Origin of the sequence: Flavonifractor sp. DFI.6.63 (assembly GCF_024462255.1) — a bacterium.
Classification (GTDB): Bacteria; Bacillota; Clostridia; order Oscillospirales; family Oscillospiraceae; genus Lawsonibacter_A; species Lawsonibacter_A hominis.
In genome coordinates this window covers 109,783-162,104 of the sequence record NZ_JANGBE010000004.1, presented here as the reverse complement: position 1 = coordinate 162,104, position 52,322 = coordinate 109,783, and the positions used below count along the sequence as shown (strand labels likewise).

The 52,322-nt window shown below is 59.2% G+C and carries 48 protein-coding genes, 2 pseudogenes and 1 riboswitch (1 of these 51 running past the window's edge); of the genes and pseudogenes, 11 read left to right on the top strand and 39 right to left on the bottom strand.

Annotated elements, in window-relative coordinates; translation table 11 throughout:
- The 4 genes from xerC to gdhA form a co-directional block, all read right to left on the bottom strand.
- A partial coding sequence (xerC, locus tag NE547_RS03650) for a tyrosine recombinase XerC (RefSeq protein ID WP_256174784.1) occupies window positions 1-1,068 on the bottom strand: 1,068 nt, incomplete at its 3' end.
- A 105-nt stretch (window positions 1,069-1,173) separates the two neighbouring features.
- A complete protein-coding gene (locus NE547_RS03645) occupies window positions 1,174-2,793 on the bottom strand; it encodes an NAD(P)/FAD-dependent oxidoreductase (protein WP_186907932.1) in 1,620 nt (539 codons plus the stop codon).
- A 113-nt stretch (window positions 2,794-2,906) separates the two neighbouring features.
- Window positions 2,907-3,134 carry a helix-turn-helix domain-containing protein gene (locus tag NE547_RS03640; protein WP_186907931.1) on the bottom strand — a complete coding sequence of 76 codons (228 nt, stop codon included), beginning with the start codon at window positions 3,132-3,134 and terminating at the stop codon, window positions 2,907-2,909.
- A 739-nt stretch (window positions 3,135-3,873) separates the two neighbouring features.
- Window positions 3,874-5,229 (bottom strand): NADP-specific glutamate dehydrogenase, encoded by a 1,356-nt coding sequence (gene gdhA, locus NE547_RS03635; protein ID WP_186907930.1) that lies wholly within the window; start codon window positions 5,227-5,229, stop codon window positions 3,874-3,876.
- Between the two features lie 292 nt (window positions 5,230-5,521).
- Here gdhA and NE547_RS03630 point away from each other — a divergent pair, with 292 nt between their 5' ends.
- Together NE547_RS03630 and NE547_RS03625 are read left to right on the top strand one after the other, a co-directional pair.
- A complete protein-coding gene (locus tag NE547_RS03630; RefSeq protein ID WP_256174783.1) occupies window positions 5,522-6,004 on the top strand; it encodes a sigma-70 family RNA polymerase sigma factor in 483 nt (160 codons plus the stop codon).
- Entirely contained in the window at window positions 6,001-7,212 is a 1,212-nt protein-coding gene (locus tag NE547_RS03625; RefSeq protein ID WP_256174782.1) for an anti sigma factor C-terminal domain-containing protein, read from the top strand. Before NE547_RS03630 ends, NE547_RS03625 begins: the two co-directional genes overlap by 4 nt.
- Window positions 7,213-7,316: 104 nt before the next feature.
- Here NE547_RS03625 and NE547_RS03620 read toward each other — a convergent pair whose 3' ends face one another.
- A complete protein-coding gene (locus NE547_RS03620) occupies window positions 7,317-8,513 on the bottom strand; it encodes an acetate/propionate family kinase (RefSeq protein ID WP_186907928.1) in 1,197 nt (398 codons plus the stop codon).
- A gap of 171 nt (window positions 8,514-8,684) precedes the next feature.
- On the opposite strand from NE547_RS03620, the gene NE547_RS03615 reads away from it, so the two are divergent.
- Window positions 8,685-9,932: a nucleotidyltransferase family protein gene (locus NE547_RS03615; protein ID WP_256174781.1), complete on the top strand. Its 1,248-nt coding sequence runs from the start codon at window positions 8,685-8,687 to the stop codon at window positions 9,930-9,932.
- Window positions 9,933-10,228: 296 nt separating this feature from the next.
- On the opposite strand, the gene NE547_RS03610 is transcribed toward NE547_RS03615, so the two are convergent.
- Both NE547_RS03610 and NE547_RS03605 read right to left on the bottom strand, forming a co-directional pair.
- Window positions 10,229-11,077, bottom strand: a complete 849-nt coding sequence (locus NE547_RS03610) for a rhomboid family intramembrane serine protease (protein ID WP_243204772.1) — start codon at window positions 11,075-11,077, stop codon at window positions 10,229-10,231.
- A gap of 90 nt (window positions 11,078-11,167) precedes the next feature.
- On the bottom strand, window positions 11,168-13,492 hold the full coding sequence (locus NE547_RS03605) for a polysaccharide pyruvyl transferase family protein (protein ID WP_256174780.1): 2,325 nt from the start codon (window positions 13,490-13,492) through the stop codon (window positions 11,168-11,170).
- Between the two features lie 353 nt (window positions 13,493-13,845).
- On the opposite strand from NE547_RS03605, the gene NE547_RS03600 reads away from it, so the two are divergent.
- The 5 genes from NE547_RS03600 (at window position 13,846) to NE547_RS03580 (ending at window position 20,690) form a co-directional block, all read left to right on the top strand.
- The gene (locus tag NE547_RS03600) at window positions 13,846-14,823 is read left to right on the top strand and encodes a radical SAM protein (RefSeq protein ID WP_186907925.1); all 978 of its coding nucleotides are present in this window, start codon (window positions 13,846-13,848) and stop codon (window positions 14,821-14,823) included.
- A complete protein-coding gene (locus NE547_RS03595) occupies window positions 14,820-16,067 on the top strand; it encodes an adenosylhomocysteinase (RefSeq protein ID WP_186907924.1) in 1,248 nt (415 codons plus the stop codon). Before NE547_RS03600 ends, NE547_RS03595 begins: the two co-directional genes overlap by 4 nt.
- A gap of 101 nt (window positions 16,068-16,168) precedes the next feature.
- A riboswitch (SAM riboswitch) is annotated at window positions 16,169-16,265 on the top strand.
- Between the two features lie 90 nt (window positions 16,266-16,355).
- Window positions 16,356-17,537: a methionine adenosyltransferase gene (gene metK / locus NE547_RS03590; protein ID WP_256174779.1), complete on the top strand. Its 1,182-nt coding sequence runs from the start codon at window positions 16,356-16,358 to the stop codon at window positions 17,535-17,537.
- 486 nt (window positions 17,538-18,023) lie between these two features.
- On the top strand, window positions 18,024-19,145 hold the full coding sequence (locus NE547_RS03585; RefSeq protein ID WP_256174778.1) for a glycosyltransferase family 4 protein: 1,122 nt from the start codon (window positions 18,024-18,026) through the stop codon (window positions 19,143-19,145).
- 6 nt (window positions 19,146-19,151) lie between these two features.
- Window positions 19,152-20,690, top strand: coding sequence for an O-antigen ligase (locus tag NE547_RS03580; RefSeq protein WP_256174777.1), 1,539 nt, complete (start codon window positions 19,152-19,154; stop codon window positions 20,688-20,690).
- Window positions 20,691-20,745: 55 nt separating this feature from the next.
- On the opposite strand, the gene NE547_RS03575 is transcribed toward NE547_RS03580, so the two are convergent.
- Together NE547_RS03575 and NE547_RS03570 are read right to left on the bottom strand one after the other, a co-directional pair.
- On the bottom strand, window positions 20,746-22,113 hold the full coding sequence (locus tag NE547_RS03575; protein ID WP_256174776.1) for an MATE family efflux transporter: 1,368 nt from the start codon (window positions 22,111-22,113) through the stop codon (window positions 20,746-20,748).
- 171 nt (window positions 22,114-22,284) lie between these two features.
- Window positions 22,285-22,728 carry a metal-dependent transcriptional regulator gene (locus tag NE547_RS03570; RefSeq protein ID WP_186907919.1) on the bottom strand — a complete coding sequence of 148 codons (444 nt, stop codon included), beginning with the start codon at window positions 22,726-22,728 and terminating at the stop codon, window positions 22,285-22,287.
- Window positions 22,729-22,835: 107 nt separating this feature from the next.
- Between NE547_RS03570 and NE547_RS03565 the strand changes: the two genes are divergently transcribed.
- Window positions 22,836-23,108 (top strand): FeoA family protein, encoded by a 273-nt coding sequence (locus NE547_RS03565; protein ID WP_186907918.1) that lies wholly within the window; start codon window positions 22,836-22,838, stop codon window positions 23,106-23,108.
- A 26-nt stretch (window positions 23,109-23,134) separates the two neighbouring features.
- Window positions 23,135-25,285 carry a ferrous iron transport protein B gene (gene feoB / locus NE547_RS03560; RefSeq protein WP_256174775.1) on the top strand — a complete coding sequence of 717 codons (2,151 nt, stop codon included), beginning with the start codon at window positions 23,135-23,137 and terminating at the stop codon, window positions 25,283-25,285.
- Window positions 25,286-25,468: 183 nt separating this feature from the next.
- Here feoB and NE547_RS03555 read toward each other — a convergent pair.
- A pseudogene (locus tag NE547_RS03555) lies at window positions 25,469-25,654 on the bottom strand (hypothetical protein); the annotation flags it as partial.
- A 20-nt stretch (window positions 25,655-25,674) separates the two neighbouring features.
- Between NE547_RS03555 and NE547_RS03550 the strand changes: the two are divergent.
- A pseudogene (locus NE547_RS03550) lies at window positions 25,675-25,974 on the top strand (transposase); the annotation flags it as partial.
- A gap of 412 nt (window positions 25,975-26,386) precedes the next feature.
- On the opposite strand, the gene NE547_RS03545 reads toward NE547_RS03550, so the two are convergent.
- From NE547_RS03545 to NE547_RS03405, 29 genes are all read right to left on the bottom strand, one after another.
- Entirely contained in the window at window positions 26,387-28,255 is a 1,869-nt protein-coding gene (locus NE547_RS03545; protein ID WP_256174774.1) for an AAA family ATPase, read from the bottom strand.
- A gap of 98 nt (window positions 28,256-28,353) precedes the next feature.
- On the bottom strand, window positions 28,354-28,785 hold the full coding sequence (locus NE547_RS03540; RefSeq protein WP_256174773.1) for a hypothetical protein: 432 nt from the start codon (window positions 28,783-28,785) through the stop codon (window positions 28,354-28,356).
- Window positions 28,782-30,302, bottom strand: a complete 1,521-nt coding sequence (locus tag NE547_RS03535; protein ID WP_256174772.1) for a DNA methylase — start codon at window positions 30,300-30,302, stop codon at window positions 28,782-28,784. Before NE547_RS03535 ends, NE547_RS03540 begins: the two co-directional genes overlap by 4 nt.
- Before the next feature lie 52 nt (window positions 30,303-30,354).
- Window positions 30,355-30,666: a DUF6429 family protein gene (locus NE547_RS03530; protein ID WP_256174771.1), complete on the bottom strand. Its 312-nt coding sequence runs from the start codon at window positions 30,664-30,666 to the stop codon at window positions 30,355-30,357.
- A 128-nt stretch (window positions 30,667-30,794) separates the two neighbouring features.
- On the bottom strand, window positions 30,795-31,541 hold the full coding sequence (locus tag NE547_RS03525; protein ID WP_033120446.1) for a metallophosphoesterase: 747 nt from the start codon (window positions 31,539-31,541) through the stop codon (window positions 30,795-30,797).
- 17 nt (window positions 31,542-31,558) lie between these two features.
- Complete coding sequence (locus NE547_RS03520; RefSeq protein ID WP_256174770.1) at window positions 31,559-32,200, bottom strand: hypothetical protein; 642 nt, start codon at window positions 32,198-32,200, stop codon at window positions 31,559-31,561.
- A gap of 15 nt (window positions 32,201-32,215) precedes the next feature.
- Entirely contained in the window at window positions 32,216-33,847 is a 1,632-nt protein-coding gene (locus NE547_RS03515) for a recombinase family protein (protein WP_256174769.1), read from the bottom strand.
- A complete protein-coding gene (locus NE547_RS03510; protein ID WP_033120449.1) occupies window positions 33,844-34,701 on the bottom strand; it encodes a recombinase family protein in 858 nt (285 codons plus the stop codon). Before NE547_RS03510 ends, NE547_RS03515 begins: the two co-directional genes overlap by 4 nt.
- Entirely contained in the window at window positions 34,702-36,288 is a 1,587-nt protein-coding gene (locus NE547_RS03505; RefSeq protein ID WP_256174768.1) for a recombinase family protein, read from the bottom strand.
- Between the two features lie 121 nt (window positions 36,289-36,409).
- Window positions 36,410-36,565, bottom strand: a complete 156-nt coding sequence (locus NE547_RS03500; RefSeq protein ID WP_197055357.1) for a hypothetical protein — start codon at window positions 36,563-36,565, stop codon at window positions 36,410-36,412.
- A 124-nt stretch (window positions 36,566-36,689) separates the two neighbouring features.
- Window positions 36,690-37,079 (bottom strand): type II toxin-antitoxin system PemK/MazF family toxin, encoded by a 390-nt coding sequence (locus NE547_RS03495; RefSeq protein ID WP_033120451.1) that lies wholly within the window; start codon window positions 37,077-37,079, stop codon window positions 36,690-36,692.
- A 708-nt stretch (window positions 37,080-37,787) separates the two neighbouring features.
- A complete protein-coding gene (locus tag NE547_RS03490; protein WP_081958386.1) occupies window positions 37,788-38,249 on the bottom strand; it encodes a sigma-70 family RNA polymerase sigma factor in 462 nt (153 codons plus the stop codon).
- A gap of 316 nt (window positions 38,250-38,565) precedes the next feature.
- Window positions 38,566-39,108, bottom strand: a complete 543-nt coding sequence (locus NE547_RS03485; RefSeq protein WP_238074826.1) for a hypothetical protein — start codon at window positions 39,106-39,108, stop codon at window positions 38,566-38,568.
- Between the two features lie 115 nt (window positions 39,109-39,223).
- The gene (locus tag NE547_RS03480) at window positions 39,224-39,838 is read right to left on the bottom strand and encodes an ImmA/IrrE family metallo-endopeptidase (protein ID WP_256174767.1); all 615 of its coding nucleotides are present in this window, start codon (window positions 39,836-39,838) and stop codon (window positions 39,224-39,226) included.
- A 12-nt stretch (window positions 39,839-39,850) separates the two neighbouring features.
- Window positions 39,851-40,210 (bottom strand): helix-turn-helix transcriptional regulator, encoded by a 360-nt coding sequence (locus NE547_RS03475; RefSeq protein WP_006877047.1) that lies wholly within the window; start codon window positions 40,208-40,210, stop codon window positions 39,851-39,853.
- A gap of 136 nt (window positions 40,211-40,346) precedes the next feature.
- Window positions 40,347-41,309 (bottom strand): YafY family protein, encoded by a 963-nt coding sequence (locus tag NE547_RS03470; protein WP_256174766.1) that lies wholly within the window; start codon window positions 41,307-41,309, stop codon window positions 40,347-40,349.
- A gap of 28 nt (window positions 41,310-41,337) precedes the next feature.
- Window positions 41,338-41,478, bottom strand: a complete 141-nt coding sequence (locus tag NE547_RS03465; protein ID WP_197055358.1) for a hypothetical protein — start codon at window positions 41,476-41,478, stop codon at window positions 41,338-41,340.
- Window positions 41,479-42,357: a DUF4261 domain-containing protein gene (locus NE547_RS03460; protein WP_256174765.1), complete on the bottom strand. Its 879-nt coding sequence runs from the start codon at window positions 42,355-42,357 to the stop codon at window positions 41,479-41,481. It abuts the gene before it with no gap.
- Window positions 42,354-43,229 carry a spondin gene (locus NE547_RS03455; protein ID WP_256174764.1) on the bottom strand — a complete coding sequence of 292 codons (876 nt, stop codon included), beginning with the start codon at window positions 43,227-43,229 and terminating at the stop codon, window positions 42,354-42,356. Before NE547_RS03455 ends, NE547_RS03460 begins: the two co-directional genes overlap by 4 nt.
- Window positions 43,230-43,256: 27 nt before the next feature.
- The gene (locus tag NE547_RS03450; protein WP_256174763.1) at window positions 43,257-44,036 is read right to left on the bottom strand and encodes a hypothetical protein; all 780 of its coding nucleotides are present in this window, start codon (window positions 44,034-44,036) and stop codon (window positions 43,257-43,259) included.
- A gap of 27 nt (window positions 44,037-44,063) precedes the next feature.
- Window positions 44,064-44,246, bottom strand: coding sequence for a DUF3885 domain-containing protein (locus NE547_RS03445; RefSeq protein ID WP_256174762.1), 183 nt, complete (start codon window positions 44,244-44,246; stop codon window positions 44,064-44,066).
- Between the two features lie 168 nt (window positions 44,247-44,414).
- The gene (locus NE547_RS03440) at window positions 44,415-44,708 is read right to left on the bottom strand and encodes a hypothetical protein (protein WP_256174761.1); all 294 of its coding nucleotides are present in this window, start codon (window positions 44,706-44,708) and stop codon (window positions 44,415-44,417) included.
- A gap of 9 nt (window positions 44,709-44,717) precedes the next feature.
- Window positions 44,718-45,926, bottom strand: a complete 1,209-nt coding sequence (locus tag NE547_RS03435) for an RtcB family protein (protein ID WP_256174760.1) — start codon at window positions 45,924-45,926, stop codon at window positions 44,718-44,720.
- 35 nt (window positions 45,927-45,961) lie between these two features.
- Window positions 45,962-46,321, bottom strand: coding sequence for a hypothetical protein (locus NE547_RS03430; protein WP_256174759.1), 360 nt, complete (start codon window positions 46,319-46,321; stop codon window positions 45,962-45,964).
- A gap of 20 nt (window positions 46,322-46,341) precedes the next feature.
- Window positions 46,342-46,920 (bottom strand): hypothetical protein, encoded by a 579-nt coding sequence (locus NE547_RS03425; protein WP_256174758.1) that lies wholly within the window; start codon window positions 46,918-46,920, stop codon window positions 46,342-46,344.
- Window positions 46,921-46,933: 13 nt separating this feature from the next.
- The gene (locus tag NE547_RS03420) at window positions 46,934-47,446 is read right to left on the bottom strand and encodes a hypothetical protein (RefSeq protein ID WP_256174757.1); all 513 of its coding nucleotides are present in this window, start codon (window positions 47,444-47,446) and stop codon (window positions 46,934-46,936) included.
- Between the two features lie 283 nt (window positions 47,447-47,729).
- On the bottom strand, window positions 47,730-48,008 hold the full coding sequence (locus tag NE547_RS03415) for a hypothetical protein (protein ID WP_256174756.1): 279 nt from the start codon (window positions 48,006-48,008) through the stop codon (window positions 47,730-47,732).
- Between the two features lie 28 nt (window positions 48,009-48,036).
- On the bottom strand, window positions 48,037-48,900 hold the full coding sequence (locus tag NE547_RS03410; protein WP_256174755.1) for a CbrC family protein: 864 nt from the start codon (window positions 48,898-48,900) through the stop codon (window positions 48,037-48,039).
- 15 nt (window positions 48,901-48,915) lie between these two features.
- Window positions 48,916-52,322, bottom strand: partial view of a DUF2185 domain-containing protein gene (locus NE547_RS03405; protein WP_256174754.1) — the 3' portion only. It continues 2,806 nt past the right edge of the window; only the last 3,407 of its 6,213 coding nucleotides appear in the window; its start codon lies beyond the right edge, outside the window — the gene reads right to left on this strand; its stop codon occupies window positions 48,916-48,918.

Genomic DNA, 52,322 nt, shown 5'->3' with positions numbered 1-52,322 from the left:
GTGGGGCAACAAAAAGTACATGAATATGAAGCACCTGGAGGCCGCCATTGAGGATGCCTCCATTGCCGGCTGACTCCATTCATGCCAGAGCTTGCAAACTAAAGTGCGAAAAAATCTTGACACGACCCCGTGGGAGCGGATGAAACGGGTAAAGGCCAGGGATACGGCGTTGGGGGAGTAAGGCTTCCCCAGCTTGTCCACCGCCACAAAGTTGTCCTCCGACCAGCCGTCCCCCCTGGCAAGGGAACGCTGGACCTGGGCGGAGCGCTCCTGCCGGAGCAGGCGGCACAGCTCGTCCCCCAGATGGAGCACCCGGTTGGAGGTGCGGTTTTTGGTCTCCTTTTGGACGATGGAAGCTCCGGCAGCCGTGCGGGCCTCCTTGATGTGCACCCGGCGGCGGGCGAAGTCCACGCTGCTCCACCGCAGGCCGCAGATCTCCTCCCGCCGCAGGCCCAGCGCCCCCGCCAGCTTGACGATGGGTTCCAGCCAGTGTCCCTCCACCAGAGCGAACAGCTGCCGCAGCTCTTCCGGCGTGTAAAAGCGGGCCTCCTGCGGGATCACCCGTGGCGGCTCCACCCGGTCGGTGGGGCTGCGCAGCAGCATGTCCTGCCGCACGGCCAGATGCAGCGCGCAGGAGAGCAGATCGTGATGGCGGCGCACGGTGTTGGCGGAGAGCCCCTTCTGCTCCATCAGCATTGCGTAATAGCCCTGGAGGTGCTGGGGCGTGAGCTTTTGCAGCGGAACGTCCCCCAGGGCGGGCGAGAGATGGTTGCGGATGATCTTTCCATAGCCGTAGACGGTGGTCTGTGCGCGGTTTGGCCGGATCACCTGCTCCATCCAGTACTCCAGCCACTGGTCCAGTGTGATGGAACGGGGCGAGACCCGCCGCAGGCCGTCCCGCTCCGCCGAAAATTCACGCAGGCCCCGCCGGGCTTGGGCCAGGGTGGGATACGTCCGGTAGCACTTGACCCGCCTGCCGTTTTCATCCGCGCCGTGGTCCATGCAGACATAGTAGACCTGCCTTGCATCGTCATAAGAAATGTTGGTTTCCACTTTTTTCCTAGCCATTGCTTCCCCTTCCTCACGTTTCGACGGATTTAGAGCTTAACCATATCACGTCGGCACCTTGAAAAATATAGGATATGCAAAAGCCAGGAAAAATCCCCATCCCGATCAAACAGACCGGGATGGGGAGTCAAGGGACGCGCCGGGCCCGGCGGAAGCCACGGCCTCCGCCACGCGGACGCCGTCCACGGCGGCGCTGGTGATCCCGCCTGCGTAGCCTGCGCCTTCACCGCAGGGATACAGACCGCGGATGGGGGATTGGAGATCCTCGCCGCGGAGGATGCGCACCGGGGAGGAGGAACGGGTCTCCACGCCGGTCAGCAGGGCTTCCGGGGAGGCAAAGCCCCGGAGCTTCCGGTCGAACAGGGGCAGGGCGGAGCGGAGCGTGTCGGCCACGTAACCGGGCAGACAGCGCCGCAGGTCGGCGGGCGTGACGCCGGGGCGGTAGGTGGGCGCCACCCCGCCCAGTGCCGCGGACGCCCGCCCGGAGAGGAAATCCCCCACCGTCTGGGCGGGAGCCCGAAAGCCGCCGCCGCCCAGGGCAAAGGCGGCTTCCTCCCAGCGGCGCTGGAACGCCACCCCCGCCAGGGGATGGCTGGAGCCGAAGTCGCCGGGGCCCACCCCGACCAGGAAGCCGCCGTTGATGTTTGCCCCGTCCCGGGCCCGGCGGCTCATGCCGTTGGTCACCAGCCGCCCCTCCTCCGAGGCGGCGGCCACCACCTGTCCGCCGGGACAGACGCAGAAGGTGAAGGCGCTGCGCCCGTCGGGCAGGTGGCAGGCCAGTTTGTAGTCGGCGGCCGGCAGGCGCTGCCAGGCCGGGCCAAACTGGGCCTGGGAGAGGGCGGCCTGTGCGTGCTCGATCCGCACGCCGATGGCAAAGGGCTTGGGGGCAAGCGGAACGCCCGCCTCCAGCAGCAGTTCGAAGGTATCCCGGGCGGAGTGGCCGGGGGCGAGGATCAGCGCGTCGCAGGGCAGGTCGTAGGCGCCCTGGGGGCCCTGCGCCTTCAGCGCAGTCAATTGGCCGTTTCGGATCTCCAGACCGGTCAGGCGGTGTCCAAAGCGTACGTCGCAGCCCAGCTCCAGCAGCTCCAGGCGGATGGCCTTCACCACGTCCCGGAGCAGATCGGTGCCGATGTGGGGCTTGTGCTGCCAGAGGATATCCTCCGGAGCGCCCGCCGCCGCCAGCGTCCGGAAGACGGTGGCAATGCGGGGATCGTGGGTACCGGTGGTCAGCTTGCCGTCGGAAAAAGTGCCCGCGCCCCCTTCCCCGAATTGTACGTTGGAGGAAGGGTCCAGTATCCCGGTCTGCCAAAAGCGTTCCACGTCCCGTGTGCGCGCTTCCACCGGACGGCCCCGCTCCAATACGATGGGAGGCAGTCCGTTCCGGGCCAGGAACAGCGCGGCGAACAGCCCCGCCGGCCCCATGCCGACCACCACAGGAGGCAGCGCGGAAGCGCGGCGGACCGGGGGAAACGCGTAGGGCTGAGGCTGAAACAGAGTCACGTTGGGGTTGCCCGCCTTTCGTACCAGAGCTGCCTCCTCCGGGGCGGTCACATGCACCGTGCACACATAGTGGACGTCGTTCTTCTTACGGGCGTCGATCGACTGCCGGGCCAGAGAGAGGGCCTGGATCTGGCCCGGCGGAAGGCCCAGCAGTCCGGCCGCCCGCGCTCGGAGCAGCTCCTGCCCGCCGTCGATGGGCAGGACGATGTTTTGAATTCGGATCATGGTGTTACCTCTTTCCTGGAGCAGAGTGAGACGGAGCTTGTCCCCGCGCGCCTCCGCGGGGGTACGGCAATCAGGGGGCCGCTAAAGGCGCAGCTCCCGGCAGATGGAAACCACTAATCCATGTCTTTTGCGCGCGGATAAGGTTTTTCGACGTTGGTCAGGCCGGCTAAATAGTCCATGCTCGTATCCAGCGCCAACGCGATCTTGCGACACTGTTCGAAAGAGCAGTACCGCTTACCGCATTCGATTTTAGAATAGTCGCTTTGGTCGATCCCGGTCAGTATTTGCATCTTGACTTGGGTAAAACCACGCTTTTCTCTGAGCACACGTAACCGTGACATAATATCACCCTGCCTTATTATGGGTAAATTGACCTATTCCGATTAGGGTAAAATTGACCTATAGTGGCGCGGGGTGCTGTTATGATACAAGAATGATTGGAAGAACGCAAGAAATCCATGATACAGGCGTATCCTGCATACCGGCTGGGTTGCGTGATGGAGGAGCCCCTGTACGAACAGGGGGGTGCCGGATCAGATTGATTTTGGGCAGATATCCTGCTGCGCGTTTGGCGCCCGGGCCGGAGAGCCGGATGAACGGGTATGCAGCTGGGTCAGGGAATGGATGGAGCCGGACAGACATTACCCCCGTGGGCGGCTGTAAAACACAGCAGGCGTGCCCCAGGGCGCGCCTGCTGTGTTAACGTTATGGGAGCACAAGGCCGGTGGAACCGCACAGCAGCGCACGCCCTGCGCCAAGGTTTTTGCCTGCGGCAAAGACGCTTGAACGGCGCTTACCGCGCCGCCCCATCGCAGATGGGGCCCCAGTGGCCGACGGCCCGGCAGGAGACGGATGCGTTCCTCTTAGTAGCTTACGCCCTGCCAAATCATGGCGTCGGCCGTCCCAAAACGCGGGGCGTTTTGGGAACCCTGCGGATTGGGCCTGCTCGGGCGGAGTGAATCCGCCCTGCGCCAAGGTTTTTGCCTGCGGCAAAAACGCTTGAACGGCGCTTACCGCGCCGCCCCATCGCAGATGGGGCCCCAGTGGCCGACGGCCCGGCAGGAGACGGATGTGTTCCTCTTAGTAGCTTACACCCTGCCAAATCATGGCGTCGGCCACTTTGAGGAAGCCGGCGATGTTGGCTCCGGCCACCAGATTGCCCTCCATGCCGTACTCGGCGGCGGCATTGGCGGCGTTGTGGTAAATGTTGCGCATGATGCCGTGGAGCTTTTCGTCCACTTCCTCAAAGGTCCAGGACAGGCGCATGGAGTTCTGGCTCATCTCCAGACCGGAAGTGGCCACGCCGCCGGCGTTGGAGGCCTTGGCGGGGGCAAAGAGAAGCTTGTGCGCCTGGAAATAGGCGACGGCTTCGGGGGTGGAGGGCATGTTGGCGCCTTCGGCCACGGCAAAGCAGCCGTGCTCCACCAGCGCCTTGGCCCCGTCCAGATCCAGCTCGTTCTGGGTGGCGCAGGGCAGGGCGATGCCGCAGGGGACGCTCCAGATGCCGCGGCAGCCCTCCACGTATTTGGCGGTGGGCACATACTCCAGATAGGTGGAAATGCGCGCCCGCTTGACCTCCTTGATCTCCTGCATGATCTTATAATCGATGCCGTTCTCGTCCACGATATAGCCGTTGGAATCACTCATGGCAATGACCCTGCCGCCCAGCTCGGTGGCCTTCTGGTTGGCGTAGATGGCCACGTTGCCGGAGCCGGAGATCACGACGCTCTGGCCCTGGAAGGACTTCCCGGCGGCCTTGAGCATCTCGTCGGCAAAGTAGCACAGACCGTAGCCGGTGGCCTCGGTGCGGGCCAGAGAACCGCCGTAGCTCAGGCCCTTGCCGGTGAGCACGCCGTTGAACTCGTTGCGGATGCGCTTATACTGGCCAAACAGATAGCCGATCTCCCGGGCGCCCACGCCGATGTCGCCGGCGGGCACGTCGGTGTCGGGGCCGATGTGCCGCTGCAGCTCGGTCATGAAGGACTGGCAGAAGCGCATGACCTCATTGTTGCTCTTGCCCTTGGGATCGAAGTCGGCGCCGCCCTTGCCGCCGCCCATGGGCAGGCCGGTCAGGCTGTTTTTAAAGATCTGCTCGAAGCCCAAAAATTTGATGATGGACAGGTTCACGCTGGGATGGAAGCGCAGGCCGCCCTTGGAGGGGCCGATGGCGGTGGAGAATTGTACGCGATAGCCGCGGTTGACCTGCACCTTGCCCTGATCGTCCACCCAGGAGATGCGGAACATCAGGCTGCGCTCGGGCTCCACGATGCGGTCGATGACGCCGGACTTCACCAGCTCCGGCCGCTGGGCCACCACGGGCTGGAGGGACTCCAGGACCTCGCCGGCAGCCTGGAGGAACTCGGGCTCTTGGGCGTTTTTCCTGCACAGAGTTTCATAAACGCCCTGAAGATAGGAATCGGTGAACTGAAATGCCATAGTTGCCAAACCCCTTTGCTTGGCGGTCCATACGGTGGACGGACCGGCCTGATTTTTGCTATGATACACACAGGGACGCGCCCCGTGCAGCAGCCGCTTTGCCACGTTAACTCATATTATACTGCTGCCGCATTGAAATTGCAAGAAAAAATTTGTAAATTGCAAAAATGACGGAAACTATGCGGGGTATGCGGAATAAATTGCACCACTTTGACTGGATGCATGCAAATAGAATGAAACGTGTAACATTTTGCCCGCTGAGACGTTTGTCGGGTGAGGGGGGGAGGACGGGATGTACGACGGGCTGGAGGCGCTCTACCGGCGGCATGTGGGAGAGGTGTACTTGTACGCCTATTCCCTCTGTAAGAACCCGGACCAGGCCCAGGACCTGGTGGGAGAGACCTTTTACCGCGCCCTGCTCTCGCTGGAGCGGGAGGGGGAGTGGAAGGGCTGGCTCTTTCGGGTGTGCCGCAACCTGTGGGTGGATAGCATGCGCCGGAGAAAGTTCCAGACCGGAGAGCCCCCTGACCCGGAACGGCTGGCGGCAGAGGAGGATCTGCTGGAGGATCTCATCCGGGAGGAGCGCCGCCGGGCGGTCTACCGGGCGGTGCTGGAGCTGTCCCCCGCCGATCGGGAGGCGGTAACGCTCCACTACTGCGCCGGCTTGCCGCTGCGCGAGGTGGGGGCGGCCATGGGACTTTCTCCCGGCGCGGCCCGCACGCTGCTGTGCCGGGCCCGGCAAAAGCTCAAAACCAGACTGGAGGGACAATTGTGAGTTTTCGTGAGCTGTTGGAACGGTATCGAACCGGCGCCGCGACGGAAGCGGAGCGGGCGCTGGTGGAGGCCGAGCTGGAGAAGAGCGCGGCCATTTCCGATTATCTGGCCGAGGGGCTGGAGGCCGAGCTGACCGGAGAGGGGGCGCACCGAACTTCGGAGGAGACAGAGCCGGCCCGGCGGGTGCGCCGCATCGTAAATCGCCGCCTGGGCCGGGTGGCGGTCCTGTCGGCGGCCGTTGTGCTGGCCGTCCTGCTGGGGGTGCGTCTCGTAGTCTCCCCCCTGGCGGCGTCCTTCTGCTACCAGCCCAACGCCAGAAGCGTAGGGCAGGCTGGAGACGAGCGGGAAGATATCTGGTATGACCTGAGCGCGTTCTACGAGCTGATCATGCCCGGCCGGTCGGTCCGGGACATCCAGACCGGAAACCGGGGATTCGGCCGGTACGATCTGTCTTATACCGAGGAGGACTGGCTTACCGGGGAGCGCACTGCGGTCAGCCGTACGCTGGAACCCGGCCAGGACGGGGAAAACGGATATTTGTGGAGCGAGCAGGCCATCGGCCTGTATGCGCTGGCGGAGTCCGGGGCGGTGGAGGAGGGCGTCCGCCGAATCCCGGATTACGAAGCCGATCTGGCCCAGCTGGACGAAAGCGCCTACGTCTCCGTCTGGGTCCATTTTCCGCAGGATCTGACGCCCATGGAGTTTGCCGCGTTGGCGCACGGCTATGAACAGCGGTATGGAGTGGAAATCTCCTTCCGCTGGTGTGCCGTGCGCACCTCCGACGATCCGGCGGTCCTGCGGGGTTTTTCCACGGTGGACGGCTCGTGCGCGCAGGGCGGGCTGGCGGACTACCCGATGCTCAGTCTGGCGGAGCGGCTGGGGAATTGGTTTCCCAGCGGCAGCGCTGCGGCGATGGCGAAGGCTTATGGGGGGCTGTATACCCAGCATTTCCAAAGTCTACTGTCCTATGCGGCGGAGCGGACGAAAGCGGCGGATGCGCTGGTCGGACCGGGCGCGCAGTTCCCGGAGTACGACTTTGCAGGCCAGCGGGACTATGTAGAGGAGCACGGCATCCGGATCTATGGCGCGCTGGTCTACGGTCAGCCGCAGGCGCTGCTGGCGCTGACGGAGCGGGGAGATGCGGACGGGCTTGCCATCGAGCGGGTGTTGGCCTGCCGCTACTCCGGCAGCCGGAGCATCCGGCAGTAGCGGGCAGGACGCATCCGAAAAAAGGAGAAAACACGGACTGCCGGGCAAGCTGCCCGGCAGTCCGTGTTTTGGTTGAAACGCGCCGCGAGACGACCCGGCTGCGCTTACTGGTTGACGATATTGGCGGTATCCATGGCGATCATAAGCTCCTCGTCGGTGGGGATGAGGAGGACCTTCACCCTGGAGTCGGCGGTGGAGATGACGGTCTCCCTGCCGCGGACGTTGTTGGCCTGGGCGTCCATCTTCACGCCCATGAACTCCAGGCCGGAAGCGATGGCCAGGCGCTGGTCGGCGGAGTTTTCGCCCACGCCGGCGGTGAAGACGATGGCGTCCACCCCGCCCATTGCGGCGGCATAGGCGCCGATGAGTTTCTTTACACCGTAGTTGAAGGCGTCTACGGCCAGCTCGGCACGCTGGTTGCCCTGCTCGGCGGCGTCGCTCAGGTCACGGAAGTCGGAGGACACCCCGGAGATGCCCAGCACGCCGGACTTCTTGTTGAGGATGTTGAGCATCTCTTTGATGTCGTAGCCGTACCGGTTCATCAAATACTCCAGGATACCGGCGTCCAGGTCGCCGGAGCGGGTGCCCATGGGCAGGCCGGCTAGGGGGGTGAAGCCCATGGAGGTATCCACGCTCTTGCCGCCGTCCACGGCGGTGACGGAGGAGCCGTTGCCCAGGTGGCAGGTGATGATCTTCAGCTGCTCGATGGGCTTGCCCAGCATGGCGGCGGCCCGGCCGGAGACGTACTTGTGAGAGGTGCCGTGGAAGCCGTAGCGGCGGACCTTGTCCTTCTCATAGTATTCGTAAGGCAGCGCATAGATGTAGCTCTTGGCGGGCATGGTCTGATGGAAGGCGGTATCGAACACGGCCACCATGGGCACGCCGGGCATGACGGCCTGGCAGGCCTTGATGCCTGTGATATTGGCGGGGTTGTGCAGAGGAGCCAGGGGGATGCACTCCTCAATGGCGGCCATGACCTCGCCGGTGATGAGGGCGGAGGCGGCAAACTTCTCGCCGCCGTGCACCACGCGATGGCCCACGGCGTCGATCTCAGAGGCGCTCTTGATCACGCCGTACTCGGGAGAGAGCAGGGCGTCCAGCACGGCCTGGATGGCCTCGGCGTGGGTGGGCATGGGGATTTCAAATTCGTGTTTGGCATCCCTGGCGGGGATTTTGTGGGTCAGGCGACCGTCGATGCCGATGCGCTCGCACAGGCCCTTGGCCAGCACCTCGCGGGTCTCGGGGTCCATGAGCTGATACTTCAGGGAGGAGCTGCCGGCGTTGATGACCAGGACTTTCATGTTTACGATCTCTCCTTTAAATTCGTGGCATACGGCTTGTATACCCAAAGTTCACGTAGTAAAATAGGAAAGCATATACAAACTATATTTTAGCCCTTTTTTGACCGAAGGACAACCCATATTTTCGCACAAATCGGACAAAAATTCAGGGTTCTTTTGGAGGAACAGCCCATGAGGACGGCGGGCATCATCTGTGAATACAACCCCTTCCACCGGGGACACGCCTGGCACCTTGCCCAGACGAAGCGCCTGCTGGGGGAAAACACGGCCATCGTATGCGTCATGAGCGGACACTGGACTCAGCAGGCCGACTGCGCCATCGCGGACAAATGGACCCGGGCGCGGCTGGCCCTGATGGGAGGGGCGGACCTGGTGCTGGAGCTGCCTACGCCTTGGGCCGCCGCCTCGGCCGAGACGTTTGCCCGGGGCGGGGTGGAGGTCCTGGCGGCCACCGGCGTGGTGGACGTGCTGTCTTTCGGCAGCGAATGCGGCGATGTGGAGGCGCTGCAGCGGGCGGCGGCCTGTCTGGACGCCCCGGAGTATCCTGCCGCCCTGCGGGTCCGGCTGGAGCAGGGCAAACCGTTTGCGGCCTGCCGCCAGGCAGCCGTGGAGGCGCTGGCGGGACCGGAGAGCGCATCGCTGCTCCGCAAGGCCAACAATAACCTGGGCGTGGAGTACATCCGGGCCATCCGCGCCCTGGACGCCCGGATGACCCCCATGACGGTGCTCCGCCGGGGCGCGCCCCATAACAGCATGGGGGGGATGGACACCCGCCGGGAGGACGGCGCCGCCGGGGCCGGCACCGTGGACCGGATGCAGTTTGCCTCGGCCACGGAGATCCGCTGGAATCTGTTGGAGGGGCGGTGGGACAGGGCGGAGCCCTATTTGCTGCCGGGGGCCAGGGAGCGGCTGGAGGATTCGCTCATCGGTCTGCCTGCCCTGAAGCGGGTGGAGCAGGTGATGCTGGCAAGGGTGCGGACCATGACCGCGGAGGACTGGGCGGCCCTGCCCGACAGCGGCGCGTCCGAAGGGCTGCCTGAGCGGTTGGTCCGGGCGGGGCGCCGGGCGGAGAGCATACCGGCGTTTTATGCGCAGGCCAACACCAGGCGCTATACCGAAGCCCGGGTCCGCCGGCTGCTGCTGTGGGCGTTTCTGGGCCTTACCAAAGCGGACCGGCCTGCGCATGTGCCCTACCTGCGGGTGCTGGGGCTCAATGAACGGGGGGGAGGACTGCTGCGGCGGATGAAGCAGGCGGCCTCCCTGCCGGTCATCACCAAGCCTGCCCGCGCCCGCGCGCTGGAAGCGGAAGGGCGGACCCTGTTCGAGCTGGAAGGGCGGTGCACCGATCTGTACGGCCTGTGCTTTGCGCGCCCGCGTCCCTGCGCGCTGGAGTGGACCTCCAGTCCAGTGGTGTGCTGACCGTCCGCACGGCCTTCCGCTTGTCGAAACGCCTTCCGCACAAGCGCCCGGCCGGGTTTTGTCCCGCGAAGATGACGGCATCAATCACAATCCGTCCCTTCCGGCGGCACAAGGGGAATTGCCCTGCCGGGGCACGAGCGGGTCCCCTGGAGAACGCGCGTCGGAAGGGACCCTTCTCAGGACGGACGGGGTGACTTTTTTGCGGGAGATCGAACCTTGTCCCGTATCCTGTTTCGACAGACGCAAGCCCGCCCCTCCATCCGCCTGCAGGCGGATGGAGGGACGGGCTTGTTTGATCACTGGATATGCACGTGGTTGTTGATATGCTCGGAGCAGTAGCAGTAGTAGCCGTTGCACTTGGAGCAGTAGCGGAACGCCTCGTCGGGATCATCGGTGTCGGTCTTGCCGCAGACGGCGCATTTGTGGAGATATCCCTTTTGCTGATGGGCCTGCCGGGTGGCCTGCTTGAAGTTCACCGTCTGGCGGGAGTGGCGGTGCCTGGCGCGTCCCAACATGCCCATGAGGTCAGACCAGAAGAAGAGCACATAGTTGAGAATGGCCACCAAGGGCACCAGAGCCATGGGGAGATTGCCGCCTATCAGCGTGCCCGCCACGGCCAGGGCCAGAAAGCCCAGGTCCAGCCAGGCCAGCCATTTGGCCTTGACCGGGATGATGAAGTAGATCAAAAAGGTCGTATCCGGATAAAGGGTGGCGAAGGCCAGGAAGAGGGACATGTTCAGGTAGTACATATTGGCGGTCTGATACCAGCCGTAGCCCACCAGACCCATGATCAGGCCGTACACGATGGTAAGGATGACGCCCAGAAAGTAGTATACGGTGAATTTGGTGGCGCCCCAGGATTGCTCCAGGCTGCGGCCGATGGAATAGTACAGCAGCACCGAGAAGAGAAACCAGAGGAGGTTTTCGTTGAGCGGCACAAAAATAAAGGTCACCAGCCGCCAGATCTGCCCCTGGAAGATCAGCGCCGGGACAAAGCTGATCCAATAGGAAAAGGTATAATGGCTGAACAGGTCCAGCAGCAGCACGATCACGTTGCCCACGGAGATGATCAGCATCAGATTGGGGATGCCCAGCTTGGGGTGCCGGTAGCAGAAACGGTCCAAAAGCGCGTCGATGGATTTCAAAGGCAATTCCTCCCAGATCAGGGTAGTAACGTTAGTCTAACAGGGAACGGGGGATATTTCTAAAACAAATTGTAAACTTTTTGCGGCCGGTTATTTCATGAGCCTGCGCAGCTTCTCCTTCATCCCCGGTGTAAGCGCTTTGGCGGCGGCCCGGTAGGGCAGGGGAGGAAGCGCCAGAAAACGGCGCTCCACCTGTTCAAAGGGCAGGGTACGGAAGGCGGAGAAGAAAGCCGCCCGGCGGGGATTGGCCTTGAGAGGAGAGGCCAGGCGGGGGTTGCCCGCCACCGCCTCCTCCAGGGGACGCTCCACCTGGCCGAAGCGGGGGGAGAGCTCCTGGAACACGGCGCGGCCCCGGGCGCTGTTGACCAGGACCATGGATACGCCCTTGTCCCGCTCCACCGGCAGCTCCAGCGCCGGGTCCAGCCCCCAGTAATCGGCCAGGGTAAAGTCGGCGGGGCGGCTGACGCTGGTGTATTTGCACACGGCGCAGGCGGGGCGCAGGAACAGCTGCATCCCAAAGCCGCGGCCATAGCAGGTGCGGTTGAAATCCTCCGTGTACACGCCGCCGTCGGCAAAGGTCACGCTCAGGTAAGGGTGGGACCAGCCGTGGGATTTGTCCTTAAAGCGGACCTGGCGGACCGTGGAGCCCTGCCGCGCCTCCAGCGTATCCAGCCAGGCACGGAATACCGCCGGGGAGGGGACCCCGTGGCAAACCAGGTCGCAGGTAAGCAGATGCTCGTAATCCCGGCCCAAAAAGCGCAGCAGGCCGTCGATCTGGCAGGGCACGCCGGAAAAGAGCACCGGTGTGCCCGCCTCCAGCAGAGCGCGGGCCTGCCGGAAGGTGTCGCCCAGGTCGCTCTGCACATATTTGGAACCCCGCATGGGCCCCAGCTCCGCTGTGGAGCGGGCACATACGTGGCGGGTGGTCTGATGCGCGTCCAGCACCGCGCCGAATACGGCGCCCCCCTGGGCGAGGGTATGCCGGGCCAGCAGGGAGAAAAAGCCGCCGGAAGAGCTTTGGACGCGTTCGGCCTCGTCGCTGTTCCAGAGCGCGTGGGCGGCAGCGGGGATGTGGACGGGGGAGGCGGGCTGGAGCATGGGGCAGACCCGTTCACAGCTGCGGCACAGGATGCAGGAATCCCCGATCACAGGACGCAGAAAGCCCTCGTGATCCGCCGTTAGCGTGATGGCCCCCACCGGACAGACGGCGGCGCAGGCGGTGCAGCCGGTGCAGTCCTCACGGCGGCACAGCGCGGGCGCTTCCCGGCCCGGCGTGTCTGCCTGCACGGGCTGGAGCGGAAGCTGCGTCCCCTCCAGGGCGGCCTTCAGATAGGCCAAAGAGTCGGCGCGCTCGGCGGAGAGCCGCTGATGGACCGCGGCGTAGTCCATGGGGGCGTCCACCGCTTCGGTGGCGTCCAGACCGATGATGCGTCCGGTGCAGCCCAGCCGGGAGAGCAGGCTGTAAATGCGGGAATAGGTGGGCTCCCGCCGTTCGCTGGGGGACATGGAGGTGAAGAAAGGCTTCTGGAACTGGAGGGAGAAGACCGCCCCATGGAAGGAGTTGGTGACTACGGCGGCGGCGTTTTGAAACAGGCCCAAAAATTCCTTGGGGCCCGCGTCAAAGATCAGCCGCGCGGCGCCGTCGATCTTCCGCCGTGCGCCCGCCAGCTGGAGGATAGGCCAGCCGGTGCGCTGGGACAGCGCCTGGGCGTAGGGGGCGGCCTCGCCGGGGTCGGAGACGAAATAGCAGAGTATGTATTGGCCCGGCTCCTTCGGCGGCGCGGCCAGCGCGCCCCAGTCCGCTCCGGTCAGCAGAAGGGTGGGGTCCAGCACCACACGGGCCTGCTGTCCGGCAGCCTGCTCCAGCAGGGCCTGCCCCCGCTTTTCCCGAACGGACAGGGCGGAGTAGGGCGCCAGGCAGCGGCGCAGCTGCGCCAGCTTGTCCTCGGGCAGCTCCGACACCCCCAGGCTGGGGGCGTAGGCGATGCGGCGTCCCTCCCGCACGAAGGCCAGCAGGAAGGCAGGGTCGAACTGTTTGTCCTGAAAGATATAAGGGTTCCAGATCTGATCGCTGCCCGCCACGTACACGTCGTACTCCGGGGCGTCCGCTTCCAGTTGGTCGAAGGTGGTATACCGCTTGGGGGAGAGGGTCATCTCCTGGGCCACAAAGGCCTCGAACCGGTCGAAGCGGCGCCGGAACGCGGCGTAGTGGAGCGCGGTGTGGGCGTCGGAGACCATATCCCGCAGCGCGCCGGAGCGCTTGAAGAGCTGATTGGTGCGTGTGGTGTGGGGCAGGCGGTAGTCGATGATCTCGCACTGCGCTCCCAGGGCCTGGATGGAGCGCATGGTGGCGTAGGCCTGGAGCTGGGCCCCGTAATGGTGGGCGAAATGGAAGGTAATAAGTCCTGTGCGCATGTAAGCTCACTCCTGAACGAAAAGGATCGTGCCGGTCGGGCGGATGGGACGGGCACGGCCGCTTGCAGCTGGGATACCGCGCGCAAAGCGTATCGCGGCAGGCGGCATCGTTCGCGCCGGAAGCCCGCAGGGCGGGAGCGAATCATGCCGGTTCTGTGGTATAATAGCCGCATTGCGGCTATTATACCACAGCCCTGCGGGAAAGTATATTGGAATACCCCGCCTGCCCCCGCAAAAAAATCGGAAATTGTGACAAGGTTGAAATTTTGTCTATAGCGCGGCAGGGACGGATGGGGTATGATAAGCAAAGATTGAAATGGGATGAAACTTTGGGAGAGGAGTGTGCCGCAGAAATGGGCATATCGGCTCACATTAAGGCGTTTGGGTTCTCCAAGGTCCTGGATTATCTGGAGCGGGACCCGGATGCCAACCTTCCCAGGCTGATGGAGTGGGTGGATCGGTTTACCGGGGAAAAGCTGCCCCAGCATTACCGGGAATTGTTCCGCAGCGCCATGAGCGACCCGGAAAACAACTGGTACCGCCTGATCAAGAGCATGTATACCGACATTGACAGCCGGGTACTGAAAAAGCTCTTTGAAAATTTTGTGCTCAACGGGAATCTGCTGGATTGGCCGCAGAAAAATGCAGAGGGAGGCTGGCCGGAAGGCGGGGCGCCCTGGTCGGTCCTGATCGACCCCACCTTTCCCTGCGATATGGGCTGCAAGGGCTGCGGCAGCGCGATCTACGGCGTGCGCCCGGTGATGGAGTTCGACAGCCTGGATGAGGAGATCGACGCCCGCAAGGCGGGGGGGACCTACCTTTATATTTTTCCCGGAGGAGATCCGCTCTCCCGGGAGCAGGAGATCATCGCGCTGTGCAACAAGCACAGCGGCTGCGTGTTCGCTGCGTTTACCCCGCCGGAATCCATTACCGGGGAGCTGGCGGAGGACATGCTGCGGGTGGGCAACCTGTTCCCGGCCATCCAGGCCGACCAGCCCACCCCGGAGACCGAGCGGGCTATGGCGCTGATGCGCCGCGCCCGGCTGCCCTTCGGCGTGGCCTGCCGCTGCACGGCTGAGAACGCCGGGCGGGTTTCGGAAGAGGGCTTTTTTGATCAGATCATCGCCTCCGGCGCCAAATTCTGCTGGTTCTTCACCTGCCCGGCCTTCGGCCCGGAGGAGGCGCCCAGCGGCGCCCAGCTGGCGCGGATCCACCGGCAGGTGCAGTGCTTCCGGCGCAGCAAGCCCCTGCTGACGCTGGATTTCTGGGACGGCCCCTCTCCCGCGGCTATGGAGCGGGAGAAGGCCGGAGAGGAAGGAGAAGCGCTATGAGCATCCTGAAGGATCAATCTCTGGCAGAGTCCGGCCGCCGCAAGATCCGGTGGGTGCGGGACTTTATGCCCGCGCTGGGGCGCATTGAGGAGCGCTTTGCGCGGGAGCAGCCCTTTGCCGGCCTGCGCATCGCCGTGTCGGTCCACCTGGAGGCCAAGACCGCGAATCTGGGCTATGTGCTCCAGAAGGGCGGGGCACAGGTCCGGCTCACCGGATCCAATCCCCTGTCCACCCAGGACGATGTGGCTGCGGGACTGGCGTCCATGGGGGTGGAGACCTTCGGCGTCCACGGCGCGTCCGCCCAGGAGTATGAGCGCCATCTGATCGAAACGCTGAAGGTTCGGCCCCACCTGATCGTGGACGATGGGGGAGACCTGGTCCACCTGCTGGGCGGTAAATGCGCGCAGCTGGGGGAGAACCTGATCGGCGGCTGCGAGGAGACCACCACCGGCATCCTGCGCCTGCGGGCCCGGGAGCGGGAGGGGATTTTGCCCTGTCCCATGATGGCGGTCAACGACGCCAGGGCCAAGCACTACTATGACAATAAATACGGCACCGGTCAGAGCGTGTGGGACGCCATCATGCACACCACCAATCTGGTCGTAGCGGGCAAGACCGTGGTAGTGGCCGGATACGGCTGGTGCGGCAAGGGCGTGGCCATGCGGGCCAAAGGCATGGGGGCCGATGTCGTCGTCTGCGAGGTGGACCCCTTCAAGGCTCTGGACGCCACCATGAACGGCTTCCGGGTCATGCCCATGGACGAGGCGGCCCGCTGCGGCGACGTATTCGTCACGGTCACCGGGTGCAAAGACGTCATCACCCCCAGGCACTTTGCAGTGATGAAGCACAACGCCCTGCTGACCAATGCCGGCCACTTCGACTGCGAGGTGGATGTGGCGGGACTGGCGGCCATGGCGGTCGGGCGGGAAGTGCGCCGGGAGAATATAGAAGGCTATACCCTGCCCGATGGAAGGGTGCTCAACGTGCTCGGCGAGGGCCGCCTGGTGAATCTGGCGGCAGGCAACGGGCACCCGGCGGAGATCATGGACATGTCTTTTGCGGTGCAGGCCCTGGCGCTGGAGTGGCTGGTCCGGCACCGGCAGGGGCTGGAGCGGAAGGTCTACCAGGTACCCGACGAGATCGACGAGGAGATCGGCCGGGTGAAGCTGGCGGCGCTGGGGCTGGCCATCGACGCGCTCACCCCGGAGCAGCAGGCCTACCTCAACGGCTGGAAGGCGGAATAGGGCGCGCGGGACACGCATTCCGACGGCATTATACAAAGAGGCTGTTTTGTCTATTGCGATTGCACGCGAGAGTGATTACAATATCCAGTGTCAATTGAATAGCCTTATCAAGAGTGGCGGAGGGATCGGCCCGATGAAGCCCGGCAACCTGCATTGCAAGGTGCCAAATCCGACGGTAGAAGTATCGAAAGATGAGGATGGATGAGCCTCTTTCCGCGCTCCGCCGTCCGGCGGAGCGCTTTTTCGATCCGGCAGGCTCCCTCCAGAAAAAGAAAGGAAGAAAGAACTATGGCAAAGCGACTGTTTACCTCCGAGTCCGTTACCGAGGGGCATCCCGATAAGGTGTGCGACCAGATCTCCGACGCCGTCCTGGACGACATCCTGGCCGCCGACCCCACCGCCCACGTGGCCTGCGAGACCTTTACCACCACCGGCATCGTGACGGTGATGGGCGAGATCACCACCAAGCACTATACCGACATCCCCGCCATCGTCCGCCGCACGGTGGAGCGCATCGGCTATACCGACCCCAGCTACGGCTTTGATTACCGCTCCTGCGCGGTGATGACCGCCATCGACGAGCAGTCCCCCGACATCGCCATGGGCGTCAACCAGTCCTATGAGGCCCAGAACGGCGGCGTGGACGCGGCCGACCGGATCGGCGCCGGCGACCAGGGCATGATGTTCGGGTATGCCTGCGACGAGACCCAGGAGCTGATGCCCGCCCCCATCTCTATGGCCCACCAGCTCTCCCGCAAGCTTGCCGAGGCGCGCAAGACCGGCGAACTGACCTGGCTGCGGCCCGACGGCAAGAGCCAGGTCACCGTGGAGTATGACGACGATGGCCGCGTGCTGCGCTGCCCGGCCATCGTGGTGTCCACCCAGCACGACCCGGATATCGCCCTCAAGGATCTGCGGGAGGCCATTGTGGAGACCATCATCAAGCCGGTCATCCCCGCCAAGTATATCGACCGGGAGACCAAGTTTTATGTCAATCCCACCGGGCGCTTCGTTGTGGGCGGCCCCGTGGGCGACACCGGCCTGACCGGGCGCAAGATCATCGTGGACACCTACGGCGGCTCCGCTGCCCACGGCGGCGGCTGCTTCTCCGGCAAGGATCCCACCAAGGTGGACCGCTCCGCCGCGTATATGGCCCGCTATGTGGCCAAGAACATCGTGGCCGCCGGCCTGGCCCGCAAGTGCCAGATCGAGCTGGCTTACGCCATCGGCGTGGCCCATCCCGTCTCCGTTCTGGTGGATACCTACGGCACCAGCGTGCTGAGCGAGGAGAAGCTCTCCGCGATCGTGAACGAGTGCTTTGACCTGCGCCCCGCCAAGATCATCGAGCACCTGGATCTGCGCCGTCCCATCTACGAGCAGACCGCCGCCTACGGCCACTTCGGCCGCACCGATATCGACCTGCCCTGGGAGCACACGGACATGGTGGAGAAGCTCAAGAGCTACCGGTAAGAAAGGGCGGGCGGAGTTCCACCGGACCCTCCCGTGCGACCGGGCGCGCAAGCGCCCCGCGCCTGCGGCGCGTACAAGCGTTTTGCGAAGCAAAACCTTGCCGCAGGGCGGATTTACTCCGCCCGAGGAAGTCAAAGCAAAGGGGCCCCACGAAAGGATTCCTTTCGTGGGGAGCGCACACGGACATGGTGGAGAAGCTCAAGAGCTACCGGTAAGAAAGGGCGGGCGGAGTTCCGACGGACCCTCCCGTGCGACCGGGCGCGCAAGCGCCCCGCGCCTGCGGCGCGTACAAGCGTTTTGCGAAGCAAAACCTTGCCGCAGGGCGGATCTGCTCCGCCCGGGGAAGTCAAAGCAAAGGGGCCCGCCGCAGCTGCGGCGGGCCTTCGCTGTTTGAAAAGCAGGTTGATTTCCCCGGCGGTTTCCTGTAGAATGGGAGACGCGGATCGGAAGTCCGCGCCTACTATGGGAAAAAGGGGGTATCCTTCTATGACGAAGGTGCTCTATCTGCTCAACTTCGCCGGGAAGGCGGGGACGGAGCGGTATGTGGAGACTCTGGTGAACTATCTCTCGGCCGACGGACTGGTCCAGCCCTTTTTTGCCTATCATGAGGGCGGCCTGCTGGTGGAGCGGCTGGAGGAGATGGGCGTACCCTGCCGGCGTGTGGAGATGCGCCGCCGCTTCGACTACAAGGCGGCCCGCGACCTGGCGGCCCTGTGTGCCGAGTGGGGGATCGATCTGGTCCACTGCCATTACCTGCGGGAGCACTACACCGCCCTGCTGGCCAAGAAATACAATCCGCATATCCGGGTGGTGTACACCAATCATTTCGTCCTGGCCAACGATGCGGTGACCCGCTTCACCAACCGCATTCTGGATAAGCGCCAGGATCAGATGATCGCCGTGTGCAACAAGGGAAAAGAGCAGCTCATCGCCAACGGCTGGAGCGGGGAGCGCATCCAGGTCATCTTCAACGCCGTGGATCTGGACGCCTGGGCGGGCGAGCGCTCGCAGTCCACCCTCCGCGCCGAACTGGGGCTGGACGAGGGACGTTTTGTGATGCTCTGCGCCTCCCGCTTTGCCGACGACAAGGGGCACCGCTACCTCATCGATTCGGTGAAGCGCCTGACCCAGCGGACGGACAAGCCCTTTACGCTGGTGCTGGCGGGGGACGGCCCGCTGCTGGAGCCCACCAAGGCGCAGGTAAAGCAGCTGGCTTTGGAGGATTGCGTCAAATTCATCGGCTTCCGCAAGGATATCAAGAACCTCTACAAGGGCTCCGACCTGTATGTGAACGCCTCCCGGCACGAGGCGCTGTCCTTCCTTATCATCGAGGCCATGGCGGCGGGCCTGCCCGTTATCGCCACCGACATGGGGGGCAATTCCGATATTGTGAACGACGAGGCGGGCTGCGGACTGCTGGTGGAATATGATAACCCCGATTCCATGGCGGCCGCGATGGAGCGCTTTTTGGAGGACCCCTCCTTTACGGATGCATGCCGGGAAAATGCCCGCAGGACCATCGAGGCGAAATTTGAGGTTCATAAAATGGCCCGTGCCACCTTCGGCGTCTATGAAAAGGCGCTCCACGACGGATTCCAAGGAGTATAAAAACTGATGTCAATTACGGAAAACAGCTGGTTCCTGCGCGTTTTTCTGGCCGCCTGGCTGGGGCTGAAACAGGCGGGAGCCAATAGCGTCCTGGGCCGCGCCCTGGACCGGGTGGGAGAATGGTTTTGCCTACAGGCCAAGAACAGCGTGATCTGGAATGCGCTGTGGCGGGAGGGCGCGGTCTCCCGGCGCTGGCCGGACAGCATTGCCTGCCGTGTGTTCACGGCCATCCTGAACATCCCCTGCGCACTGGTAAAATGGATCTACCAACTGGGGCGGGACATCTGGGCGGGCAGCCTGTTCTGCCGCCTCATCGCCGCGCTGGGCGGCGCCACATCTTTTTTTGTGGGCGTGTTCCTGCTGGTGATGCTGGCGGCGCCCCATTCCCTTTGGAACAATGCCTACGGCTTTGCCGCCGCGGCAGGCCTTTTGGGCCTGTTCGTGATCGGCAGCGCCTCCCGGCCGAAGAACCGCCTGGAGCTGGACCGGCTGGGGCCCTATATGACCCTCTATCTGGCCTTCCTCTGCATTGCGCTGGCGGGGTCCCTGTCCACCCATCTGTCCATGCGGTTTTTCTTCTTCCACCTGACGGGTTTCCTCCTGGTGCTGGTGCTGGTCAGTTCCGTGCGCCGGTACGAGCAGCTCCAGCTGGTGGTGGCCCTGGCGGTGCTGGGCATCTCGGTGGCCGCCCTGTACGGCTGCTATCAGGGCTACGTCGGTGTGGAGGTGGTCCCCTCCCAGCAGGATATGACGCTCAATGCCGATATGCCGGGGCGGGTCTATTCCTTCTTCGACAACCCCAACAACTTTGCCGAACAGCTGGTGATGCTCCTGCCGCTGGATCTGGCCCTTTTTCTGAATTCCCATTGGCGGGGTAAGGTGTTCTCGCTGTTCTCCCTGTGTGCGGGCGTGGCCGCCATCGGCTTTACCTACTCCCGCTCCGGCTGGATCGGACTGGCCTTGGCAGTGGTGGTATTTCTGGCCCTGCTGGATTGGCGCTTTGTACCCCTCATCCTGCTGGTGGGCCTGGCGGCCATCCCGTTCCTGCCCGAGACCATTTACAACCGCATCCTCACCATCGGCAATACCAGGGACACCTCCACCCGCTACCGGTTTGAGATCTATCAGACTACCAAGAATCTGATGGAAGACTATTGGGCCCGCGGCGTGGGCCTGGGCAGCGATGTGATGAAAAAGGTGTTCCAGACCTACCCCACCATCTTCGACGGCAGCTATCCCATCCACACCCACAACAACTATCTGCAGATGTGGGGCGAGACCGGGATACTGGGCCTGCTCGCCTTCCTGGCGCTGCTCCTCTGGCAGCTCAAAAGCGGGGTAAAAGCCTTCTGCGCCGCGGCGGACGTGCGCCTCAGGCGGCTGCTGGCGGCGGCGATCGGCGGCTTCTGCGGTATTTTGGTCATCGGACTGGCCGAATACACCTGGTTCTATCCCCGCAATATGTTCACCTGGTGGTTCCTCTTCGGCGTTATCGCGGCCTGCGTCAAGCTGGCGCACCTCCAGAAGGACAAAAGAACGGCATGATGCGAACGAAAAGGCCCCCCTGATGCAGCGGCATCAGGGGGGCCTTTTGGAGCGTCTATTCCTCATCCGGCATGGGCTTGACGAGCGTTCGATAGGCGCGCGCCAACAGGAAGACGGACAGCGCCAGCGTGACGACCTCCGCGATGGGGAAGGCCCACCAGATGGATTCCAGGGTGCCGCGGAGGGAGAGCAGCCAGGCCACGGGCAGCAGCACGATCAGTTGGCGTGTGAAGGAGATCATCATGCTCTGCACGCCCTTCCCCAGCGCCTGGAGGGTGGAGATGCTGATGATGCTGCCGCTGGCCAGCAGGAAGCTGATGCTGATGATGCGCAGGGCGGGCACGCCGATGGAGAGCATGGTGTCCGACGCGTCGAACAGGCGGAGGATGGGGGCGGGAAGGAGCTGGAAGACCAAAAAGCCTGCTATCATAATGCAGAGAGCCAGCAGGAAGGCGAATTTCACCGTGCCGACCAGCCGTTTTTTCTTCTGTGCGCCCAGATTGTAGGAGACGATGGGCACCATGCCGTTGTTCAGGCCAAAGATCGGCATAAAGGCAAAGGACTGCACCTTGAAGTAGATGCCGAACACGGCGGTGGCGGTGGAGGTAAAGGAGGTAAGGATCTGATTCATGCCGAAGGTCATCACCGAGCCGATGGAGCTGAGGAGGATGGAAGGCACGCCCACGGCATAAATCCGGCGGATCACCGCGCCGTTGGGGCGAAAGCCCCGCAGCCTGGGATGGATCTCCGGATTATGGCGGATGTTGTAATACAGCGCCAGCACAGCCCCCACGCACTGCCCGATCACCGTGGCAAGGGCGGCCCCGGCCACACCCATCTCGGGGAAGGGGCCGATGCCGAAGATCATCAGGGGGTCCAGTACGATATTGATGACCGCGCCCAGCCCCTGGGTGATCATGGTATAGAAGGTGCGTCCGGTGGACTGGAGCAGACGCTCCAGCATGATGGCGGCAAACATGCCGACGGAGAGCCCGCCCACCAGGCGCAGATAGGACACGCCGTAGGAAATGATCTCGGGATCGTCGATCTGGATGGCCATAAAGGGCTGCGCCAACGTCAGAGAGAGGACCAGAACGGCCAGATAGCTGAGCAGCGAGAGAAACACACCATTCTCCGCCGTCTGGTCGGCGAGCGCGAAGTTCTTTTCGCCCAGGCTGCGGGAGAGCAGGGCGTTGACGCCCACGGCGGTCCCAACGCCGATGGAGATCATCAGGTTTTGAAAGGGAAAGACCAGGGATACGGCCGTCAGCGCGCTCTCGCTGATCTGGGCCACGAAAATGCTGTCCACAACGTTATACAGGGCCTGTACCAGCATGGAGATCATCATGGGCAGGGCCATGGTGATCAGCAGGCGGCGCACCGGCATCACGCCCATCTTATTCTCTTGTGCAGTTTGCGGCATGCTTTTCCCTCCAAAGGCGGGCCTTGCAGGGCCCGCGGCAGTCGATTCAAACGATTTGTTATCATTCTAACAGATGAAACGGATATGTCAATGCGCTGCCGTGCGGTTTGTCGGAAATAGACAGAACGGCCCGGGAAGGATCCCGGGCCGTTCTGTGCCTTTTGGCGCATGCTATTCCGCCGGAGCAGCGCTTTCCAGCCGGGACAGCAGGATATCCAGATTGTGCACGGTGCTCTCGTTGAGATAGTGTTCCACCTGCTCCACCTGTTCCAGCTCATCCGTGGAGCCGTTGACCAGACAAAAGAACCGGTGGAGCACGTCGTGCCGGTAGAGCAGGTAACGGCCGATCTCCCAGCCTCGCTGAGTGGGTTGGATGAGACCGTACTTCTCAAAGGTCACCAGACCCTGCTCCCGCAGCTGATAGACCATCTTGGAGGCGGAGGAGGGGCGTACGTTGAGCCGCCCGGCCAAAAAGTTGATGCGCACGTACCCCTCCGCCCGGGCCTGGCGGCAGATCATCTCCAGGTAATCTTCCATAGCGCCGGTCATTTGCTGCTGTTTGCGCATCTGATAGCCCTTTTGAGTGTAAAAATCCGCCTGTTCCGTCTGGGACATACGCGCGCACCTCCCATTCCGGCGGCACCTTTTGCCGCACGGCACAATAAGATAGGGTGCGGAAACAAAGTTTCCTTACACCAACTTATGGCAAGGGGATTTGAGATATGAGCGAATATTCTCTCAGCGCCCTGCGGGTCGGGCAGAGCGCCTACGTAGCGGAGATCCAGGCCGATGAGGCCATGCGCCGCCGGCTGCTGGATCTGGGCCTGATCCGGGGCACCCGGGTCACCTGCACCGCCAAAAGTCCCGCCGGGGACCCGGCGGCGTATCTGATCCGGGGCGCGGTCATCGCCCTGCGGGGCCGGGACGCCCGGGGCGTCCGGCTGGAGGGGCTCTGCCCGGAGCGTGCCCCGGCGGGCCGGACTGCACTGGCCTGAACGCAGTAAGGGGGGAGGAGCTGGCGATGGGATTGACCAATACCTCCACCGGCGCGGGCGCGGTGGACGGCGGGCTGGTGCTCCAAAAGAACCGGCCGGAGGACCGGGTGATCGCCCTGGCGGGGAACCCCAATGTGGGCAAGTCCACCGTCTTCAACGCGCTGACCGGGCTCCGGCAGCATACGGGAAATTGGCCGGGAAAGACCGTGGCCAACGCGCAGGGACAGTGTGAGCACCGGGAACGGGGCTACGTGCTGGTGGATCTGCCGGGTACGTATTCCCTCATGGCCCACTCGGCGGAAGAAGAGGTGGCGCGGGATTTTCTCTGCTTCGGCGGCGCGGACGCGGCGGTCGTGGTGTGCGACGCCACCTGTCTGGAGCGCAATCTGAATTTGGTCCTGCAGACGCTGGAGCTGGAACCGCGGTGCGTGGTGTGCGTCAACCTGCTGGATGAGGCCCGAAAAAAAGGGATCCGGGTGGATCTGGAGGGCCTCGCCCGGCGGCTGGGGGTGCCGGTGGTGGGTACGGCGGCCGGGCGGGGCGAGGGGCTGGAGGAATTGATGGACGCGGTGGCGGAGCTGACCGCCGCGCCGGAAGCGCCGGCGCCGCCGCCGGTGCGCTACCTGCCGCCCATCGAGGCCGCGGTGGAGCAGCTGCGTCCGCTGCTGGAAACACGGCTGGCCGGACGGCTGAGCGCACGCTGGACGGCCCTGCGGCTGCTGGATCAGGACGCTGCGCTGCTGGAGCGCCTGTCGGAAACGCTGGGCTGGGACGTGCGGCGGGACGAGGCGCTACAGAAAGCGCTGGAGGGCGCACGGGGCGTTCTGGCCCGGTCCGGGCTCGGCGCAAAGGAACTCAGGGATTGCCTGGTCTCGCGGCTGGTTTTGACCGCGGAGGAGCTGTGCGCCGGTGTGGTCTCCTGTGAGCGGGAGGAGCGCCTGGAACGGGACCGCAAGCTGGACCGCCTGCTCACATCCCGCGCCACCGGGATTCCTCTGATGCTTCTGCTGCTGGCCGGGGTGTTCTGGCTGACCATCCAGGGCGCCAATTACCCGTCGCAGCTGCTCTCTGCGGGCCTGTTCTGGGTCCAGGACCGGTTGAGTGACCTGCTTACCGCTCTGAATGCCCCGGCATGGCTCCATGGGGCGCTGGTGTTGGGGGTGTACCGGGTACTGGCCTGGGTGGTCTCGGTGATGCTGCCCCCTATGGCCATCTTTTTCCCTCTGTTCACCCTGCTGGAGGACTTCGGTTATCTGCCGCGGGTGGCCTTCGTGCTGGACCATGCATTTCAAAAGGCCAGCGCCTGCGGCAAGCAGGCGCTGACCATGGCCATGGGCTTTGGTTGCAACGCGGCCGGCGTGGTGGGCTGCCGCATCATTGATTCGCCCCGCGAACGGCTTATCGCCATCCTGACCAACAATTTTGTTCCCTGTAACGGGCGCTTTCCCACTCTGATCGCAATCATTACCATGTTTTTTGTGGGGACCGGAGCGGGTATGGGACGGGGCGTGCTGTCGGCGCTGCTGCTGACCGGGGTCATCCTGCTGGGGGTCTTTCTCACCTTCTGGGTGTCCCGGCTGCTGTCCGGTACCATCCTGAAGGGCGTGCCCTCCTCCTTTACGCTGGAGCTTCCGCCCTACCGGCGGCCGCGCATCGGGCAGGTCATCGTCCGCTCGGTGCTGGACCGGACCCTGTTCGTGCTGGGGCGGGCGGTGTCCGTTGCGGCCCCGGCGGGGCTGCTGATCTGGCTGTGCGCCAATGTTCGGGTGGGCGGGGGCAGCATCCTGGACTGGTGCACCGGATTTTTGGACCCCTTCGCCCGGCTGCTGGGGCTGGACGGAGTCATCCTGATGGCCTTCCTCCTGGGCTTTCCGGCCAATGAGATCGTGCTGCCCATCATTATCATGGCCTATCTCTCCAGCGGCTCCCTGCTGGCGCTGGATGATCTGGAGGCCCTGCGGGCGCTGCTGGTGGACAACGGCTGGACCTGGCTGACGGCGGTGTGCACCATGCTCTTTTCCCTGGTCCACTGGCCCTGCTCCACGACCTGCCTGACCATTGGGAAGGAGACGGGCAGCGCCAAATGGACCCTGGTCTCCATCCTGCTGCCCACCGGCATCGGGATGCTGGTCTGCTTTTCGGTTGCCACCACGGCCCGTCTGCTGGGCCTGGCCTGAAAAACGAAGAGCGCCCCGGTCCCGACCGCTTTTGCGGCTGGGGCCGGGGCGTTTTGCGCCTAAAGGTTTCTTTGATCTTTCGCCGCACCTGATTTGACAATCCGCCAAAAGCCTTTTCCCACTGTTTCTGCAGATCCGATTTTGAAAAATGTGCCAGCAGGCTGGTGGTGTACCGCTATATCAATGAAAACACTCTGTTGCCGAAGCCGCTTTTTTCTCCAACTGCTCATATTCCAGAAGGTTATTATCCTGCAAATAGGCAAGGGCTGCGGCCATCTGTTTTAGATTGAATACCTTAGCCCACCGTTCATATCCCGGCCCTTTTCGTTGAAGCTTTGATTGAATGTCGATAGCCAGACTAACCGTGCGGCGGTTCTGCCCGGTGCGCTTATGCTCTCGGAGTCAAGAGCTGGCGGGTAAACTGGCCTGAGCTTTCGACTATGTTCAAGTATCCTCCTGAAATTCGCACGCTCATTTACACGACCAATGCCATTGAGAATTTCAATCGCCAGCTGCGCAAGGTGACAAAGACGAAGAGCGCCTTTGTTTCCGATGACGCTCTGATGAAAATTCTGTATTTGGCGACGATCAACATCACTGAAAAATGGACGATGCCCATCCGTAATTGGGGCACGATTCTCGACCATCTCATGATTTATTTCGGCCACAGGGTGCCAATCACCCTCTAATTGCATTTCACCTGCCTTCGGTCTTTACACAGAATTTTACGCACTACCTATATTCCATTAATACAATGTCTGCATAAATTATGGTTCGTCGTTTATAATAGTCAATTTAACCTTTCACAATCCTCACTCTACCCCTTCTTCGCTCCCCCAACATCCACTCTCACCCACCCCCGGATACCCTGTGCTGGTGTCCGGGGGATGTTTTTTGGTGCGCCGTGCTGTAAAATTTCGCAGATTTTTAACCTCAAACGCTAAGTTTAACCTCGAAAATTGGTATCATATTAGCACATAACACATTAAACGAAAACAAAAGAAAACCCTGTAACCGTTGAGATTACAAGGTTTTCTTTGGAAGGGGCGGTTAAAATCGATATTTTTGATTTCGTCGTCCGAATACCCGCATCGAGCCGTTTTACAGCACAGGGCCCATTGTCTGGGGAACAATCTTGTTTGACTGGCACACATCGAGATTGGGCAGTTCTTTCAGATAGGACTCTACATTTTGATACTGCACGCCCTTTTCGGCCTGCGCTGTTTCACCCCGATATAGCACATACCGTCCCCGAATCGGGCCGAACCGCCGCTCCGTCTGCTGGCACTTTTCTTCATCGATCAAATGCCGGTACTGCTCCGGCGTCCGATTCCCGCTGTGCTTGATCTCAAAGATCTCACAGCTGTTCTCTTTTTCGTTATAGATCACCATGTCAAACTCGCCGGCAGCAAATTGCAGCTTGAATACACGATGGTCTCTGTCAGCTGCCTTCAGGGTTTCCAGCAGCACAATATCCTCCATCATCCGTCCACGGACTTCTTCCAGAATCCGCTCTGTGACCTGCGCCTTTTCCAGCTCACTGTGCGCCGCGAAGGTCTCGTCTTTCATCAGCGCGTGGACAAGGGCCTGTGCCTGGCAATACCGCATCCCCGGCTGGGTGAACAGGATATGCTCCACGGGCTTGGCGTCTGGATCTGCCGTTTCAATGGGGCAGTCCACGATCAGCTCCAGCGCGGCCAAATATTCCTTGATCTCGTTGACATGGGCCTGTGTGATGCCGATAGACTGCTCCTCCCGGTTCCGAATGTCCAGCAGTTCCATCAGCCGGCGGGTGACGACCTCAGTGTCAATGGTATCCAGCACATCTGTGCGTTTTTGGGGATTGCGTTCTTTCCGCAGATTCGCGGCGGTGAGCCGCAGGTCATGGGAGGTGAAGTCCTCTGTCAGCACCGAAATCAGGAAACGGTGGTTCATGTCCTCAATGATCCGGTTGATGGCACTGGTCAATTCCCCGGCCTTGTATAAGGAGTACAAATGGCGAAAATGCCCGCCGGCCTCATAGCAGGCCAGGGAGTGCTGGATGTTCCGGCAGATCGCCGTGTCGATATAGCGCCGTGTAGACTCGTCATCCCGGAAGGAGGCGTCCTGGGCGTTGGCGTCCGCGTCGTCAAATGCTGTTTCACCGGCCCGCAGCGTCCCGCCATAGCGGATATACTCGTCGATGCTGTTGATCCCCAGCAGCCGGCTGTATTCCCGGTAGGGGATAAAGGTCGTGTGGATGGGCTTGGCCCGGTCGTACAGCTCCTGATCCATTGCCAGCCAGAAGCCCAGAGAGTCGGTACCGGACAGGACAATCTTCATCCCCATGGCGGCAAAGACATCGGAGAAGATGGCGGCGGAATCGATGAAGTCGCGCATCAGCGTAACCTCATCAATGAATACGTACTGGAATCCCGCGTCAAACAGCTTTTTCAGATCCCGGTTCATCATCGCCATATTGTCTGTCCTGCGGGCTTTGAGATAGGCGGCCCGCGAAAGAGCCTCGCTGGTCATCCGTCCGATGGCCTGCCGGAGCATGGTGGTTTTTCCCGTCCGGCGCAGGCCGAAGACCAGGCAGACCCGGTCGCGCCCAGAGCCGTACAGGTAATCCTCCAGCTGTGCAAAGCAGTCCCGCCGCTGCCAGCTCTCTACCCCTTGGAACATGGCGTCCAGCCCTCTGCCGGTAATGACACTGGTTTCAAAGTCCAGCTTCGGCTGGCTCTGTTTCGGCATCCCAGCCTGCAGCTTCTTTAACTCCGCCTGCAGGGATCTCCGCTCCTCAATTTGCTTTTGGAGCGGTTCCAGCTCTCCATCCCGCAGATACCGGCTGCGTTTTTTCCCGGCCTCTGTCCACTGGTGGTAATAGCGGGCCTTGCCATTGATGTTTTTCTTTGAGATATATCCAATGGGCAGCCCATTGATCTGCCGCTCTAACGCTTGGATGGCGTCCAGCCTCTTTTTTTCGTCCATGCCGCGCCCCCTTTCTCTGTTGATTATTATACCCCATTATAACCTCTTTATCAAGGGGTTATAATGGGGTTATTTCGGCCTGTCCGCACTGGCTGGTCCTATCCATCTGGAAGAATGTTGCGGAAGCAGGTGCTCTGAAGTTCCAGCACATCCTCCAAGGGGATGCTCGTCCCATCCGTGAGGACCAGTGCCTGTGCCGCCTCGTCCAGCTTTTTCAGCCGTCCCGTGGCCGTGATATACCGCCCGCCCTCTTTCTTCCCGTCGGGCTGGAACCAGGTCACCGTGATTTCCGGCTGCTCCGAGATCTGCTCCAGCAGCACGGCCTGCCGCCGGTCCAGTTCCGCCCTGGTGTCCTCGTCCAGCTCGATCTTCCGATCCGTCAACCGGGTGGTCTCCGCCAGGGCGGCGGCGTGGCCGGACAGGGCCGCGAAAGGGGAGAACTGTGCCGCCCGGTCATGGAGGGACATCCGGGGGTGCCGCTTAGAGGTGGGATGGGGGAGATTTATGATGTTGTCGTATGGTCCGCTCATGCCTGATGCCCTCCGATGGTCTGGTTCCGCTCCTTGGTAGTGGCGCCCTCCTCCAGGTTCATCCCCTTGAGAATGGCGTTCTTGCCGTACTTCATTTTGATGCCAAGCATGGCCTCCTGAATCTTCCGTTCCCGGGCGTGGTCAGCCTCGTCCTCCGCCTGCTGCCGTTCTTTGGCGGCGTAGTCGGTGAAGAGATCCAGCTGCTCTGCCTCCCCGCCCTTGGGGACGGTGGCCTCGTCCAGCAGCTTGTTGGCGCTGATGCTCAGCCGCCGCACCAGCAGGTTCGGGTCCACGACCCGGTCATAGAGGGTGGTGACGGCTTTCAGCAGGTCATTGGCGGAGGAGGTATAGGGGAAGTTCTCCGTACCAATGGCGTGCTTGGGGATATTCCGGCCGTAGCGGTCGGTGGTGACGGGGCCGTGATACCGGGCAGCGCGGCCGGGGTCGTCCAGGTTCTCCCGGTCGTAGCCCACAGTGAGCACCAGCTGGTTGGTCACCAGCCTCTTGTCCACCAGATCCAGGGCCAGGACATCCGCCATCTCCCGCACCACCAGCCGGGCCTTTTCAAAGGTATAGGGGCACTGGAGCACTTGGGCGGAGACGATGCTCTTGTGCTCCGGCTTGTAGGCTTTCGCGTCCGCGATGGTACAGGGTTCCCAACCCCAGGCGTGGTCAATGAGCAGCTCCGCGTTGACACCAAAGAGCTTATAAAGCAGTTCCTCATTGTGGTAGTCCGTAGGCTTGCCAATGGAACACCGTGCGATATCCCCCATGGTGTAGAGGCCGTGGGCCTCCAGCTTGGCGGCATAGCCCTTGCCCACCCGCCAGAAGTCGGTGAGAGGCCGGTGGGTCCACAGGAGCCGCCGGTAGGTCATCTCGTTGAGCTTGGCGATCCGCACCCCGTCCTTGTCCGCGTGGACGTGCTTGGCCACGATGTCCATTGCAGTCTTGGCCAGGTACAGGTTAGTGCCCATCCCCGCCGCGGCGGTGATGCCGGTGGTCTTCAGGATATCCAGGATGATGGTCCGGGTCAGCTCCCGCGCTGTCATCTTGTAGGTATCCAGGTAGTTGGTGACATCCATGAATACCTCATCGATGGAATAGGGATAGATGTCCTCCGGCGCCACATACTTGAGGTACACGCTGTAGACGCGGGTACTCCAGTCAATGTAGTGGGCCATCCGGGGCGGGGCTACGATATAGTCGAGAGCCAGAGACGGATTTTGCCGCACCTCCGGGTCGTGGGAGGAAGCGCCGGTGAGCTGCCGGCCAGGTGCGCTCCGCTGTCGCTGGGCATTGACCTCCTTGACCCGTTGGACCACCTCAAACAGCCTGGCCCGGCCGGAAATGCCGTAAGCCTTCAGGGAAGGGGTGACCGCCAGGCAGATGGTCTTTTCGGTGCGACTCAGATCCGCTACCACAAGGTTGGTGGTCATGGGGTCCAGCCCACGCTCGATGCACTCCACGCTCGCGTAAAACGATTTCAGGTCACAGCAAATGCAGGTCCGCTCCTTCATACTCCGGTCACCCCTTTCCTAAACAGAGCAGATATGATGTTTCAGTTTGTATTCAGTCGTTGTCCCGCTCTTTTTCTTCCAATTTGATCCCATACTGAGCCAACAGCTTCCGTGCTTCGGCTTCCCCCTCTGGTGTGATGAGGGCAGGGTAGGTTCGCCCGGCAGCGTTGATCAGCCCCTCCTCTGACAGTTTATCCAGCAGGCTGTGTTCATAGCCCTTCCAGCACCGGCGGACAAGTGGATACTTTTCCAGGTCCCTTTTCTTGACCGCCCGCAGCCCTGGCGTATCCCGCTCCTCCCAGGAGGTGAGATACATCAGCATGAGGGTCAGCTCCCGAATGGCTTTCTTTTGCTTTTCCGACATTCCGGCCGTCCTCCAATCTTTTTTCTTTGGTATCATCATATCACAGGACGAGCCGTCCGTCTATTCCGCAATTCCTTCCGGTTTTACAAGCAGGAGCGGCCCGAAGGCCGCTCCGCCGCATGGGGCGCCTACTCCAGCTGAGAGATCTGTTCCCACTGGAGGATGTATTTTTCATCAATGATCCGGTTGTCATGGTAGTGGCCGAAAAACCAGTAGGCAAATTTGCATCGCTGGCTGATTGTTTCAAGGAAGTCCGTCAGTTCATCCGTTCCATAGGAAGGGTTGACTTTTCTCACTACACTGCTGGGAGCGCAATGGGTCAGGATACAGTCCACCGTCCAGTTGACCCGGTCCAGGTTTGCCAGGGCCTCTTGGTATTCCTCCGGGCTGGGCATCTCCTCAGCCCACCAGCTCACACCCTTGACCCGGAACATGGCCCGCATCCGGCGCATCAGCCAATACTGGCGCTCGAAATCCGGAGCGGCGGGATCGAGGATGCCATCCTGAATATCGTGGGAGGCCGCGCCGCCCATGGTAAACCAGGTGAGGCCGCCGAAGTGGAAGACCTGTCCCCGCATAAGGTGCAGGACATGATCCCGCGCCGCATGGACCCGCCCGCCGTTCCACTCCTTTTCCGGAAGAGCGTCCAACAGGCCAAAATTCTCATGGTTCCCGTCCACGAACAGGGTGGTAAAGGGCTTTTCCTCCAGCCAGTCCAGCCAGTGCTGGTCTTTCTGGCCTCCGTCCCACAAGCCTCCGAAATCGCCTGTGATGATGACATAGTCCTCTCGGCTCATCTCTTTCTGCTGGGGGAAGTATTTGCTTCCAAAGCGTTGGAAGCCGCCGTGAGTATCTCCTGTGATATAAATCGCCATTCTGTCACACCTCATGTCTACAGGGTCATTTGCTGCTGCCCTGGCAGCGGGGAACGGATCTCCGCATCGGTTGCCGTGCGGATTCCGGGGCCGTTTCTGGTTTCTGCCGTCACCAGCCGGCCCTTCTGAACAAGCTGTTCCATCAGTTTCCCAACGAATTGATTTGCAAGATTGTGTTTGCCGTCCTTATCGCAGAGCCTGCGCACAGAGAACCTTTGAGCGACATTCAAAGCGACCGGGCCCGCGACATACAGGTTCTTGCGTTTTGTCCGGCACTGTTCCAGGATCGTCTGCGTAATCTCCTCGCGCTTGCTTTCCAACTGGCCCAGATATTCTTCATCGGTGAGTTCCCAGTACCGCTCATAGCAGTCAACGCCATAGCACTGGAAGGTTTCCGCCTCTTTCATCAATGCTTGGAGCGCGGGGATTTCGTTCACCTCTATGATACCACTAAAATTCATCGGGTGCAGGTATAGATCCTGCTGGCCTTTCGTGACGGTATCAGATGTACTGTCTCCGTCGGGATGCAGATCCCAGCCCGCACTCTGGAACAGGCGGCGAGTTTCCTCTCGAAACTCAGTCGCGTCACTCTCGTCCAGCCAGCCGGAATCGAACTGATAGCGGCTGTGAATCCGGAAATATGTTTTTCTGTATTCCATAATACCTCAGCCTCCTCATTTTTGCTGGGTGATCTCCGTCCCGTCCTTGAACCGGACAAGGAGGTTCTCCTTGTCCAGCACCTTGATATTGCTGATGAGCTGGCGCACGGTCAGCTCATCGAAGGCACTGATCGCGCCGGTTGCGCCATCCACCTCCTTGCTGAGCTCCTCCAGCCGATGTTCGAATACCGGGGCAGTCTGCTGGGTACGCTCCAGCTCCGCTTTCTTCGCCATCAGGCTGGTTTTGGCCATGTTTACCTGCTGGAGCTCCTCATCATAGTCGGTGCAGTCCGGCCCGGCGCCCACAATCAGCTGGAAGATCTCCAGCTGGCGTTCCTGCAGGCCGCGTATCCGCACCTCCACCGCCGGCAGAGTCAGTTCCTGTTCCTCCCCGGCGAGGGCGGCGGCAATGCTGGCTTTCAGTTCGTCCTTGGCCATCTGTGTTTGAAAAAGCTCGTTCATGGCCCCGATCACCGCGGCGTGAAGATCCTGCTCATCCCAGGTGGGCGATTTCTTGCAGAGCTTTTTTCCATGCTCCAGCCGGTTCTGGCACCGCCACACCACCCGCTTGACGCCTTTCTGCGTCCAGATCACCCGCCGGTAGGGGCTGCCGCATTCTCCGCAGACCAGCAGTTCACTGAGAACATATTTGCCGCAGTATTTACCCAGCTCCGTCTTGGTTTTTGACGATGTCTTTCGGATGCTGGAGCGCCGGGCAATTTCCTCCTGCACCTTCTGAAAGGTTTCCCTGTCAATGATGGCCGGATGGCAGTCGTGTACATAATATTTCGGCAGCTCACCGTTGTTGACCCGCTTTTCTTTGCTGAACAGATCCGCGATGTAGGTCTTTTGAAGCAGGGCGTCTCCAATATATTTCTCGTTGCAGAGCATCTTCTGGATGACGCTGTCATGCCAGATTTCTTTGCCGGTAGCGGTTTTGATCCCGTCCGCCATCAGGTCGGTGACGATCTGGCGGACGCTATGGCCCAGCAGATACCGGGAAAAAATCCGGCGCACCACCGCAGCCTGCTCCGGATCGATTTCCGGCCGGCCGTCCGCTCCCCTCCGGTAGCCGAGGAAGCCTTTGTAGTTGTAGTAGACCTTCCCGTCCTGGAAGTTCTTGCGGTGGCCCCACTTCACATTCCCGCTGAGGGATTCGCTCTCCGCCTGGGCCTGGCTCATCATAAAGGTGAGAATCATCTCATTGTCCATATAGAGCGTGTTCACATTTTCCTTTTCAAAGTACACGCCTACACCGTATTGTTTCAGGCGGCGCACATAGTTCAGCCCGTCCAGTGTGTTGCGGCAGAACCGGGACACCGACTTGGTGATGACCAGATCGATCTTCCCCTTTTGGCAGTCCCGTACCATCTTCAGGAAGTCCTTGCGCTTCCGGGCCGAGGTGCCGGTGATCCCCTCATCCGCATACAGGCGCACCATGGTCCAGTCCGGATTGGAGTTGATCTTGTCGGTATAGTACTCGATCTGCGCCTCATAGCTGGATAGCTGCTCCTCCTTGTCGGTGGACACCCGGCAGTAGGGGGCCACCCGCAGATGTTTTTTGCGGATATCACGCTCCGCCAGCTGGGGATCACAGGGGATTATAGTTACCTTTTTGGGCGTTGCCGCCTGTACAGCCGCGTTCATACCGCCAGCTCCTCTCTATGTTGAATCTTCAATACGGGCATCGGTGCCAGCTCTATGCCGCCTTGTCCCATACGGATATGGCTGGCGGCCGCTTCGCAAAATGCCCATAGGGTTTCTTCATCCTCCGGGTTCTCGCGCACCTGCCGGACGAGATCCCTCAGCCGCTGGCAGGGGCCGGGGTCCGGCATTTCATTGTAACGCTCGGTAGCCGCGCCGAGGATAAGGGCTTTCACATATTCGTGGTTGGCGTCCGCCCGATTGAAGCACAGGTTCAGTTCATTCTGGATGCGGATGCTGTCCAGGGAGGGGGTGGGCGGAGCCGTTTCCCTGATCTCTTCCACAGCCAGAGCCAGCAGGCGGAGTTTCTTTCGCACCCGCGCCAGCAGTTCCTCGTCTGCAATGTACAGGCTGTGCCCGCATTCCGGGTTCTGGCAGTGCCAGCGGGGGCGGCCTTGGCGCCTGGTGTCCCGCGTCATGGGGGAGCCGCATATCGCGCACACTGCCCGCCCGCGCACCGGAGCCAGCTGTTTTGGGCAGGGGGCATAGGTAGTCTGGTCACCGCGCCGCAGCTGGACGGCAAGGAAATCGGCATCGGAAATCAATCGGGGGCATACATCGCCGCCCAGGTATTTGGGATTTTCCAAGATGCGTTTTACCATGTGCTTGTTCCACCGCGGTGTGTGCTGATGATAACGGATGCCCTGCCGCTCCATCTCCGCGGCGATTTGGCTGTAGGACGCGCCCAGCAGATAGCGGGAAAAGATGTCCTGGACCGCTTTTTCTTCCTCAGTCTGACGGATGATTTCTCCGTTTTGAATCGAGTAACCGAACGGAATTTTTCTCTGCCAAGCCATTTACCGCACCGCCCTTTCCACTTTTTCCGTCAGCTCCAGGCCATTGTGGAGCTGGAACCTCACCTGCTCTGCTGATACGATTATGATTCGCTGGATGAGCTCCTCGAAGGCACCGGCGTCCACCTGGTCCATCCGCTCAGGGATCTCCTCCAGATACACCAGCATCTGCTCTGTGGCTTGGATCTGGCGGTCTTCTCCTGTGGAATCGAGGATGCGGCGCCGCAGTTTGCGCAGATCCCGCAGTTTCCGGCCGATCTCGTCCGTCTGGGATAAATAGAGAGCAGAATCCACGTATCCTTTCGACTTCAGCCGTACAAGGACGAGATTCTGCTCTGTGAGATGGGATATTTCTTTGTCAATATCGCTGATTCTGCGGTTGGAGCGGAGCTCCCGTTCCCGCAGCTCCCGCAGCTGCCCCAGAACCGGCCGCAGGATGCGGCCGCTGCCCTGCTTCAGCTTCCGGCAGAGACGGAGGACCGCCTGTTCGATCTCCGTTTCCGGAATTTGTGGGATCGGGCAGTCAGCCTTGGACTTGTCATGCCGGTGGCAGACCCAATACCGCTTTCCACTGGAGATCTTTTGGCGGCACATGGAGCCGCACTCCCCACAGAAAATGTGGCCGCTGTACACAGATTCCCGCGGTTTTGCACCTGCTGTAAACTGTTCCCTGCGGGATGCCATCAGCTCCTGTACCCGTTGGAACTCCTCCCGGCTGACGATGGCAGGGTGGCAGTTCTCCACAAAGTATTGCGGTTTCTCTCCATGATTGCGCACCTGCCGGAAGGGGATGGTATCGGTGGCATAGCTCTTTTGCCAGATCATATCCCCGGTGTAGGAGATGTTGGTCAGGATGTAGTGTACTGTGGACGGATGCCATTTCTGTCGTCCCCGGCCCCGCTCTGTTCCGAGCCGGTTCAGCTCTCTGGCAATGTCTTCTTTGCCCTGGCCCCTCAGATAGGCGCTGTAAATCATGCGGACCACCTCAGCCTCCTCGGGGATGATCTCCAGATCACGGCCTGCCAGCCGGTAGCCATAGGGCGCTGTGGGCGGGACGAACAGCCCCTTTTCCATCCGCATCCGCACGCTGGTGCGCATATTGCCGGAGTGGTTGGTGGATTCCATCTGGGCGAAAGCCCCGTAGATCTGCGCGACCTGTTCCGAGGTCATTTTCCCCGTATCAATATTTTCCTTTTCGAAGTAGATGCTGATCCCAAGGCGGAGCAGCTCCCGCACGAATTGAATGTACTCCTTGGTGTTGCGGGCAAACCGGGAGATGGATTTGACCAATACCCGGTCGATCTTTCCCGCCCTGCAGTCCTCCATCATTCGGTTGAAGTCATCCCGCCTGCGGGCCTCCAGACCGGTGATCCCCTCGTCCGCGTAGATGTCCACCATCTCCCAGTCCTCTTTCGAGGCGATGTACTTGCTGTAAAAATCGACCTGGGCAATGTAGGAGTTGATCTGGTCATCGGAGTCGCTGCTGACCCTCGCGTAGGCGGCCACCCGCAATTTGGCCCGTTCCGGTGCGCGTGGGTCGATCACGGTAATCCGTGGAGCGCCCGCGGCTGCTGTGTTTGCCGTTGTCATATCTTTTTTGACCTCCTTTCAGCGACACACAATACCATGTTCTTCTCCCAATAGCTATCACCAAACCCAACGAAGACGCGGGGGGAAATTTGGGCAACCAGTTCAGTTTTCTGGCGGCGGTTCAGGCGAACAGCAGAGTGGGGCGGAGCCTCCGTTCCAATTCCCGGCGGGCCGCCTCCTGCTCTGCGGCGCTCAGTCTTCCGTCCGCTGTGAGACGCTCCAGCATCTTCAGGGCGGAAAGGAATATGAGGTTATCGGTCAGTTCTTTTTTTGTCATTCTAAAAGCCCTCCTTGATAGGATGGGCCGCCCACCGGAGCCGATGGACGGCACGGTGCTGTGTTCTGATGGCTTGCCGGATGGATTGTGCCATGCGGGTGCTTTTTCTGTCTTGCCGCGACGCCTATTCCAGAGTGGGTCCACGATAAGCGTCAGCCAGACCAACGCTGACCTTCAGCGCGTGATCAAACTGTTCCAGTTCTTCTCCGCTCAGCCTGCCGATCCTGCCCCGCAGTCTGGAGCGGTCCAGGGTGCGCAGCTGCTCCAGCAGGACGATGGAGCCGGGGCGCAGGGCCGCGTGTTGTCCGTCTATCCGCGCATGGGTGGGAAGCCTTGCCTTTCCCGCCCGGCTGGTAATGGGCGCCGCGATCACTGTGGGGCTGTGGCGGTTGCCCACGTCGTTCTGCACAATGACCACAGGGCGGACGCCGCCCTGTTCAGAGCCAACTACCGGCCGCAGGTCAGCATAGTAAATGTCGCCGCGGCTGATTTCCTGTCTGCAATATATTTTCATGGAATACACCTCCTTGTATCTTGGGCTTAATATCACAAAAATAGGGACCGCTTCCGCATCTCCCGCACTTGGTTGGAATGGCTGCTCGTATGGCATGTTCCGGTCAGTAAACGGGTTTTGGACAGAAGCGATCCCCATTGCTTCTGATATTAAGACTCACATTTGTGTTGTCTTCTTCTGCGCTCGTATTCGACACTACTCCCCCAAGCGCGGAGCCAGCGCATACAGCGCCAACTCATAGGGCGATCTATCTGAACCACGGCTGGCTTCACCGCGTCATGGGAGTCTCACCCCCGGCAGGATCTCTGTCGGCCGCCCTCCTTGCGTGGTCCCCATTCCGGTGGGGGCTGGGACTGGACGGAAGTATCATTGTCCCTGACGGAGTCATTGCGATACAGCTTGCCATCGGCTGTTTTGTGGACGGATGGACCCGCTTGGCACCTTATTTGGCCGTCGTTGATAGAGGGATAATCCGGCAGGCTGGCACAACCGAACAAAAATGTATAGGTGACCTCGTTTGCAGCCTGTACCAGAACCTCTACAGGTGGTCTTGGCGCATCCTCCAGCGTCGCTTGCCCCTTTTCAGAAGAGGCCCCGTCAGGAAGGTATTCAGACAATCGGATGTTCAATTTTCAAGGTGCTTGATGAGGTAGCTTATACCCCCTCACTTTCTTTCCCGTTGAAAAAGGGAATCCACAAAAACAAAATTTACTTTTTCAGAAATTTTTTGATTTTCCCTAAGATATTTCGTTCCCGATAGCTTACCGCCTGCTGTGAAAGTCCAAGCAGTTCTGCGACTTGTGATTGTGAGCATTCTTGCCAAAAACGAAGGAGGATGAGCTGACGCTCATCCTCCTTCAGCAGTGCTACTGCCTGTCTGAGAAGTTCGTTCTCAATGCTTCTCATAAGATGCTCCTCTGGAGTAGGATCTTCATTTGAAAACTGCCGCTTCTCATCTTCGACCAGGCGTTCATAGGAATCTTCCCGGCCAGGAATGAAATGTGCAGTTTTTGTTTCTGGGTCATAGACAAAGCGCTCCTGCTTCAGATCCACTTCCTGGTATTCTTCTTTTCGATCCCCTTTTCGAAGTACACTGAGAACTTCTGGCGGAATTTCAATGCCTGGATATAATTTTTCATAATTAATATGGTATTTATCTCGCCTTGCCATTTGCCTTTCCTCCAAATTTCAAGATTTTGATAGCGAATCAAAATCTTGAAATCAGGGGTACTTGGCGATATAAGCCTCCCAGCCCATGCCGGCCCTCCCAGTGCCGGGCAGAAAAATAGCCGGGGACGCATTTCTGCATCCCCGGCCGATCCCCGCCGCCATATTGCGGCAGGAATACAGCGGGCCGGGACACTTTACAGCGTCCCGGCCCTTGTCAGCTGGTCCTATTCATTTTTGCGCATACCTGCCACTGTACTGAGTATAGCAGAGGCAAAGTCGGAAGGGAGTAGGGATTTCGTCGGTTTTTCATCGGGAATCAGTCGGGATAAAGTCGGGGCATCTCCAATTCTTCCTGAAGTTCCGGCACAGCATAACCAAAAAGGCAGAGGGACAATAAGAAGATCGCCTCGCGCTTCCGGTCATAGAATACGCTTCGCTCCATATTCAGCTCATCCAGCAGTTCTTTTTCTGTGCTGTTAAAACGGTGGATAAATTGTTTGGTCAAGATCTCATAGTAAAGTTCACCCCGGTCAGGGTATCGTTTCAAGCGGAGAAGGGCACGGTCGATCACATCCACCAGCATCCGGTTTTCTATCACGCAGCAGACCCGTTCCTCAAACTCCTGCAGATCCATATCCGGGGCGAAGCTTTGCAGATAGATAAGCCCGGTATCAGCGTCCTGAGCGCCCAGCTCCCAGGCATACTCATGCAGTTCCTCCACCCGCTCACTGAGGACCCACACCACATCCCGGTAGATTTTCAAAATCAGCTTTACCCGGTGATAGGCCAGCTGGCTGTCAAATCCAAGGGTCGCCATCTGCCTTTTACATTTCTGCACAGTGGAGCTTTCTTTTCTCATGCCATTCTCCTCCTCCCATGTTCGCTAAACTGCGAACAAAATGCACACAACAAAGCCTGTGAACATTGGTGCGGCTGCGCCCCTCTCTTTAGGAGGGGGGCTTGCCGTACCAACCTTATATGAGATTGCGTGTTTCCAACCGAATACGCATGGCCTGCTTGGAGACTTGGAAGATCTGAGCCATTTCCGCAACCAGCTGCTCATTGCTCCTGCCTGCACGCAAACGGTAAAAACTTCTTTTGATTTGCGGCAGGGGCATGAGGAGAGCCGTAGCCAAGGCATCCGCCTGCCATTCGACCAGACCGTGGCTTTCATCCAAAGATGTCTTTCCTTCATAGGCAGCCACATCGCCTGTGCCGGAGTACAGCTTCTGGTGCAGGACCCAGTGCCCCAATTCGTGAGCACAGGTGAACCGCAGCCTGCCGAGGAGCCTGTCCACACAAAGCCGCTCCTCCACCAAGATCGTTCCGGCTTTGACGGCGATCAGGCGGTAGCGTTTTTCATCTTGGTCGTATAAAATGACCGCTCCTTCATCAAAAATCGTTTCCCCAAGGATGCTCCCGTTTTTGCGTAGGCAATGATATTCCAGAGTTAGATCAAATTTGGTCTCTATGATAGTTTCAATGGGGACTGCCTGGGGAGGCCCGTCCAACAAAGCGGGATCATACTCTTGCAGGATCTTCCGTCCAATGGTTTCAATTGCGTCCAATCGATACTTTGGTACAGACAAGAAAATCCCCCCTTAGTTCTGGCGGTTCTGCAGCATTTCCATAAATGCCTTCCATTCCTCATCGGTAGCATCTACTTCCTTTGCCACTCTCAATGCTGCGCGGACGATGTCATGCTGGCGGATATAGTCAGGCAGGTCGGCCGGAACCGTCTGCCTGGAATCTGCGGCCAGATCCAGCAGCATTTCATGCTCCTGCTTATCCAATTCCAGAAAAGAAGAGATCCGCTCTACAAACGCTCCCTCTGGCGCTGGCCGGCGACCCTGCTCAATATCACACAGGTACCCATTGGAGATACCGAGGTGTTTCGCGGTATCCCGGAGATTTAATTTGGCCTCTTTGCGCCGTGTGCTGATGAAAGCTCCAAAGGTCACTGGTCTCCCTCCTTCATAGAGTTTCGCTGGTTTGCGAACATCTTGTTTATATTATAACTGGCACATCTGTTCGATACAAGGGCAAAAAAGAAAGCAGGGGCCAGGTGTTAAAATTCCATAACACCTGGTCCCTGTTTTAGAGAAACCTGTGGGCGATCCGCTTCATTTCTTCTATACACTCTTGGGGTGCTATGATCTGAATCCCGCCCATAAATTTGAATACCCAGCCGTAAAAGGTGCCGCTTGGGTCGACTTCAATGTTTGCCGTAAAGTGTTCCTCGTCATATGTACGGGTTGGCACAGCTTCTCCATAGTGGTCTATGATGGTTTTCATCAGCTTGTTCTCACAGAGCAGTTCAACAGAAACTGTGCGGTCAGCAGCAAACATATCAATGATCTTGTTGGTGTAGCCCGCCACATCAAAGTCTTCATCGGGGGTAAAGCCGGAGGGAAGTATCTTGATCCCTGACAGGCGGTCTACTCGGAAATGAGCCATCCGCTGGTGTTTGTGAGAAAAGCCGATCAGGTAATAGTGGTCATTCTTCCATTCCAAAGCGTAAGGGTCCAGTTGATAGAGATAACCGCCATGTTTGAGAACTCGTTTTTTCTCTGGCGTATATTCATAATACTGGAACTGGATCTGTCGCTTTTCCAAGATCGCCGTTTGGATGGCATCAATGATGTAATAGACTTGCTCATTGTCCGGTTTCACCCGGCTGGACAGGCTGGCGAGCTGCCGAAGCTGCTCTGCCTGATGTGTGTTGGTCAGACGGCATAATTTCTGTACCAGTTCCTCGGATTTCTTGGCAGAAATGATCTTCGAGGATGCTACTGCGTCTGTCAGCATTTTCAGTTCTGGATACTCAAACAGGCGGCTTCCCATAAAATATTGGTTTTGGGTACTCTTGGCCACCACAATATCAATTCCTGCATCGATCAGCGCATTGGTATCCGCGTAAACAGTCTGCCGCACTGCCTGAATTCCTTTTCCATTCAGATGGGCAATGATGTCAGATACTGTGGCAGGATGGTTTTCATCGGTCCGCTCATAGAGAAACCGGAGTAATTCCAGTATCCTCATATTTGTTGAATTCTGCATACTTCACCTCCTCGATTCTTAAAATGGCCTATTTTGTATGGTGTCCGGCCCCAAAGACCAGCAGCAGGGTAGCAGCACAGAGAAGCAGGCCCATCCAATTCCGGTCTACGATCAGCTTGATTACCGCCACAAGCAGCAGTCCGCCCACCAGGAGCACAACGCCGTTCATTCAGCGTCCTCCCGAGGCATAGTTCCCCATGTGGATGTCCAGCACCCCTCTGGGCGGCTGGATCAGGGCGTCCTCATACTGGCACTTCCACTGGAGCTCCCGGCTCATCTGTCCATTCTCCACACCATCTACGGTTTCCCCATCCTGAATGGGGTTATTATGCTCCAGAATATAGGACGCCGCATTATAGGCGTGGTTTACCACCCAGTTGGGGTCCATGCCGTGGAAGTGGTACTGGAGGTCCGGCAAAAACAGGGTGCTCATGCCAACCGTGTCGATGAGCATATCCTCGGTTCCCTCGATGTTGAAGAAGCGCACATTGACGCCAAAGCGGATGAACCGATCCGGGCCCTCAATCTGATGGGAGCGCACATCCTCTGCCAGAAACAGCTTGCCGCAGTTCTGGAAATAGAATGCTTCGCATGAGGGGTACAGCTCCGCCAGAGCCTCCAAGAAGTCGGCGTCCAGGTTGGCCCGCTCCAGCGCCGGAAGCGCCGCAGCCAGCATATCGGTGGCCACCACCTGATACCGGCACTCCCGGAAAATCCGCTCTCGGTCTTCCTGGCAGTCCCACATCTGGCTCAGTAAAAAGGCATCAAAGCCTTTGCCCTTGAACTTGTCGCATTTCATCACCATCAGCTGCACCGGGCATTTGCCGTCCTGAAATTCCGCTATATGATCCAGAGCGGCAAAGCCAGCCATTTTCTTATCATAACAGAAGCACTCTGCTGATCCGATGTGTTTCCCCATTACGGCAGTCATTTTCTCTTTGTCCGGCATGTCCACCGGCTCTTTGAACAGCATCTGAATGAGATAGGGGCCGCCGGGCTGGGGGCCTTTTTTGTCATCCAGGTTCTGCTGGAACAATTTATTGCTCATTTGCTTTCCTCCTTCTTCTCCGGGAACAGCTTCCACCGGAATTCCAGTTCTTTCTGGACAAACTCTTTCGGCAGGCCCCGGGGATTGGCAATGAGATACCATACCCGAAAGGTGCGTTTCTTCGGATCTGTTTCCTGCTGGTAGAGCTGATAGCCCGCCTCATCCTCCTGCGTCCACTGTCCTGTCTGCCGCTTGGCCTGCACAAAGGGTTCCACCACCTGGTCCAGTTCCTCTTTGGTGCGGCTTGAGGCCCAGGCATGATCCACATCCTTGGCATGGGACTGGTAGAACAACAACTTTCCAGTATGGGTCTTCGCCTTGCACTCCGGCGTTCTGCGCAATTCTGCCTGACGGCGGTACTCCTCCATCTGCTCCGCCGTTCCGTACCGTTCCACCATCTGCTCCCGCACACAGATGAACCAACTGTAGTCCTCCGCCTCGGTGAAAGGGGCGCAGACCGGCTGTAATGCCTCCACGGGGTCTGCCTCAAAGCGGTCGATGAAGTCGAGGTAGTTGGCTTTGACCAGGGGCAGGAAGGTGTCCAGCAGCCCGGTGTCCAGCCGCAGGTCCTCTGTCAGCATCCGAAAGAATGAACCGCCTGTTGTGGATTCAATTCTGAAAGAGTAGAGGTAGTCATCTCCCTGCTTTATGATACAGCTGAAGCCCACCTCCACATTTCCATGGCCGATTTCGTAGTCTATGTAGTTGTAGTGGCTCCGGTCAAACCAGATCTGATAGGTCAGCCCGTTTTTCGTTTTCTTTTTGAAGTCGCCTTTTTTCAGCCGCTTCCAGCCCTTTTCCTCCAGGCCCAGGCCGTTCCACAGGTAGTCCAGAAGCTCCTGAAATATATCTGCCGGGCGTTTTTGTTCCATAGTCTCCACCTCCTGGCGAATCCTCTTTTAATAGTCAAGCAGAATGGGCACCTGCTGTTCCTTGGCAAATCGCATGGCTCGCCAGAACATAGAGAAGGCGAACTTGGCGAGGGATTCGGTATCATACCGGGTGTGCTCCGGAATGTCGGCTTTGCTGTACTGCCCATCCGTCCCCACGGTGCCATCCACGGGGTAGCCCTCGGTTTCACTCCAGCTGAGAATGGTGCCTTCATCGGCCTGCCATGCCAGCTGGTTCAGCTTCTCCAACTCCTTCCGCAGTCCACCCACCGTGCCGATGGCAGCGGTGTCACCGGTGGGCAGAGGGGCCTGAAAGAAGAAGGCATCCGGCAGAGGCAGCCACCATGTAGTCCCACGGAACAGGGACCACACTCGTTCCTCATCCGCCGCAAGGCGGGCGATGACAGGATGCTCCATGAAGTCCCAGTTTTTCTCCACGGTAAGCGGCACCGGCTCCCCGTATGTATGGCAGGCAGCCACCAGCAGCATGGCACCAAAGGCGTCCCAATCCGGTTTATCGGTATAGTAGGGCTTCCCGTTGTCCTCCGGCCATGGGGTATAGGGCGGCTGGTCCGGCTGAGAAACGGCGGTCAAAATCTGATCCCGCCAGTTCTCCACCGCTGCCTGAACCTCAGCCGGGGACAGCTTCTCTTCGTTGTCGGCAGGTTCCCCGTCCGGAGTGATGCGGTTGAAGGTATATCCGTTTTCCTCCGCCCACTGCTGGACGACGGTTTTCCAGTTGTGAGAATAGTACCGGGTCAGTGTCCCGGCGTAAATGTCAAGTCCCATGGCAATGTCTCCTTTTCTGTCATGCGGTCATTCTTTTTCTGGAGCAAACATCTGGTCGATCTTCTCCAAATCGTATTCCAAGATCCAGTCATGAAATTGATGATAGAGCGGCAATAGCAGCCGCTGTGAGCCGCCCAGCACATCCAGCCCACGGTCATCGTACAGGTGGTAGAGAAACGGCCCCGGCCCAGCCAGATAGACGCTGGACACAAAGCCCCTCCAACCACCGATATCCCCCAGAATGATTTCCCGAAGAAGCAGCTCTGGTTGAAAGCTGATCTTACTGAGATCCCAGTAAAACTGCACTTGTGCATGGGTATCCCCATCTTCATCCAGCTCTGTGGCCGGAAGTTGCTCATCGGGAACCGGGAGTCCCGCTCACTGCCGGATAACAGCCAGCAGGGACTCGGCAGATTCTTCATCGGGATACCCGTCGATCCGCAGAAGGTCCGGCACCGCCGGAAGTGCCCGATAGATCGCGGCGGCCCGGTCCAGCGCCCCCTGAACATAGGCGGGGTTGGTTTTCAGCTTCGCCGCACTCTTGTCCAGATAAATTGGTTCCTCCCCGCCAATCTCAAACCGGATGCCTACCGGCGCATGGTAAAACAGAGGGTGTTCCAGCTGCTCCATGCCAAGGTCAGTAATTGTTTTCTGAAATTTTTCTGCCAGCATGCTGCTTCCTCAATCCTCATCCCCGGCCTTGAAATTGTAGATGGGGCGGATGATCTTTACCACATCCGCCGTGGGACCGATATTATCCAGAATGTCCTGCATCCCCTTGTAGGCCATGGGGCACTCATCCAGGGTGGCCTTGCTCACCGAGGTGGTGTAGACCTCTGCCATCTGCTTTTTGAATTCAGACACCGTGAAGGACTGTTTGGCGTCCGCACGGCTCATCAGGCGGCCGGCGCCGTGGGGAGCGGAGCAGTTCCAGTCCTCGTTGCCCTTGCCCACACAGAGCAGGCTCCCGTCCCGCATATTGATGGGGATGAGCAGCTGCTCGCCCTCCTTGGCGGACACAGCCCCTTTCCGCAGGATCATGGCGTCGGTATCAATATAGTTGTGGATGGTGGTGAATTGCTCTTCCATATGGAGTTTCATGCCTTTGATAATCTCGTCCATCATAGCTTGCCGGTTGAGCATGGCGAAGTGCTGGACGATCTTCATGTCGTGGATATACTGCTCAAACAGTTCCCCGGACACATAGGCCAGGGCCTTGGGGATACTGGTCTGTTTGAGGTTTTTCAGTTTCTTCAGTTCTTTCTGGATTTCCTTCTCCCGGCCCTCCGCTTTCATCTGAGCCACCAGCGTCTGCAGGGAGGCATCATCAGTACGGTTGAGTACCTTATAGCCCGCCTCCTGGTAATAGCTGGCCACCTCTACACCCAAGTGACGGCTGCCGGAGTGGACCACGATGTAGAGATTTCCCTCGTCGTCCTTGTCCACCTCGATGAAGTGGTTCCCACCGCCCAGCGTACCGATGCTTTTTTCTGCCCGGAGGAGATCCACATGGCGGGCACAGCACAGTTCGCTCAGGTCGATCTCATTGAGGTAGCGGTGGGCCTTATCCCGGATGGAGAAGCCGGAGGGGATTTTCTCATAGATCAGCTTGTCCAGCTTTTGAAGCTCCAGCCGCCCCTCCCGGATGCGGGTGGTCTCCATGCCGCACCCGATGTCCACACCCACCAGATTGGGCACAACCTTGTCGCGGATGGTCATGGTGGTGCCGATGGTACAGCCCTTGCCGGCGTGAATGTCGGGCATGAGCCGGATGCGGCTGCCCGCCGTAAATTCCTGATTGCACAGCTCCTGAACCTGTGCGATGGAGGCGCTGTCCACCACATCGGTGAAGATCTTGGCCTCATTGTATTTTCCTTTGATTTCGATCATAATTTCCTCGCAATATTCTATGGGGCATGGCCCCGTCAAGTCATTTCATACAGCAGGGCTGTATTGCCCCGCACCAGTTCCAGATGGAAGCGCAGCGTTTCAAGTCCGCTTTGCACCGTCTCGGCAGGCAGGTCCCAGTCTGGGGCAATTTCAGCGGCCAGCTCCAAGAGGTCCTGCTCCCGCAGAGCGGCCAGCAGTTTAGACGCCAGTTCTCCCTCCAGCAGAGCGCAGTCCAAGGTGTCCTCCGTCTGGGGAGCAGGAAAACGGACATCCAGATCCAGCTCGCTCTCACACCAATCCCAGATGGCCATATAGACCGCGCCGGAGCAGTCGCCGTTGGACAATTCCTGCCGCTGACCGTCTTTGAGAAGATAAAAGGATGCGATCTGTGACATAGTGGTTCCTCCTGTTCCTTTCATTCCACAATAGGTGGAGCGTTGCTTTTTTCACTATCTTTTTGCAAGTGCTGAATCAAAGCAATACTTCCTGCGGGCATAATCTTCTTCAATTCTTCCACTGTAAAATCTTTCATAAATCTGATATCACTTCTCTTTTTTGTCCCTGGAGTAAGGAATGCATCAACATAATCTTCCCTACAAAATCCGTCCCATGGCAAAAAACCAAACCACGCATTTAGCAAATGGTCGAAGTCCGTTGATTTGTTTTTATATAAACCAAGCGTTGGGGATATATCACTTTTATAGTTTGGAACATTTGTGTATGAAATAGTTTTATTCCCTATAAGATGTAATCCATATCCTCTTTGCGGGTGACTATTCAGTGTTGTAATGATGATTGGTTTTGTTAAATCCAAGCTGTCAAGATTCTCTACCAATTCTTCCTCACTTGAAAACAGCACATCAAAGAATGCCATTGTATATTGTTTGTATTTTTGCCCTTCCAACTCAAAACGGCAGCAAAGTTGACCGATTGTCCATGCTGTTTCTTCCAATTGAATACTTAAGATTGCGCCTTCAGTGAGAGCTTTTGACAAGATAAATCCCTCCTTAATCCTCCATCAGCCCCTCGGTCTGCATCCGGATCACATAGAAAGCCCGCACCCAGTCCAGTTCGTGCTCCATAGATTCCTCTAAAGCCAGCAGGCGGCGCTTTCCCAGCCTGCGGTCCAAGAGGGCAAAGATGCGGACAAGAGGATTCTCGCTGACAAGGCTTTTCTCAATGCTCTGGTTGTCAAAGATCCCAAACGCCTCATAGAACACCTTTTGGTCAAAGGTGCCCTGCTCCAGCGCAAAGGCATGAGCCTGGTTGATGGCCTCTTTTGCGGAGTCGTGATCTTTCAGCGTTGTGGACCGCAGGTGATGAAATTTCGTCCACACATTCTCAAAATAGATGTAGTAGTTGCTCCGCAGTACTTCCACACCGTCCATGCGAATGGCTGCCCGGCCCTCATGGTCAGCGCTTTTACTGTAACTGGTGGCAAAATACTGGATGCGGCCCCGGAGCGCCGGGCACAGGTAGTCATTCTCCAATTTGTTCCGGATTCCGCTCCAGGTTGACATAGGTACTTGCCTCCTTTCTGAACTTGCTTCGGAATTTCATATCGGCGGGCGAAAGATTTCCAATCCCATAGCCCTCAATTTCTTTATTTTAGCAATCCATCTGTTTTTCATCACGAATTGGCGGAATAGTAAAGAAACTATCATCTATCTTTATTTGGGCATAAAGCATTCCGTTTGTATAACAATATCTATGCTTATTTCCTTTATGGACAGATCCATTATCATTTCACCTTTACTATCTGATTCCTTTTATCTGTGGCGGGGTTGAGAAAGTTTTTTTCAATCATGGTTTTGATTGTTCCTCCTTTCGGATCAGGATGCTTTTTCCCTCGGCGTTGATGCCATACAGGTCATCCAAATGGATATGAAATCCATCCTCACGAATGGTTTTCGCCATACCAAGAGCGGCTTTCGCCAATAGAAGCAGCCCCGCCCGGTTTCCCGTTAACTCCAATTCATTTCCGTCGGCATGAGTGGTAAAGGAGAGGTGAGCTTCCGGTTCCACTGGGAGGATGGGCAGTTGTTCATCATTCAGTTGAATGGTCAGCGTTTTAGTTTTCATTGCTTGTATCCTACCTTTTGAAAACTCCTCAATCAAAATCCATCCAGACCAGGTGCTTTCCGCAGTGGAGGCACTGGAACAGATAACATTGCAGATGCCCGCCATTGACGGATTCCCGGATCATTCCCTTCTGCTCCTCGTCCCACATGGGGTCGTCCAGCACCTCCTCCAGCGCGCCCAGGGCCCGCAGTTCTCTGGCGCCCACATAGCCCAAAAAGGCGCAGTAGTCGCCGCAGTGAGCGCGCCAATATTCCTGCTGCCAGCCGGAATAGCCGGGGGTGCGGTGGATCAGCTCGTCCAGCTTCTCCGGATCGTCTACACCATCGTCCACAGAGAAATCATCTTGAAAACTACCGTCATATTTCCGGGCTGCTTCGCCGTTGGCGATGCACTCTGGGCACAGATATGCAATATCCTCCACTGAAAAGAACGGATTGGTATAGAAAATATGGGTCGTCTTGCCACAGCAGTCGCAGACAACGCCGTCTGCGGATTCCTCAAAAGCCCCAGTTTCCAGAGGGTTTGGGTGATACCGGAAGGCGGGCAGGCCCAGCTGGGCCTGCCGTTCCTTCTCTTTCTGCTTTTCCTCCGGCGTTTTGGGCTTGGGGAGAGCATAATGATTGCCCCAGTTGTCCGCATAGTCCTTCAGCGTGCCCAGCCGCTTGAGGGTCTTTTTATCGGAACGATTTCCGATTTGGCAGAGCAGTTCATAGGCATCCTTCTTGAAGTCCAGCAGATCATACACATCCACCAGTACTTCCTTGGCCTGCTTGTCTTCCGACTGCTCCAGTTTCTCCTTGAAGGTATAGAGAGCGCGGACACTGTCCGGATTTCCTTTTGTCTCCCGAAACTGCTTTTGGAGTTCAATATATTGCTTCAGGTATTCGTTCATGGTCACAATCTCCCATCAATCCCACCAGAAATACCAGACGGAGGACTGCCACAGGGCATCTGCCAAGGAGCCAATGCTTCCATCCTCATTCTGATCCAGATCCGGGCAGAAGCCATACAGTTCCACCGCCGTGTCCATGGCCTTCTCCTTGGGGACGGGGGCCGGAAGCAGGAATTCCAGCTCATCGTGACTCATCGCGGCAGGCACCGCGCCGTACTGCTCGAACCAGTATTTGGCCGCAGCCATCAGCTCCGGCGTGTTGGGGCACTCGTTCCAGTTTCCGAAGGGCAGGTAGGCAAAGATCTCCCAGGGATTCTTGACCGGGATCTTGGCCAGGATGAGCGGATAGGTCATCTCCGTATCATCATCCCAGTAGCAGGAGAAGCGGTCATTGTCATAGCCGCCCTCCATCTCGCCCAGGACTTCCTCCTCCCAGTCCATATCGTCATCTTCGGCTTCTTCCTTACGCTGGCCGGTCAATTCCTCCAAAACCGCCTTTCCGTCCTTGACGGGAGCGGAGAGCATCTTCTTTCGATACTCCGTTACCGTTTTGAGGTCAAATTCGTAGAAGTCCGCATCGTGCTCCGGGTCGGCGTTCATTACCAGACACTCCAACAGCGTTTCGTCATCCGCCTTGATGAGCACGGGAACAAAGCCCTCTTGGATGCTTTCCCGTTTGGCATAGCTGTATGCTGACATGATGGGGTCATCATCTGCCATGGACGGGAAATAGGTACACTCGCAGTCCAGATACTCCATAATGGCCCAAGCCACCTTAGAAGGCTCCAGCGTGTTTTCGTCATAGCCCTGACCCTGCCAGTTGACAAAGCGTTCCTCGATGATCTTTGCCATGGCCTGATAGTAGTCCTCGTCAAAGGGGATGAACAGGTAGGCCTCCTGCCGGAACTCGTCGGAGTGATACCGCTCCGGGCCGAAATATTGGAGGGCATAATCGTCGATGTCGTTGGGATAGTAGGGAGCGTCATTTTCCCCATAGTAGTAATGGGCAAAGGCACGACCCTGCTGGTTGAACAGAGCGGAGTACAGGCAGCCGAACAGCTCCGCCCGGATAAATGCCCGCAGGTCTGTGCTGTCGGGGCCGGTTTTGACCTGTTTGACCACTTCGCCATGCTCCGCAAGGAAGTCCTCGCCCATCAGGTCATGTTCCATGCACCAGCGCAGGTAGATGGCCATGTGGTTGTAGGTATTGATGGGGTCAATGTCCAATTCCTTCTCCTCGATACTCTCCAGGTGATAGGAGGCATCGTCCATGCCGATGCTTTCATCCACATCCTCCACATTGCAAAGAGTTCCTCGGGTAATAGCGTCCTGGCGGGTGGGGTTTACGATAAAACTGATACCCGCCATCTTGTCCCGCAGAGCGTCTTCATCATGCGCCAGTTTATAGTCCAATTCATCCTCGTAAAGAGGAATGACTTGATAAAAGTTAATCTCCTCGCCGCTCGGCAGGGTGCAGACCGCGCTGCCTTTCTCTGTATCCTGGGGTTCAATCAGGATAGCAGTACACAGTTCGGTGTTTTCTGCAAAGGGTTCACGGTTCTCCACGGTATGTCCGTGGCCCAGCCAGCTGTCACAGTTGATGGGCAGGCGGGCCAGGGATTTCAACAGACGGATGGGCCAGTACCACTTTTCGTCCTTCATGGATTCCTGATCCAGCTTCCAGTCCGCAGGCAGGGCGATGGCCAGCTCCGCCCGCTCCAGCTTGTATTCGGCCAGTTCCTCCGGCACATTCATCCGGTGGGCGCCCATGCCCATGGTGACCAGGGTGCAGTAGTCCCGCTCCCCAGCGGGCGGCACCATGCAGATGTCCACATGGATGTCGGGGGACACGATCTCATGGAACACATTGTCAAACGCCCCGAAATACTGCTGGATGTGGCCCTCGACGGCCTCCATCTCCTCCTCGGTGTAGACCTCGGGATTACTGAATTCTTCCTCATCCTGCGTGTCCTCATTGTCTGATTGGTCGCAGCTGTCATCCTCCGGATCTCCCTTTATAGGCTCGTAACCGATCTTCAGGGTCATCTGCTCCTCCGGCAGACTGACGCCGGGGCTGTGGGTGATCGTGTGCTTATCGTCCGCAGAAAAGCCGATGGTCTCGCCGTCTTGCAGCGTCACATCACACGCCAGCACATAGGAGGCAAGACTTGCCAAAAAGTCCCGCAGTTCCTCCGGCTCGGCATCGGTGTTCAGCACCTCCATCTCCTCCTTGCCGAACACATCCATGCCGTAGGTGTAGGCGCTCAAGCCGCCCTCGCTCCGGTACAGGCCGAACCAGACCCAGTTGAAGATAGGCAGCTCGTCCTCTTTCATCATATTGGCAAAGCCCTCATAGAACCGGGGCTCAAACACCACGCCGCTGGTATAGACGCCGGTGGCATATTTCTGCATGCAGCACACTGCCATCGCCTTGGTAAACAGCTTACCCCGTTCCAGCAGTTTCTCCTCCTCGCCCAACACAGCTACCATGATATGGGCTTTGTGCGCTTTGGCCGCTTCTACGGCCTCTGGCCACATATAGTTGTTTTCGGCGTTGATTTCTGCTTCATTGTCCGGGATATGGCCGCGGAAGATTGTCACAACCAGCATCATGCCGCCGACCCGCATTACCACAGCGTCATCGCTGTTCTCATCATCTTCGCCGCCCTCATCCGGCTCATCGTCCACGATACCCCATTCTTCTCGCAGATCCCGGATAAACTGCTCCTTGTCCCACTCTGCTTTGGAGAGGAGCACAGACCCGGCAAAGGAGCCCTTATGGTCGGCTTCCTCCTCGTCAGCGCCATCATCTTCGTCAAGATCCTCTACATCTTCATCCGGATCATACAGGGATTCATGCTCCAGTCCCCGGATGAATTCCTCAAAGCTGTCTGCCAGATGGGTGATCTTATAATCATTTTCCTGATCCACATGGACTACCGCAGGCTCTCCCTGGGGGCCGCAGGCCCGGTAGTCCAGGAAGATCATATCGTGTCCGGCGCTGGGGCAGTCGCAGATGGCCACGCCGATGGCGGGGTACTCCCACTCGTCGATCATAAACTGGCTGCCCAGCTCGCCGCAGAGGGAATACGATTTCTCCCGACCAATCCCGAAGATGCCGGCGATGGCCACATGGTCCTCCGCCCAAGTGGTGGGCGTTTCGGTGGGATAGCAGGTGTTCACCGGAATGCCGCCGTTGTGCTGCTTCATCAGCCAAATATAGGAGGCGGGCAGCTTGTAGCCCAGTTCCTCCTCCACGCTGGCGATCAGCTCGTCGGAGGGTGGATCACTGACATATTCTTTCAGTGCATACCAATTATCATCCCAGAAGTTGGTGAGGTCGAAGCCCTCAAATGGGGTATCACCGGGCACGAATTTGGCCTTCTTCTTCCGGCTGCGCTGGCGTTTCCGGATCTCCGCCT

What these genes read in the sequence shown, in the direction of transcription:
- NE547_RS03420 (WP_256174757.1), bottom strand. Translation starts at nt 47,446, where the DNA reads ATGTCAACCTGGAGCGGAATCCGGAACAAATTGGAGAATGACTACCTG.
- NE547_RS03430 (WP_256174759.1), bottom strand. Translation starts at nt 46,321, where the DNA reads ATGTCACAGATCGCATCCTTTTATCTTCTCAAAGACGGTCAGCGGCAG.
- NE547_RS03645 (WP_186907932.1), bottom strand. Translation starts at nt 2,793, where the DNA reads ATGATCCGAATTCAAAACATCGTCCTGCCCATCGACGGCGGGCAGGAG.
- NE547_RS03490 (WP_081958386.1), bottom strand. Translation starts at nt 38,249, where the DNA reads ATGGCAAGGCGAGATAAATACCATATTAATTATGAAAAATTATATCCA.
- NE547_RS03535 (WP_256174772.1), bottom strand. Translation starts at nt 30,302, where the DNA reads ATGAAGGAGCGGACCTGCATTTGCTGTGACCTGAAATCGTTTTACGCG.
- NE547_RS03580 (WP_256174777.1), top strand. Translation starts at nt 19,152, where the DNA reads ATGTCAATTACGGAAAACAGCTGGTTCCTGCGCGTTTTTCTGGCCGCC.
- NE547_RS03520 (WP_256174770.1), bottom strand. Translation starts at nt 32,200, where the DNA reads ATGGAATACAGAAAAACATATTTCCGGATTCACAGCCGCTATCAGTTC.
- NE547_RS03410 (WP_256174755.1), bottom strand. Translation starts at nt 48,900, where the DNA reads ATGAACGAATACCTGAAGCAATATATTGAACTCCAAAAGCAGTTTCGG.
- NE547_RS03455 (WP_256174764.1), bottom strand. Translation starts at nt 43,229, where the DNA reads ATGGAACAAAAACGCCCGGCAGATATATTTCAGGAGCTTCTGGACTAC.
- NE547_RS03575 (WP_256174776.1), bottom strand. Translation starts at nt 22,113, where the DNA reads ATGCCGCAAACTGCACAAGAGAATAAGATGGGCGTGATGCCGGTGCGC.
- NE547_RS03440 (WP_256174761.1), bottom strand. Translation starts at nt 44,708, where the DNA reads ATGCTGGCAGAAAAATTTCAGAAAACAATTACTGACCTTGGCATGGAG.
- metK (WP_256174779.1), top strand. Translation starts at nt 16,356, where the DNA reads ATGGCAAAGCGACTGTTTACCTCCGAGTCCGTTACCGAGGGGCATCCC.
- NE547_RS03540 (WP_256174773.1), bottom strand. Translation starts at nt 28,785, where the DNA reads ATGAGCGGACCATACGACAACATCATAAATCTCCCCCATCCCACCTCT.
- NE547_RS03530 (WP_256174771.1), bottom strand. Translation starts at nt 30,666, where the DNA reads ATGTCGGAAAAGCAAAAGAAAGCCATTCGGGAGCTGACCCTCATGCTG.
- gdhA (WP_186907930.1), bottom strand. Translation starts at nt 5,229, where the DNA reads ATGGCATTTCAGTTCACCGATTCCTATCTTCAGGGCGTTTATGAAACT.
- NE547_RS03435 (WP_256174760.1), bottom strand. Translation starts at nt 45,926, where the DNA reads ATGATCGAAATCAAAGGAAAATACAATGAGGCCAAGATCTTCACCGAT.
- NE547_RS03510 (WP_033120449.1), bottom strand. Translation starts at nt 34,701, where the DNA reads ATGGCTTGGCAGAGAAAAATTCCGTTCGGTTACTCGATTCAAAACGGA.
- NE547_RS03600 (WP_186907925.1), top strand. Translation starts at nt 13,846, where the DNA reads ATGGGCATATCGGCTCACATTAAGGCGTTTGGGTTCTCCAAGGTCCTG.
- NE547_RS03525 (WP_033120446.1), bottom strand. Translation starts at nt 31,541, where the DNA reads ATGGCGATTTATATCACAGGAGATACTCACGGCGGCTTCCAACGCTTT.
- NE547_RS03450 (WP_256174763.1), bottom strand. Translation starts at nt 44,036, where the DNA reads ATGGGACTTGACATTTACGCCGGGACACTGACCCGGTACTATTCTCAC.
- NE547_RS03465 (WP_197055358.1), bottom strand. Translation starts at nt 41,478, where the DNA reads ATGAACGGCGTTGTGCTCCTGGTGGGCGGACTGCTGCTTGTGGCGGTA.
- NE547_RS03485 (WP_238074826.1), bottom strand. Translation starts at nt 39,108, where the DNA reads ATGAGAAAAGAAAGCTCCACTGTGCAGAAATGTAAAAGGCAGATGGCG.
- feoB (WP_256174775.1), top strand. Translation starts at nt 23,135, where the DNA reads ATGGGATTGACCAATACCTCCACCGGCGCGGGCGCGGTGGACGGCGGG.
- NE547_RS03630 (WP_256174783.1), top strand. Translation starts at nt 5,522, where the DNA reads ATGTACGACGGGCTGGAGGCGCTCTACCGGCGGCATGTGGGAGAGGTG.
- NE547_RS03500 (WP_197055357.1), bottom strand. Translation starts at nt 36,565, where the DNA reads ATGACAAAAAAAGAACTGACCGATAACCTCATATTCCTTTCCGCCCTG.
- NE547_RS03565 (WP_186907918.1), top strand. Translation starts at nt 22,836, where the DNA reads ATGAGCGAATATTCTCTCAGCGCCCTGCGGGTCGGGCAGAGCGCCTAC.
- NE547_RS03595 (WP_186907924.1), top strand. Translation starts at nt 14,820, where the DNA reads ATGAGCATCCTGAAGGATCAATCTCTGGCAGAGTCCGGCCGCCGCAAG.
- NE547_RS03415 (WP_256174756.1), bottom strand. Translation starts at nt 48,008, where the DNA reads ATGAAAACTAAAACGCTGACCATTCAACTGAATGATGAACAACTGCCC.
- NE547_RS03470 (WP_256174766.1), bottom strand. Translation starts at nt 41,309, where the DNA reads ATGCAGAATTCAACAAATATGAGGATACTGGAATTACTCCGGTTTCTC.
- NE547_RS03605 (WP_256174780.1), bottom strand. Translation starts at nt 13,492, where the DNA reads ATGCGCACAGGACTTATTACCTTCCATTTCGCCCACCATTACGGGGCC.
- NE547_RS03505 (WP_256174768.1), bottom strand. Translation starts at nt 36,288, where the DNA reads ATGACAACGGCAAACACAGCAGCCGCGGGCGCTCCACGGATTACCGTG.
- NE547_RS03545 (WP_256174774.1), bottom strand. Translation starts at nt 28,255, where the DNA reads ATGGACGAAAAAAAGAGGCTGGACGCCATCCAAGCGTTAGAGCGGCAG.
- NE547_RS03615 (WP_256174781.1), top strand. Translation starts at nt 8,685, where the DNA reads ATGAGGACGGCGGGCATCATCTGTGAATACAACCCCTTCCACCGGGGA.
- NE547_RS03585 (WP_256174778.1), top strand. Translation starts at nt 18,024, where the DNA reads ATGACGAAGGTGCTCTATCTGCTCAACTTCGCCGGGAAGGCGGGGACG.
- NE547_RS03570 (WP_186907919.1), bottom strand. Translation starts at nt 22,728, where the DNA reads ATGTCCCAGACGGAACAGGCGGATTTTTACACTCAAAAGGGCTATCAG.
- NE547_RS03620 (WP_186907928.1), bottom strand. Translation starts at nt 8,513, where the DNA reads ATGAAAGTCCTGGTCATCAACGCCGGCAGCTCCTCCCTGAAGTATCAG.
- NE547_RS03495 (WP_033120451.1), bottom strand. Translation starts at nt 37,079, where the DNA reads ATGAAAATATATTGCAGACAGGAAATCAGCCGCGGCGACATTTACTAT.
- NE547_RS03640 (WP_186907931.1), bottom strand. Translation starts at nt 3,134, where the DNA reads ATGTCACGGTTACGTGTGCTCAGAGAAAAGCGTGGTTTTACCCAAGTC.
- NE547_RS03460 (WP_256174765.1), bottom strand. Translation starts at nt 42,357, where the DNA reads ATGAGCAATAAATTGTTCCAGCAGAACCTGGATGACAAAAAAGGCCCC.
- NE547_RS03515 (WP_256174769.1), bottom strand. Translation starts at nt 33,847, where the DNA reads ATGAACGCGGCTGTACAGGCGGCAACGCCCAAAAAGGTAACTATAATC.